Genomic DNA, 57,671 nt, shown 5'->3' on the forward strand with positions numbered 1-57,671 from the left:
CAAAGTATTCGGTTTATAAAGTAAAGGTGCATTGGGCTTAAGTAATGCACCTTTATCATTATAACTATCTAACTACAATTTCATGGTGAAGGGGGGTATTCCAATGTGCGCTTTAGTAAACTAAAGCCACTTTCAAACCCTTCACATACCATTACGCCGAAATTTTTCAATTCGATCACAGGTCTAGTAAAAAGATCAAGGTTAATTCACCGATATTTAAATTTTTATTTTGCGTAATGCTTTATATGCGCGCCATCTGACTTTTTTACTATTATTTTAAACGCGACTTTAAGCCTATTGTTAAATACATCATTAACGTAAGGGCAATCAAAAATATAAATTGGAGCAATCGTTTTAAATAGTATGTTGAGGCTGGCGTAGCATAATTTATACGCCTATATTAAGGATACGTAAGCACTTAGGTAGGCACGCTGAGTAAAAAGTAAGCCTATTAAATAAAAATAACCGTTACTTTTTAAAAAGTTATAAACACATAAGCAATAATACTGATTGTTTAAGTATTTTACTTTTCTATTTTAAGGATTTCACAATGAGCAAGCCAACAGCGGGTAAATGCCCTGTTATGCACGGTAGTAATTCAGTTGTTTCTAAAGTAAACACCGATTGGTGGCCAAACACACTCAACTTAGACATTCTTCATCAACACGATACTAAATCAAATCCATACGGCACTAATTTTAACTACGCAGAAGAATTTAAATCTCTAGATTTAGACGAAGTAAAAGCCGACTTAAAAACCTTTATGACCGACAGCCAAGATTGGTGGCCTGCCGATTGGGGCCATTACGGTGGTTTAATGATTCGTATGGCATGGCACTCAGCGGGTACGTACCGTTTATCTGATGGTCGTGGTGGCGCAAGTACCGGTAATCAACGTTTCTCGCCTTTAAATTCATGGCCAGATAACGCAAGCTTAGATAAAGCACGCAGACTTTTATGGCCACTTAAGAAAAAATACGGTAACAAACTCTCATGGGCCGATTTATTTATTCTTGCTGGTAATATGGCATACGAATCAATGGGTCTTAAAATTTATGGTTTTGCGGGCGGCCGTGAAGACATTTGGCATCCAGAAAAAGATATTTACTGGGGTGCAGAAAAAGAATGGTTAGCACCAAGTGATGAACGCTACGACAATGTAGAAAAACCAGACACCATGGAAAACCCATTAGCCGCAGTACAAATGGGCCTAATTTACGTTAACCCTGAAGGTGTTAATGGTATACCAGATCCACAAAAAACGGCAGATCACGTACGTGAAACATTTGCTCGCATGGCGATGGACGATGAAGAAACCGCAGCGCTAACAGTGGGCGGCCATACAGTAGGTAAAACTCACGGTAATGGTAAAGCAGAGCACTTAGGTCCAGAGCCAGAAGCAGCAGACGTACACGAGCAAGGTTTAGGTTGGAACAGCACCAAAGAAGGCGGCTTTGGTCGTCATACTGTAACTTCAGGCCTTGAAGGCGCATGGACCACACACCCAACTACATGGGATAACGGATACTGCCACTTACTTTTAAATTACGAATGGGAATTAACAAAAAGCCCAGCTGGCGCTCATCAGTGGGAACCTGTAAATATTAAAGAAGAAGACAAACCAGTAGACGTAGAAGATCCATCAATTCGTTTAAACCCAATGATGACCGATGCCGATATGGCCATGAAAGTGGACCCTGCGTACCGTAAAATTATTGAGCGTTTTTATAACGACTTTGAATACTTCTCTGATGTATTTGCACGCGCATGGTTTAAGCTAACTCACCGCGATTTAGGTCCTAAAGCATGTTACTTAGGTAAAGATGTACCAAGCGAAGACCTAATTTGGCAAGATCCTATTCCAGCAGTTGATTACACATTATCAGACGATGAAATCACTAGCTTAAAAGCACAGCTACTTGATTGCGGTGTAAGTGCAAGTGATTTAATAAATACAGCGTGGGATAGTGCACGTACGTATCGTGGTTCTGATAAACGTGGTGGCGCAAATGGCGCACGTATTCGTCTAGCACCACAAAAAGATTGGCAAGGTAATGAGCCAGAGCGCTTAGCAAGTGTGCTTAGTGCCCTTGAAAAAGTACAAGCGGGTTTATCTAAACCAGTAAGCATGGCCGATTTAATCGTTTTAGGTGGCACAGCGGCTGTAGAGCAAGCTGCAAAACAAGCCGGTGTTGATGTAGCAGTACCATTTGCACCAGGACGAGGAGACGCAACAGACGAAATGACTGATGCAGAATCGTTCGATCCGCTTGAGCCTGTTCATGATGGATTTAGAAACTACCTTAAAAATGACTTTAGCGTATCCTCAGAAGAGCTATTGTTAGAGCGCAGCCAATTAATGGGCTTAACAGCACCAGAAATGACTGCACTTATGGGCGGCATGCGTGTACTAGGCACAAACTACGCAGGCACTAAGCATGGTGTATTTACTGATAATGTAGGCACGCTATCTACCGACTTTTTTGTAAACCTAACCGACATGGCTAACAACTGGAAGCCACTAGAGCCAGGTATATATAATATTGTTGAGCGCAAAACAGGCACCATTAAATGGACTGCCACACGCGTAGATTTAGTGTTTGGTTCAAACTCTATTTTACGTGCCCTAAGTGAGTTTTATGCACAAGACGATAATAAAGAACGTTTTGTACATGACTTTGTAAATGCATGGGTAAAAGTAATGAACGCAGACAGGTTCGATCTTAAATAATCTGTACGCTAAATAAAAACGGGGGAGTATTGAATACTCCCCCGTTTTTTATGCGTTTTAATTTCACGGCTAGATAAGCCCGCTTTTTTTAAAGCAATAAAACTTATAAAAGTGCAAAAAGCTTTTGTAGTTGTGGCATATATTCGCTCACAAGTTCAAGGTTGTTTTCGCTTACTAAAGATTCTGTAGACTCCTCAGCTGCGCTTGACGATTTACCAAACGAACCCATTAATGAGCTAGCGCCTTTATCTTTAGCACTTTTCATACTTTGAAAACCGCCCATTACTTTATTAGCAGTTTCTTGATTATCAGCAGAAAGGCCCGACTTAAGATTTTCGATATAAGCCATTGATACTTCAGAACCTACAGTTACTAGCTGCTCTGGCGTAAAACCGTAACGGTTTGTAACACTCGCAAAGCTTTTGTATAGGTCTTGTTCTTTAATCATGCTTAATGCACTGTTAGCTAAAGAGCTTTGTTCGCCAACACTTTGATCTGCAGAACCACCTAGCATACTTGCTAAATCTAAGTTTTTTAACGACTCTTGGCTGCTTGCCCAGCTAGTCACAGCTGGCAGTGCTTTCATATAGCTTTGAAGTTGACCTTCGTTAATATCCTCTGCAAGGCTTGAGAAACTCATCGCTAATAAGCTAAGTGATACAAGTATTTTTTTCATTGAGCATTTCCTAGTATTAAAGTAGTGCCAATTAGAAGCTAATAAGCAACACTTGCCAACACAAAATAAAATATTGGCTGATTTATAGTACAATTTATGAGAATTTATTTAAGTTCTAAGAATTTAGTTGATTCACCACAAGCTAATGTACTGATGATATAATGTATTTTTGACAAATAGAGCTGAACACAATGTTAACAATTTCAAATACTGTCACTATCGATGAATGGGAACTAGAGCTCACAGCTATTCGTTCGCAAGGTGCCGGTGGTCAAAATGTTAATAAAGTAGCAAGTGCAATTCATTTACGTTTTGACATTAACCGCTCTAAATTACCTGACTTCTACAAAGAACGCTTACTTGCATTAAATGATACAAGAATTACCAAAGACGGCGTCTTAATCATTAAAGCGCAAAGCCACCGTACCCAAGAGCTAAACAGAGAAGATGCCCTTAAGCGTTTAAAGGATTTAATCCTTAGTGCTACGGTAGTTAATAAAGCGCGTCGAGCCACCAAGCCCAGCCGTAATTCACAGCGAAAGCGCATGGACAAAAAAACCAAGCATGGGCAAAACAAAGCGCTACGCGGCAGCATAAAGTTTTAGCTTTAAATGATATTAATAAAGTAGATAAGGGGCTTGGTATTTACATGCATGCACTATTTTTACACCGTATTGCTTGTATAAAAATATAAGTGAGGATTAGCCTCACTTATAATAACTATTAATATTTACTTAGCCATCTCTAAATCAGATTCTGCATCCGCCAGCATTGCAAATTCTTCGTCCGCGGTTTTAGCAACTAAGTGCTTTGAGCTATAGCCAAAGTAATAAGCCGCACCCACAATAAACAGCACCATAGTGTATAAAAATGCACGAGGGTCAAATGCATACACCCCCGTTAATGCTATAAGCGAAAGCACTAAAGCAATACTTGACGTTACTACGCCCCCAGGGGTTTTATACGGGCGAGGTAAATCAGGTTGTTTAACGCGTAGCAAAATATGGCTCAGCGCCATTAATGCATACGATACCGTTGCACCTACTACAGCCATTGCAAGTATTAAATCACCCTCGCCACTGAGTGATACTAAAAAACCAAATATGGCAGGTACAATCAACGCACGTGCTGGCACTTTGCGATTAGTTGTAATCGACAACGAACGCGATAAATATCCGGCTCTAGATAAAGCAAACACTAAGCGACTATAACCATAAATAATAGAGAAAAACGAAGCAACTAAACCCGCAAGCCCTAATATATTTACTACAGTTGCTAAGCCCTCACTACCCGATGCATTTAATGCATCAACCAAAGGTACAGCACTTGCGCCCATTGCAGCAGCACCGCCAGCGCCAGGCACTAAAACAACAACTAAAAAAGCAGTAAATAACAAAAAGATCATTGCACCAATAATGCCTTTTGGCACATCTTTAGCGGGATCTTTTGCCTCTTCTGCAGCAAGCGGTACACCTTCTACCGCTAAAAATAACCACATGGCAAACGGTAATGCGGCCCAAACCCCGTACCAACCTAAAGGTAAAAACTCACTGGCTCCCACTGCATCGGTTACGGGGACGTTAAATAAGCGTGATGCATCAAAATTTGTAATTAAAACAAAAGCCGTTGCAATAATAGCTAATACTGCTAAACCACTTATTACCATCATTACTTTAAGTGCTTCTCCTACGCCTGCTAAATGAATTCCCACAAATAGTAAGTAAAATAATGCATATACCCATGGTCCATTAAATCCGGTAAGGGCTTCAACTGCAGAGCCTATAAAAATAACAATAGCAGCGGGTGCTAAGGCGTATTCAATTAATACCGCAAGCCCGGTTAAATAGCCTCCCGCAGGCCCCATAGCTTGGCGCGCAAAACTATAACCACCGCCTGCTGCAGGTATTGCAGCTGACATTTCAGCAAGCGACAATACCAGCGCTAAATACATAACTGCCATTAACACTGCAGCAATGGCAAAGCCACCCCAACCCGCTTCGGCAATACCAAAGTTCCAACCTGCAAAGTCACCCGATATTACATACGACACACCCAAACCTGCGAGTAATAACCACCCCGCAGTACCTCGTTTTAACTGTCTTTTAGCAAGGTACTCTGTATTATTAGTAGACATAACCCTTCTCCGTTGATGTTTAGTTTTTATTGTTTTATTTCATGTGTTTTTAATTAAAATTACTCAGCAATTAAAAAGTTAGTGGTTGAAACCTGATGCTCAATTACATCGTCTTGTGTACGGTCTTTTAAATTAACCCCAGTTAGTTTTAGTTTTTTAGCTTCACGTAATAAGTACAGCGCACGCCTAGCCGCTTCTGTATAAGGTAGGCCTGCTGGGCGAATATTCGATATGCAATTACGACATGCATCGTTAAGTCCTGTTTTAGGCTCCCATGTTAAATACAAGCCAAGGCTATCTGGCGAACTAAGTCCTGGGCGCTCTCCTATTAACACCATAACCACCTGCGCATTTAGCAACTCACCTATATCGTCGCCAATTGCTACTCGACCTTGTTCAACCAAAGTAATGGGGGCAATTTTAAATTGCTTGTCTGTTGTAAGGTGCGCTAATAGCTCTGTTATAAATGGGCATGCATTTTTTTGTACCGCTAACGAGGAGAGTCCATCAACCACTACAATCGCTAAATCGTATTTAGCCTGTGTAGTGTGCTTTTGTTTATTCATATAGCTGAGAAGTATTTGCCTACCATTTTCATCAAGCTTGCGGCCTAAATCGGGTCGCTGAAGGTAAGTAACCCTGTCAACAGCTTGGCTGTGTAAATGCAGGGGAGGGGCAACATCTTTTAATACGCTAATACTGCCTAGTTGCTCAGTCATTTCGTTAATATCAAGCGGAAAACTCACTGCATCGCGCGCTTGTGCATGAGATAGCTGAAAAGCCAGCATTTCTGAGGTTGGCAAACTTATACCCGCACGCCCAAGCCCAATACGGGCGTCGGTAAAACGGCGTAAATCACTCCAAGGATTGTGCACTACATTACCGTTATTTTTATGCTTGTTTACTGAGTCATCTAAAGGAGTGCTCTGTTTTAAACGTGATTTCATGAGCCACCTCCAGTAATTGCACCCAGAGGTTTAGCAAAAGCGGGAGGCAAGGTATCTGAAAGTGTAATATCGGCAGTGCTTTGCATTATTTTCATTTTGCTTAGCCATGCTTCAAACTCAGGGGCAGGTCTAGAGCCAAGTACACGGCGAACATATAATGCATCATGAAACGACGTAGTTTGGTAATTAAGCATAATATCGTCAGAGCCAGGTATTCCCATTACAAACGAGCAACCAGCAACACCTAATAGCGTAAGCAAGTTATCCATATCGTTTTGATCAGCCTCTGCATGATTGGTGTAACACACATCGCATCCCATCGGTATACCTAGTAACTTAGCGCAAAAATGATCCTCAAGTCCTGCTCGGGTAATTTCTTTACCATCAAACAAATATTCAGGGCCAATAAACCCCACCACGGTATTAACCAGTAACGGGTTAAACTTACGAGCAACGGCATAAGCGCGAGCTTCACACGTTTGCTGATCAAGCTCATGATGCGCATTTGCTGAAAGCGAACTGCCTTGCCCAGTTTCAAAATACATTACATTATTGCCAACAGTGCCACGCTTTAAACTCAAAGCCGCATCTTGCGCTTCAGCTAAGGTATTTAAATTAAAACCAAAACTTGAGTTAGTAGCCTCCGTGCCGCCAATCGATTGAAATACCAAATCAACCGGTGCGCCAGCTTCTATACATTCAATAGTGTTAGTAACATGGGTGAGCACGCAGCTTTGGGTTGGTATGGCGTACTTTTGAATAACATCATCCATTAACGTCATTAATTTAATGGCTTGGGCAACGTTATCGGTTGCAGGGTTTATACCTATTACTGCATCGCCATTACCGTATAGCAAACCATCAAGCATGCATGCAGCAATACCATTAATATCGTCAGTTGGGTGATTTGGTTGTAAACGTGTAGATAAACGCCCGGGGAGGCCAATAGTATTTCTAAAAGCACTCGTAACATGGCACTTTTTAGCAATTAATATGAGATCTTGATTGCGCATTATTTTGCTAACAGCAGCAGCCATTTCCGGCGTAATACCTTGCCTTATACTTGCAAGTACAGCAGGTGTTGCAAAGTCACTTAAAAGCCAATTACGAAAATCGCCTACGGTTAAATGTGCAATAGCCATAAAGGCATTTGCATCGTGCTCGTCAATAATTAAGCGTGTAATTTCGTCATCTTCGTAGGGAATAAGTACCTCATTTAAAAATGTTTTAAGAGGTATATCCGCCAATGTCATTTGTGCCACAGCACGTTCTTGTGCTGATTGTGCAATTACGCCCGCTAAGCGATCACCCGAACGCTGCGGTGTAGCTTTAGCCATTAACTGGGCTAAGTTCTTGAATTTATAAGTATGTGTACCTAAAGTGTAACTGTACGCTTGCCCCATGATTTACTCCACATAACTAATATGATCAACCTTGGTATAGGTTTTGCTGCATCTTTAGCTATAAATCAATATTGAATAGTTACAAGACAGCTTATTTTGTACCAAGTAACTATCGAATTTTGGCAAAAGATTATTTATTAAACCAATTCAATTGGTTACACACGCAAAGCGGTGTTAACTTAAGCATAATGAAAGTGTAACGAAAAAGAGCATCCCCGATATGGCGCAGCAAAGTAGCTTCAGCGCACCACTAAAGAGCAAGGTGCAAACACACGATATTGACGAGCAAGCGCATAGCCTTACTCAATGGCAGCAAAAATACGATCAAATGAGCGACGGCAGCTTTTATGGTTGTATTGAAGAAACGGATTACGCCAATATTCATGTGTTTAAAGAATACACTGAGCGAGCGCTTCGTCAGCAATGTAACATAGCCCCTAATTCGGTTTGGCTCGGCATTCCTTGTCAGTCACAGCAAAGTAAAATTAATGGTTTAAGTGTGGCAAGTAATCAATTTATGTGCCGTACCAGTGATAACGACTTTGAGTTGATAACCCCTGAGCAATTTAATATTTATGGTTTGGTAATCGATTGGAACTCAATTGAATATATGGCGCAGCTCCAAGGCGTAACATTGAAAAACCTGACATCTGCACAATCAGCTCGTTTATCGGTGAGCAACTCATCTTTGCAAACGGCAAGACAAATAATTAATAGCATGGTTGTAGGCAAGGGCTTTGGACTTAGAACCGAATCACAACAAGATATGCTAAACATGTTGGCACTACACTTATTACAAGCAGACAATACGCAGCAAAATATTGCGCCAAGTTATAAACACCGCAAAGCCGTAGTAGATAAAGTAAAAGATTACGTGGCCACAAATCCACAAAACCCAATAACCATAACCGAGCTGTGCGAGCTTTCCTTTGTAAGTAGGCGCACACTTCAGTATAGCTTTGAGAGTATTTTAGGAATTAACCCTTTGCGGTTTTTACGCTTAACACGCTTAAATAACGTAAGGCGAGAGCTAAAAAAACCAAACCAAGATAAGCCCATTTCAGTAATAGCAGCCAATTGGGGATTTTGGCACGCGGGACAATTTGCTAAAGATTACACGCAACTATTTGGTGAAAACCCATCACAAACAGTTAAAAATAATAGTTTTAAAGGTTAAAAACTACACTTCTAACGTGAGCACGTTTCTTCTACAGACCATACTTTAACTTGAGTTAAACACCTGTGGACGCGCAGCTTGCTGGCGTTTAAAAGCACCGCTTTTACATTTAGTCGGATGCATTAGTAAACAAGTAATTAAATCACCACCGAGAAGTGAAGGAGAAAACAAGGAGTAGTGACTAACCATTACTCGTGTTTTCTTTGTGTAGCGCACAGCGCCTCGGTGAGCTCGGTGGTGAAATATCATATAACTTAAACAAATGAACTTTGTCTGCTCACTTGCTCCTCTTTTTCTTCTCTTCGTGCATTCATATTTTAAGGGCTGTTATTCACAAAGAGGTTTAGAGGCGCTGCGCTTTTAGAGGGTAGCTTGGAAGTTAAAATAATAAAGAACTAAAAGTAAAAGCGAGGTATAAAACCTCGCTTATTATATTCAAAAGCCCTATTTGATCGGTGCTAATTAAGCCGCGATTAAATAGGACTCTTGTCCTGAATGTTTGTTGCTACGTTTAAACGAGCCTTTGCCTTTTTTAGCTTTAACCACTTGTGGTTTAAATAATTTAGAGGTGACCATTGCCGCTAGTGCATTGTGGTTTATAACGCCTCGCCCTGTGTCTACCGCGCTGGTATTTGCGGTTTTTGCTTTAGATTTTTTAGTCATATATTTCCTATCAACTAATGATTATTTTAAGTTAAATAATAAAGAGGCTTTTATATTAGCCTATTTAAGAGATGGCGATTGTAGGCTTAATTTTCAACCGCGCAAGTATTTTTAACATTCTTTTGGTCGTATTTTAATAATAAAAACGCATAAAAAAAGCGCAGTTAATAACCGCGCTTAATGTGGTTTAATTTGCTTTAAAAATTAAAAACTAAAGCTTACTTTTGCGTAGTACGTTCTGCCGTCAAAGCCGTATGGCAATGCGCGTACAGGGTATTTAAATGCGCCGTTGGTGATAAAATTAAGTACTTCGTCATCACCTAATTCATCTGGTGTTTCGTCAAATACGTTATCGGCACCTACCGAAAGCGCAAACATGTCGTTAATTTGGTAGCTAACATTTAAATCAACTAACACAGCAGATTCAACTGTACTTGTTGGTTTAAATGAACCCGTAGGCGAAAGCTCACCAGGTAATGAAATATGGTCGTTACCAAAGTATTTTACGTCTGTTTCGCCAAAGTAGTTAAAGCGAATGGTTGATGTGTAGGCATCGCGTTCGTAGTCAAACGTAAGCGTTGCACGTTCGCTCGGTTGTCCGTCGGTAAAAAAGCTACGTTGTAAATCATCAAAAGCAACCGCTTCAGGAATACCGTCTTCTGCGTTTACGCTGTCAATTTTAGTATCGTTTAGGTTACCTGCAAAGGTTACTCCTAAATTACCGCCTTCAACTTCAGTGCGGTACGATGCAATAATATCAACACCTTGCGTAGTAGAATCAACCGAGTTTGAGAAGTAGTTAGCTTGCACTGCACCAGTTGCTTGTAGCGCTGCAACTGCTTCTGAGCTAAACGATACGTCGTCAGCCGAAAGCAAGCTGCCAAGTGTAATACGGTCTTCAATTTCTACACGGTAAAAATCAACCGTTAACGAAAGCTCGCTTGTTACATCGTAAACAAAACCAGCACTGTAGTTTGTTGATGTTTCAAGCTCTAAGCTATCTACGCCTAGCGCACTTGGGAAAGCGGTCCCTGTGTTTGCCGTGAACGACTGCGTTAATGTGCCGTCTGAGCCTAAGTTAGTTGTAAAAGCTGTATAACCACTTTGTTGAAGTGATGGCGCTCTAAAACCAGTAGATAGTGCACCACGTACTGCAAAGTCATCTGAAAATTCATAGCGTGTTGCTAATTTACCAATTAAATCATCCCCAGCATCTGAGAAATCTTCATAGCGTAGCGCACCACTTACGTTCCATGCGTCGGTGATCATAGTTTCTACGTCTACATAAACTGCGTAGCTGTTACGGTCGCTATCGTTAGCCGCTTCAGGGCGAAGGCCGTTATAAGCTTGAAAACCACACTGTGCAAATTGATCCGGATCGTTTACTGATGGGTACGAGGTATCCATATTTGCTAACCCACACGCGTATGATGCTTCATCGCCAGGCACTATTTCGTAGTTTTCTTTACGGTATTCGGCGCCTACTGTTACATATAAAGGCTCACTACGGCCAATATCTACAATACCGTTTACATCAAGGTTAACCGTTGTTTGATCGAATCTAAAACCACCTGAGTAACCGCCAGTAGGCCCTGAGTTTGCTGCAATGTCGGCATCGCTTGCATCTGGGTTATTAAATAAATACTCAGCCGCGTAAGAAGCATTTAATGTATTGCGTGATGTAAAATCGTATTGGTTTTCACCATAAACAGCCGATACATCGTAAGTCCAATCTGTGTTTATATCGCCTTTAAACCCAAGCGCTACTGAAATATCTTGTGCTTCGTTATATATGCGCGGTAAAAAACCATCGCTGTATACTTGGGTTACGTTTTTAGAGGCTTCGTTAAAGTTACGGTAAAAACCATTACCCAGCGCCGTGCGCTCAGAGTAGCCACCAAACGAGTAAAGCTCGCCGTCGCCCATTGGTAATGCCATGTTGTAAAATAGCGACGTAAATTCACTTTCTGAGTTACCTTGGCCCCAGCGTACATCTTCACTTAGCGTACCTGGTTCAACATTAAGCGAACCCCCCGTATCGCGCTCTGCACGGTTAGTGCCGTCGGCATCACGGTACTCAAGCGATAGGTTAATAAAGCCGCCTTCGTTACCTAATTCAAAACCACGGTTTAAACCTGCTGAAATAGTGTCGCCGTCACCTTCACTTGTGCCGCCGTATTGTACAAAACCCGTTGTAATACCGGTTGAGTTATTAAGAGATAAGTTAATAACACCTGCAATAGCATCAGAGCCATACTGCGCTGCAGCGCCGTCGCGTAATACTTCAACGCCTTTAAGTGCTGTTAGCGGAATGGCATTCATATCAGTACCCGCAGCGCCTGCGCCTACTGTACCGTTAAGGCCAAAAATTGATTGGTTATGACGACGTTTACCATTTACTAATACAAGGGTTTGATCTGGTTGTAAGCCACGAAGTGTTGCAGGTCTAAATAAATCAGAACCGTCTGAAACTTGTGTACGCGAAAAGTTAAATGAAGGCGCTGTCGCTTGAAGGCTTTGGCCTAATTCGGTAAAACCACCTTTAGTTAAATCATCCGCGTCAATTAAATCAATAGGAGAAGAAGACTCTGTAGAGGTACGGTTAGATACACGCGATCCTAATACAGATATTTGCTCTATGTTTTTAGCAGCTTGCACTGGTGCTTCTTCAGCGTTAACAATGCTTGGTGCGCTAAACGCGAAAGCAACGGCTACAGCAAGTGTGTTTAAACGGTATGTTGACATAGTGACGACCCTGTTTTTTGTATTCTTAATAATATGTGTGTGGTTATGATGCTCACAACCTGTTGCAAACATCCTAGCAACATATGCAAACAAAAAGAAATGAAAAAAACTAAATATTTGGTCTAAGTATGCAAATAAACTTCAAGATAAGAAAAAACCACATCAAATCGGTTAAAATACGCGCTAAGAAAGGATTAAACATCAAAAAATAGAATGTTTAACACTTTATTTACAATGTGGTTTTGTTCGTTATTTTACACTTTTAAAGGTAATAGGCAGCGAATGGTCGTACCTGTGCCTAATGTACTGTTAACTTCTACTTTTCCACCGTGATCGCTCACCATAGCGTATACAAGTGTCATACCCATACCGGTGCCTTTTCCGACTTCTTTTGTTGTGTAAAAAGGGTCAAACATATGCGCTATTGTGTCTTCATTCATGCCACAACCGTTATCTTTTATTTCAATACAAATATTTGTGTTGAGTTCAAAAATATTGACTTCAATAATGCAGCCTTTTTCTAAATCTAACTCGCAAGCTTGCCAAGCATTCATTAAAAGATTTACAAAAATCTGATTAATTGACGATAAATTGCACCAAATGAGTGGTAGGGGTTCAAACCGCGTTTTTATTTCGCATAATTTAAGTTTGCTACTTAATAATCTTAAAGCATTATTAGCACCCGTTGTTACATCGGCTAATTGTTTATCTTGAGAAGAGGTGGGGTGGGCAAAGTTTAATAAGTCATGCACTATTTGTTTTATACGTTTAAGTCCTTCAACGCTGTCGTTAATTTGCCCCTGCAAATTGTTATAAATCCACGCGTACGGATACTGTAAATTGAGTATGTCGATTTCGTGTTTAAAACGGCTCTCTTTAATTTCGTTATTTAAATATTGTTCGTTAAGTTTCAGCAGCGCTACCAGTAAAGGGCTTGCGTTTTGTAGGCTCTCTACGTTACTCATTGCATAGGCAAGCGGGGTATTTATTTCGTGGGCAACGCCTGCACTAAGTGTACCTAAAGTCGCCATTTTTTCTGTTTGCACAAACAGCATTTGTTGGTGTTCTAAGTCGGCTACTTTTTTTTGTAGTTCATTATTTATGGCAACTAAAACGCTACTTTTATCTTTGAGTAATTGTTCTGCGGCCAAGCGCAGCTTTTGTTCGTTTAAAAAAGCACGTTCAAACTTACCATCTGATCCATCCATTCCCTTCATCCATATAGATAACTTTATACTTAACGTTTAGTCGTCTGTATGCAAATTTGCAACTTTAGTGCAGCCAAGGCCTAATATTATGCATAAGTAATTATCTACTTATTGCTAATAACTCCATTATGTAAATACCACTTAATATAAAAGGTAGGCACAAACACACCATAGAGTATTTTTTTAAGCTATTATTTAACCAGAAGTAATTTAAAGGCGACTCAATGACTCAAGTAACACCAAGCACACCAATAAATCAGGTTGATGTACTTTGCATTGATGATGATGAAATAGTACTACGCACGTTAACACGGCTACTTGAAGTAAATGGCCTGTCGGTTATTGTTTGCGATAACCCGCAAAACGCATTAACACTTTTTAAAAATCATGAATTTGGTTTAATTATTAGCGATATGCGTATGCCGGTAATGAACGGTGCCGAGTTTTTAGAAAAAGCGCGTGCGCTGGCACCCGACACCCAACGCATTTTATTAACCGGCTACGCCGACATACAAACCACCTTAGCGGCTGTTAATCAGGGCCAAATAAATGGTTATATTCAAAAGCCTTGGCAAAACGATTTATTACTTCGTAGCATTAGAGATAGCCTAGAAAAATTTGCACTAAAAAAACAAAATCAAAAATTAGAGGCACAAGTTAAAGCGCAAAACCAAGAGTTGCTAGAGCTTAATAATTCGCTTGAACAACGAGTAGAAAAACGCACCTTACAAATCAAACAGGTTTTAAAAAAGCTTGAAGACGCCAACGAGCGCGAAAAACAAGAGCATAAATCGACCGTAGAGCTGCTATATAATTTTGTTAACGCAAACCCTTACCTAGATGGCAACAAAGCACAAAATATTGCTAACACCTGTACACAAATAGCACTTTATTTAAACTTGTCGCAAAAAAGCATTGATCTTGCCCCTATGGCTGGTTACTTGGCGCAAATAGGCTTGCTTGCTATGGATCCTGATCTTTATAAAAAACCAGTTAACCGCTTAAACGAGCAACAACGCAAAACCTTTTATACTCACCCAAGTACTGCACAATTAATGTTAATGCCAGCAATACATTTACATGACTTGTCGGATGCTATTTATTATCAGTTTGAGCGCTTTAACGGAAACGGAATGCCCAAAGGCCTTGCCGGAAACGACATACCAATAGGCGCTATGGTGCTAGGTTTAGCGCGCGACTATTGGGACGCGTTTGAGCAAAGCAATGCAAGTGATGAAAAGCAGCGCCACGATGACGCACTCGAAAGTGTAAAACTTTATAGTGGATCGTTTTATCATCCTAAAATTGTACGTGCACTTGAAGCAAGCCATGCAAAACTACATGAACAAAAAAGTTCAGCAGGATCAGTGCTAATTTGTAACGCCCATGAACTCAAAGAGCAAATGGTACTGGGCCATGCTCTACACAGCCATACAGGCATAATGTTGCTGCCCAAAGGTCATGTATTTGGCAGTAAATCGATAGAAAAACTCCAACAGCTAGAATCGAAAAAACCAACTCCGTTCAGAATAATGGTGAAAACTGCTAAATGATTGATCTAAACCGCAGTTTTTTTCGTTACAATGTGCATAAAATAGATTATTGAATTTGCTTGAAGGAGCACTCTGTGTCGCGATTTTCTGCGGTTACTGACAACCCCCATGATGGGCGTTTTAACCAAAAAACGGGAATACTGCTAACTAACTTAGGCAGCCCTGATGCACCAACAGCGGCTGCGCTTCGTACATATTTACGCGAATTTTTATCAGATCCACGCATTGTAGAAATACCACGCTTAGTATGGATGATAATTTTACATGGCATTATTTTACGCGTACGCCCAAAACGTTCGGCTAAATTATACGAGAGTATATGGACCGAAAACGGCTCACCGCTTACCCACATTACTCGCCAGCAAAGTGTAAAGTTAAATACCTTATTAAAAGAGCAAGGTTATACCAATACAGAAGTAGTAATGGCAATGCGTTATGGCAACCCTTCAATAGAGGCAGGCCTTGAAGAGCTTCGTGATAAAGGCTTAACGCGTATAATTATTTTACCAATGTACCCGCAATATTCTAGCCCAACTACGGGTTCTACGTTTGATGCTGTATCGAGCGTACTGCGTAAATGGCGCTGGGTGCCAGAACTTCATTTTATAAATGGCTATCATAAAAACACCCGTTACATTGAGTCGCTTGCTAATAGTATTAGTGAGGATTTAGAAGCGAATGGTATGCCACAAAAAATTGTTTTTTCGTATCACGGTATGCCTAAATTGTTTTTAGATCGCGGCGATCCGTACCATTGCCTATGTTTACAAACCACGCGTTTAGTTGTCGAAAAACTAGGCCTTGATAAAGACAAAGTAATTAGTACTTTTCAAAGTCGATTTGGTAAAGCAGAGTGGTTAAAGCCTTATACCGACGCAACCCTTGCAGCCTTACCTGATGAAGGTATTACCGATGTAGCTATTATAAGTCCTGCTTTTAGCGCCGACTGCCTAGAAACACTTGAAGAGCTAGAAGGTGAAAACCGTGAAATATTCGAAAACGCAGGCGGCGAAAAATACCGTTACATAGCGGCACTAAACGAGAGAGACGACCATATAGAAGCTGTGTTTGATGTTATAAAACCTATGTTGTAACCCAAGCTTACTAAAGCTAAATATATTACGCATTAAGCGGTGGTAAAATTAACACCGCTTTTTTGTTTTTAAGGCTTTTAAAATATTTAGTTAATTAATTCACAAAGAGGTTAAGAGGCGCTGCGCTTTTAGAGTGAGTGATAAAACATAACAATACTGTTTTTGTTTCGGGGTTTTTGGCTTCCCCTTTTACTTCTCATTGTGCAAATAAAAGCTTTTAAAGAGCTAATTATTCACAAAGAGGTTAAGAGGCGCTGCGCTTTTAGAGTAGTGATAAAACATAAAAATACTGGTTTTGGCTTTTCTCATTTACCCCTCTTTTGCTTCTCATTGTGCAAATAAAAGCTTTTAAAGAGCTAATTATTCACAAAGAGGTTAAGAGGCGCTGCGCTTTTAGAGTAGTTATAAAACATAAAAATACTGGTTTTGGCTTTTCTCATTTACTCCTCTTTTACTTCTCATTGTGCAAATAAAAGCTTTTAAAGAGCTAATTATTCACAAAGAGGTTAAGAGGCGCTGCGCTTTTAGAGTAGTGATACATATTGGCTGATCTGGTTTTTCTCAGTTATTACGGGTTACCCTTATCTTTGTGAAAGAAATTACTTATATTTTTAATAATAATTAAAATAAATAAAAATGTACGTTTGAGGGGAGGCAATACCTAAGCAACAGCAATTAAACGCTATCGCTTAAAGTATAAATCAATCGCTTTTGTGAGGAGCTCGTCGAGTTGTTCTTCAAATTCTTCAATATTAATTTCAAAGTGCTTTAAGTAAGCCCGAGCCTGAGCAAGTGATAAATTACGGCTGTTAACGCTGTATTGTCGCTCGTCTATGGTTTTATCGTAACGTGGTAAAAATACAAATTGGCCATAAAAGGGGGATTTAATATGCTTGTTTGCAAAACGACAAAAATCTTCAACATGCTCAGCACCCTTAGGTCCAAGGCAACCTGGCTCAATGCGATACATTAAGCGAATTTTTTTGTCGTCATTTATTTGCATTTAAAGCCTTTATCTAAAAAACAGTACGCGTACTATTTTCCCATCTTTAATTTGATAACTCGAAATAAGTTCTGAGCGTTTATCAACTACGTTTTCGTCAGTTGAACAAGTTTCTGAAAGTTCGTGATCAATCACAATATCACCGTGCACTATGCGCTTAATTGGTGATGAGTGAATACACTTTAACTTTTTAAACATTAGCCCATAACGTTCTATTAGTTTTTCTTTACCTTTAAATAATAGCTCATTAGGGAAAATATAAAACTCAACATCTTCGGCATATACACGAAGAAACTCTTCAATGTTACGTGCGTTATATGCTTTAACTAGCTGCTCTACCACAGCAAGTGATTCGCGAGATTGTTTAGCTTTAGTTTGCTGCTTAACTGTAAGTGCTTCTTTTGCTTGCGTTACTGCTTTTTCAGCTTCGGCTACAGCCACTGCTTTTTCTATTTTATTTTTAGGCTTTTCAGCAGGTTTAATTTGCTCGTTACCTAATACTTTTGAATCGTCTGGTTTAGTCGCATCAATTGTTGGCTTTTTAAGCTCTGGCGCTTTGTATTCAAGCGTATTTACTTTGTCGTCAGTGTTGGTTTGAGTTACTGATTGCTCAATTTCAACTTTTGGCTTTTCAACGCTTGTTTGAGCTTCAACTTGCGGCTCTTTTTGCTCAGGCTCGCTTTGCTCTGCGGCATAAGTAATTAGCGCAACGGTAGTGACTAATGAGGCTAAAATAATAGATAACGGTTTCATAACTTTCCTAAAATGAACACTAAATACGTGTAATACCAATTACATTAAATAGGCGATCTATTATAGCGTTAAAAAATAGCGCAATAACAACGCGAAAATTGTGACATATAGTTGTTCTATATGAATAACCTTTAACGCAGTTAGTGAGTTATTTAATGCAATAGAATAATCATATTTTTGATAAAATTAGTATAAGGGTGCAACATAGCAAATTTTAACGTTATCGGGTAGTTAATACCACCACTGAAGCCTACCAGTACTGCTCTACCGTAATATTGCCGGGGTTTTTACGGCGGTTACGCGTAAAGTTTTTATCGAGAAGTAGCGCGGTTGTGTCTTTTACCATTTGTGGATTTCCGCAAATCATAAATTGCGCGTTACTAGGCTTTGGGTCTAACTTTACATATTCAAACAAGCGGTTGCTCTCAATTGCGTTAGTAATTCGCCCACTTAAGCCTTGTAATGGCTCCTCTCTACTTACAACAGGAATATAGTTGAGTTGTGCTGGGTACACTCTTAATAGCTCGTTAATAAGTGCCTGATAGCTTAAGTCGTCATTAAAACGTACGCCATGCACTAAATTTATAGTTTTGTATTTTTTCCATACATCGGGCTGTTGTAATATCGATAAAAAAGGCCCTATGGCAGTACCAGTCCCTAACATCCAAAGCTGATCACTTTGTGGTATTTCATCAAGGGTAAAAAAGCCGGTTGCGTGTTGTTCTATTAATACGGTCTCGCCAGGTTGTAATGTAGCTAAACGAGGAGAAAGCAAACCGTCAATTACGTTAATAAGATAAAACTCGAGATCGGGGTTTTCAGGGGCATTCACATATGAATAAGCCCGAGCAATACGTTTGTCGCCATCCATTATTGAAAGCTTTGTAAATTGCCCAGCTTTAAACGGCTCTACGTTTGCATTAACGGTTAAGCTAAAGAGTGTTTCGCTCCACCACGTGACATTTTTTACTGTTGCTTCAACCCAATTAGACATAGTTACCTCTTGGTTTAGCTATTAAAGTTTTAAATAATTCACTCCATCAACATTAGCATTAAGTGACAAAGACTTACAGGAGAATATGACTAGATTTAAAGCAGTGATGTGTGCAGTAATTACCAATAAAATAATGTGAATAATCAGCTCTGCGATAAGAGTCATTAATTGCATAAGAGAAAGCGATGCTGCAGTAACTAAGAAAAATTAAGTCAAAAAACAGTGTTTTTTATTTTATCACTGACTCTAAAAGCGTAGCGTCTCTTAACCTCTTAGTGAATTATTTATTTAAGCCTTTATTAATTAATTTTATAGTTAAACTCAAATTCCACACATAAAAAAACGGCGCTAAATTTAGCACCGTTTTTATAAGCAATCAGAAAGAGTTTACGCTTTTTTCTCTTCACAACTTGCTAGGTATTCGTCAAACGTACCTTGGAAGTCGATTACTTTTTTATCTTTAATATCAATGATACGTGTAGCTAATGACGAAACAAACTCACGGTCATGGCTTACAAAAATAAGCGTACCTTGGAAATCTTTTAACGCATTATTAAGCGCTTCAATGGCTTCCATATCCATGTGGTTAGTTGGTTCGTCCATAACAAGCACGTTAACGTCTTGCATCATTAACTTACCAAATAACAGGCGGTTTTTTTCACCACCAGAACAGTTACGCGCTTTTTTGTTTGAATCGTCAGCTGTAAACAACAAACGGCCTAACATGCCACGAACCATTAAATCGTTGTGCTTAGCTGTACGCCATTGCGACATCCAATCAAACAACGTTAAATCGTTATCAAAATCTTTAGTGCTGTCTTGCGGGCAATAACCAAAGCTCGCATTTTCAGACCATTTAATTTCGCCTTCATTACTTTTAAGCTCGTCTACTAAACAGCGTAAAAATGTAGTTTTACCCACACCATTTTCGCCAATTACAGCAAGCTTAGCGCCAGCTTCAAGTAAAAAGTCGCCGCCGCTAAATAACGTTTCGCCATCAAAACCATGGCCAAGCTTATTAACTTCAAGCGCCTGACGATACATTTTTTTACCTTCGTCAAACGAAAGCGATGGGCTCATACGGCTTGAAGATTTAACTTCATCAAGCTTAATTTTATCCATTTTTTTAGCGCGCGAACTTGCTTGCTTAGCTTTTGAAGCGTTAGCACCAAAACGGTTAACAAAGTCTTGTAGCTCGTCAATTTCAGCGCTCTTTTTAGCATTTTCAGCTAAAAGTTGCTCGCGTTGTAAGCCCGCAGCTTCTAAAAATTTCTCATAGTTACCAGGGTAAATACGCAGCTCACCGTAATCAATATCGGCCATGTGCGTACATACCGAGTTTAAAAAGTGACGGTCATGCGAAATAATAATCATCGTACATTTACGTTTGTTAAGCTCGTTAGCAAGCCACGTAATTGTATGAATATCCAAGTTATTGGTAGGCTCATCAAGTAGCAAAATGTCAGGGTTTGCAAATAACGCCTGTGCTAAAAGCACACGTAGTTTCCAACCTGGGGCAACGTTTGCCATTAAACCGTAATGAAATTCTTTATCGATACCCGCTTCAAGCAAAATCTCTTCAGCGCGGCTTTCTGCCGTGTAACCGTCCATTTCAGCAAATACACTTTCAAGATCGGCAACTTTCATACCGTCTTCTTCGCTCATTTCTGGTAAAGAGTAAATACGTTCGCGTTCTTGCTTTACTTTCCAAAGCTCCACGTCGCCCATAATTACCGCGTCTACAACGCTGTATTGCTCAAAAGCAAACTGGTCTTGGCTTAGGTTACCTACTTTTAACCCAGGAGTAATAGATACATTACCCGCACTTGGAACAAGCGCACCGCTTAAAATTTTCATGAAAGTCGACTTGCCGCAGCCGTTAGCGCCAATTAAACCGTAACGGTTACCGTTACCAAATTTAGCTGAAATGTTTTCAAACAACGGCTCTGCGCCAAACTGCATCGTAATATTTGCGGTGGAGATCAAAAAAGGTAATCCTAGATTAGTACTGACAGGAGTACGCTGCAGCAAAACGCCACAAACAAGAACCAGACAATAGGGTAAATTAGCTGGCGAATTATACAGATCAGCCACAACGAATGAAAGATAAAAGGCAGCTAATTTATAACCAAGTAAAAATAACGGCAATTCTCGGTTTTAGGTCACTATTTTTAACGTATGTAGTGTTGAATGTACTTACAGCCACAATGTAAATAATTACTAATGCCAAGCAATATTAAAGAGGGGGCGCCAAATAGCTAAGTTATTAGCTATGTTTTAATGCATAGGTTGGTAAATTGACTTTATCGCCGCCTCGTTTTTGGTAATTAACTGATTAACAGTCGTCACGTCATCAAGTGTTAGCGACTCCTTGCTTAGCATAAAATGCACATTGTTAACGTTAATCGGTGTAATAGTTTTTACCTGCGAAATTGAGGAGTGTTTTTTCACAAAGTACTGCGCAACAGCAGAGTCTTCAATAACATAGTTGATTCGTTTTTTATCTAACATGCTAAATCGATTATTTGCTTGAGCAGTAAGCACGACCTGTGTTGGATACTTAGTTTTTAACTGTTCAAGCTCGTTACCAAAAAAGCTCCCCCGGTTAATACCCGCTGTAAACTTTTTACTAAAAAGCTCAGCTAAGCTTGTTACATCAGGCGAATCTTTATGTTTATAAAGACGCATAACTTCTTCGCGATAAGGCAAACTAAAGTGCGCATATTGAGCGCGTTGCTCTGTATAACTTGCCGCGTAGGTTATATCTACCCGACCATTTTTAAGCTCAGCTTGAACACGCGAAAAACTCGGAAAATAAGTCCATTTAATACAAAATTTTGAATCTTTAAAAATAGCCCTAACAGCATCCACTTCTGTGCCTAAAAATGTATCACCTTGTTTTACAAGATAAGGCGGCCAATTAGTTTCGTTAGTGCCCATTACCAATGTTTTAGTGCACGCAAGGGCGTTTAACTGAGTAAATAGCAGCGTTGTAAACGCTAAAAATAAAGTTTTCATTACGCTCCTACTATTCAAACAGTGCTTTTAGTGCTGTTTTGTTTTTATTTATGTGCTCATTAATTGTTGCAAGCTCACTAACCGACACCGTTTGTTTGCTAAACATTAAATAAATATCGTCTTTATTTACATGCTCAATGTCGGTTACTAATTTGATATTTGAGCCTTTTTTGCCAAAATAAGCCCCCACTAACTCGTCTTCAATAGCAAAATCAATACGTTGTTTATTAAGCATTTCAAAGCGTTTACTGGTTGCACTGGTGTATTCAATCTGCTTTTTATATTTAGTTTTATATTGCTCAAACTCCTCGCCGTAATAGCTTCCAAAGTTAGCGCCAACAATAAAGCCTTGTTTAAAAATGTCTTCGAGGTTTTTAACGCTATGCTGATTATTTTTGTTTTCGTATAAGCGCATAACCTCAGTTCGGTAGTTATCACTAAAGTGCACATATTTAGCGCGTTCATCTGTATAACTTGCAGCCCACTCCAAATCAATTCGGCCGTATTTAAGCTCAATAAAAGCCCGCTTAGAATTTGGCAGTAACTTAACTTCAAAACAAAAAGGGGAGTCAGCAAATATAATGTTGAGTGCATCAACCTCCAAGCCTTGCAGCTTACCGTTAATGCCCATTACATAAGGCGGCCAAAAAGCATCGTGCGATGCCACGCTAAAGGTTCTCTCACAAGCAAATACATTAAATGGAGCCGTAAACAGCAAACATAAAAATACAGTAATTAATTTATTCATTGCGCCTCATAGTTATTATTTTTGCTTATTATTACAACAGTATAAACCAGCTTTTGTATTTTAGCGGCGCGGGCTTGTGTAAAGATGTAAAAACCATCCGTAATTATGAGAATGCCCAGTATGCAGGTGTTTATAGAAGGGCGTTTGTATTGCATTCGCGTTTACTGCTCAAGTGCGGTTGTCGAAGCTTTAACTTATGTTTTTAAAAATATATCAAGAGCTTGTACTTAACGTTTGAGAATTAAAGCAAAATTTACACAACTGTAAAGGCAGGTAAGTATTTAATGATAATGGCGTAGTTTTTTATTGGTTATATAACTAATAAGCCTATATTTTTTTTAGGCAATCATGTAAATTGTTTCTAAATGAATACTAACTTAACGAAAGTTGGTTATAAACTGATAAACCAAGGACCGGTATTATTGAGCCGTTCCTTATGGAAATACTATTATGCGGTTGAAAGAAGCCCTCAGCGTTTTATCAAACATACCTCTTTATACCATAGAGGTACAATATCAAAATACACTTCATAGAATGTATACAAGCATAGTGCGAGCCATTAATAGAAATGCTTAACTCATTAAATTTAAGTGAAGAATACAGAACAGGTGAGGCTAATTTAGTAACTGACTTTTATCTTCCATGCCTTAATCAAAGTGATCTTTATCAACGCTCAGTTGGCTACTTTAGCTCTACAGTATTTCTTCTTATTGGTCCTGAGCTAATAAATTTTGCTCGTAGAGGTGGGAAAATTCAGCTGGTTTGCTCTCCATCTTTATCAGCCGCAGATATTGATGCGTTAGAGCAAGGTTATGGGAGTAACCTTCAAAAAGCTAACCAAGAAATTATTCACACAGTTGATACTTTATTAAGCGATCCTAGGGTAATTAAAAACACAGAGGCTCTAGCAACACTTATCAAATTGAATATTATGCAGGTAAAAATAGCATTCAGAAAAAATTCAACAGGTATTTACCATGAAAAGCTTGGAATATTAACAAATAACACTGCTTCGGTTTCTTTTAAAGGCTCTGTCAACGAAACATGGAGTGGCTGGCATGAGCGTGGTAATTACGAATCACTAGATGTTTTCTGTAGTTGGAAGGATGGAAGGGATGAGCGACAAGTTGAGCGACACAAACAGTACTTTGAAAAACTATGGTCCAATAAGGTTGATGAATTAGAAGTTATTGATTTCCCTTTAGTTGCAAAGAATAGGCTTGAGGCAAAAGCTTATGACTCGTTAGATAAAATTGATGCAGAAGAACTTACTGATTACTTTTCGTTAGGTAATGAATATGAAAAGAAGAAAGCATCAGCTTCAATGCAAAAAAGAAATCCACTCCCACATCAGATCGAAGCATTGGATGGTTGGAAAGCACAAAAATATCAGGGTATTTTTGAGCATGCAACTGGTAGCGGAAAAACATTTACAGCGCTAACAGCTTTGAGAGAGCACTTATTAAATGACGGTGTTGCTGTTATTTTCGTACCAGATCGGCTTCTGCATAAACAATGGGCTGAAGAAATAAAACAAGAGTTGCCAGAAGTAACAATTTTAAAAGCAGGTGATGGCAATAATCGATGGCGAAAAAATCGAAGACTTCATAATTTTACGCAGCCAGGGGATGGGTTTGGTCAAAGAATAGTTTTAGTAACAATGCCAACAGCTAGATTACCTGATTTTATTAGTGGAATCGCAGGAGGTAGTCACCTCATGGTTGTTGCTGACGAAGTACATGAAATTGGAAGTAATGAAAATTCGAAAGCGCTAGCTATCCATGCAGGTAAAAAACTAGGTCTAAGTGCAACACCAATAAGATACAACGATCCAGTTGGTACACAAAAAATAATTGATTATTTTGGACCGGTAGTTCAGCCTCCTTTTACGTTAATTGATGCAATTCAAAGTGGTAGATTGGTTGAATATGAATACTTACCTGAAGCTATAAGGTTTACAGCCGAAGAATCTGAGGCTTGGGAGGCTGCAACTAGAGATATCTCTAGAGAGTTTGCTCGTTCAAAAAGAGATGATAAAGGTACGCCTATTCCTTCATCAAAGCTGCAAAATATGTTGATTCAAAGGGCTAGGATTGCTAAAAAAGCAACGGCAAAAGTCCCATATGCGATAAAAACTGTTACCAAAAACTATAACGAAGGTGAGAGTTGGCTTGTATATTGTGAAGATCAATTTCAGTTAAGTGAAGTTATGAGAGCTTTGGAAGCCCAAGGTTACACTCCTTGTGAGTACCATACCAACATGGAAGGTGATCCTGCTGCATCTTTAGATTGGTTTAAAAAATTTGGGGGAATAATGGTCTCAATTCGCTGTTTAGATCAAGGCGTGGATATCCCTAAAATTTCACATGCAATTATTCTAGCATCATCACAAAACCCAAGGCAGTTTATTCAACGACGAGGGAGAGTGCTTCGAACTTGCCCTGGAAAATATCAAGCCGTTATTTATGATGCAGTGATGGTTCCTATTTGTTTAGAGACTGAACCAGGGCAATTATCGTTATTGAAAAGCGAGCTGCAAAGAAGCATACAATTTTCAAAAACAGCCATTAATAGATCTGGCTCAAATAAATTAATTAATATCGCAATTGAGCTAGGTATAGACCCTGAAGAAGTAGGGCTATTAGACTCAGATGGTATAGAGGAAGAAATAATATGATACAAAAAAGTGATCCATTAACAGTCCTATTAAAACTAAATTCAGAACTGGGCTTAGAGTTAGATGAAACCTTAATTAAAGACTGTTATCAAATACAGAAAGACCATCAATATGACAAAGATAGAAATACACTACCCAAAGTTCAAGCAATTGTCGAAGAGTCTGTAGTTGAAAAACAAGGAAACAAGTTGATATGAAGCTTCAAGAGATAGTTATCCATAATTTTATGCCTTACAAAGGGGAGCAAAAAATTGAGTTTCCACAGCATGAAACACAAAATGTAATGTTACTTTTTGGCGATAATATGCGTGGCAAAACAAGCTTTTTAAACTCAATTCGTTGGGGGTTTTATGGTTTAGCCCTTGGGCGACACATGCGTTTAATTCCACGTGTGAATCTGGTTAATAGTATTGCTGCTTCTGAGGATAATTGGACAATGTCAATTGTTCTTAAATTTAGTCATGAAGGTAGGCAATATGAACTACGTAGACAGATTAATAAAAAAGAGCATATTTCTATCCCTCGAAACGATGGTGACTTTGAGGAGTTAATTGGGCTTAAAATTGATAATCAAGTGATAAATGGTGACTCGATAGTTAATGAAATTAACCAAGTAACGCCAGAAGAAATCTCACGATTTTTTCTGTTTGATGGTGAGTTACTCCAAGAGTATGAAAACTTGCTTGTTGAACAAAGTGAGCAAGGCGAAAAAATTAAAGAACACATAGAACAAGCGCTTGGTGTGCCTGCATTAGTTAATGGCAGAAATGAGTTTTCAAAATTATTAACTGATGCACGTAGAATTCAAACTAGAGATGCTAAAAATTCTTCAGATGCCAAAACATATGCAGAGCAACAAAGAGTTAATGAGGGTAAACAAGCAACTCTAGAAAAGGATATTCAGGACCTTGAAATACAACAACGTGATGTTCAAAAGCAAATAGATGATATTGAGGAAGAACTTAAAAATACAGAAGCTGTTCAAAGAAAAAAATATGAGTTGGATACATTAAAAGGGCAGCTAAAAAAAGTGGAAGAGCAGCTGGCGTATGATGCAGATGAACAACGGAAATTATTTAAGGATGCTTGGAAGGATGTTTTATTTAAAGGGGTTGAGCCTTTAGTATCTAGCTTGCAAAAAAGACGAAACTCTTTAATGTCTGCAGCAAATAATAAGGCAGTATTAGATTCTAAAATATCAGAGTTACAGAAAAGTTTAGCTAAACCTATTTGCCCTACTTGCACTCAAATAATACCTCAAGAAGAACTTGATGTTATAACAGCTAAAATAGAAGAATTAAAAGCAGAAGCTGAATTGTCTTCGGTAGATTTTGATGATGTTACAAATATTAATCTTCAAATAGATAAGTTGAATAAAGTAAAGTCGCATAATGAGTGCAGCCGTATTTGCGAATTAGTTACTAAAAGAAGAAAAGCTCAAGTTGCTGTAATAACAATTGAAACTCAGATTGATGACATCCAAGAAGAGATTAGAGGGTTCGATACTGAACAGATAATGCGACAAAGAGAGAAGAAAGATAGGCTAGGGAATCAATTGTTTAAGCTTGAAAATGATATAAAAGAAACCAAAGCAAAATTGAATAAATTATCAGAAAATCAAGCGCATATATCTACATTGATATCAAAAAGTTCAGGAAGCGAAGGACAGTCAAGCACTATTCGTGTCAACTTATATCAAAATTTAGAATCTGTTTTCAAAGCTGGAATTAATGAGTTAAGAGATGCGTTACGTGGGCAGGTTGAGGAGTTCGCTTCAAATGCATTCAGCCAGCTCACTACAGAAAAAACATATGCTGGTTTAGAAATAAATAACAATTATGGTTTATCTATTCTTGATCATACCGGTAATGTACTAAAAGAGCGTAGTGCAGGTGCAGAGCAAATTGTCGCTTTATCTTTAATTGATGGATTAAATAAAACCGCTAGAAAAAGCGGCCCAATTGTTATGGATACGCCATTAGGTCGCTTAGATCCCAATCACAGAAGTAATGTACTTAAATATTTACCTAAAATGGCTGAGCAGGTTGTTTTACTAGTACATGAGGGCGAAATTGATCCAAGCCGCGATTTATCTAATTTTGCTGAGCGCATTGGTGCACGATATCAAATACAAAGAATTTCAGCTACAGAGTCACGAATAGTAAGGAGTAACTAATGAATGAGCCTAATCGTATAGGGTTAACGCCATTAACAGCAAAGCAGTTAGATGAATTACTAGTGGAATTAAATCCAAGTGAAGATGCTAAAAATGAAGTCTTTAAGTTAATTAAATTTGATATTTATAGGCTCGCAGTTGCTCTAGGTATAAAAGAAAATAAGACCCCTAAGCCACTAGAAGATAAAAGCAATTCAGTATTTAGGGTAAGTGAATTAGATCCTGATAAAACTTTATTCACTGTAGTTGAATGCTTAGGTGCCTGCTCAGAAGAGTTGCCAATATACAGTTATATCGAACAATTAGCGGAGCAAGGTATAAAAGAGTTTTATCAGCAATTCCAGTCAACAGGTGAGCTACCTTACGCTGAATATTTTTCGGATAGGACTTAAGGTATGTCAGCACTAAAGATGTTTTTTTGTATTGTGAGTGATAATGGTGCTGTTGATGTGACGGTTCATCGAGAGCTTAACTCGATCTACACTTTGTGGAGCAACGAAAAAATTTTTAATAAGGTCGGTATTATACATATTGGTTTTATGCGTCCAAAAGTACCTGGCTATGATGAGGTTGAGCACTTCAAGGAAAGCATACTTGTTTCTTCAAGTGTAAAGTGGGCTTTACCTACAGAGTACCGAACAAGTAATACTGTCGTTAATAATAGTAAAATACCTCTTTATCAATTGCTATCCGGCTTTGGTTACGATATTGAGATAGAAGATGATCTCCCTGTATTGGAAAATACAGTACAGGAAACCAGCTTTAAGGCAGAAGGAGATCATACGATTGCTTCTGCGGCTTTAGAGGTGTTGGAAGCAACATCTCAATCTATGTCTAAAGAGGAGATCTACGGACATATTATAGATCGTAACCTTTTCAGTTTCGGTGCAAAAAAACCAATTAGTGTTTTAAACGTTGAACTGAATAGGCATTGTAAAGATACCGATTATAGTCATTCATCATCAAATAAAATATTCGGAAAAACTAGTAATGGTTTGTTTTATGCGTTAAGTGCGAAAAAAGAATTTACTGGTTGGTTAAAAGTATTACAAGATGAAAACCCTAGTTTGGAAAGTGAATGTTTAAAGTTACTTATTTTTGATGACAAAACGTATTTAGAAAAGAGGCATGAGCTTACTGATCAAGTTAGCCGTGAGTTAGATTTAATAAGGTTTGAACAACTTAAGCTATCAATAGATACAGAGGACCCAAGTCAGCTTATACCAATACTTCCAATACCTATCTTAAACGCACATATTAGCCAATTAGGTTTAACTGTTAGAACGAGTAATGTATTTAGCATTCAAGATATTTTTTGTTTAAAAGATGCTATTGGTATAAGACTTACGGATATGCTGAAATGGCCTAATTTTGGGAAAAAATCAGCAAAGGATTTATGTGAACTATTAATAGCAAGCGCTACAAAGTTAACTTTTCAGCTTCCAAATCCTTCATCAAAAAATATCAACTTAACAGAACAAGAAAATGTAATAAATGGACTTACTTCAGAATATGAGAATCAATCGGGAGATTATACATTTGAGCATATTAAGCAAGTTCCACTTAAACAACACTTTGAAAATTCATTAGCATTGTTAAGTGAAAACGCGAGACTTGTTCTTGAATACCGCACTGGTTATAAAGAACCAATAAAAACCTTAGAAGAGGTCGGGCAGTTAGTTGGTGTTACAAGAGAGCGTATACGGCAAATACAGAAAAAAAATATCAATAAAATTATAGATACTGAATATTGGGATGACTGTATTGCGATAAAAATTGGTAATCTATTAATCGATAGGGACCAACCTTTATACTTAGAAATGCTTGAAGTTGAAGATGATTGGTTCTCAGGTTTTATCGGAAATTATCAACACCTAGCGGCAATTATTGAACTTTTCTCAGAGAATCAAATACAGCTATTAACTATAAATGGTGCTGTAGTAATTTCGAGGATTAGCCAGGATGAGTGGGATAGCCTTATCAGTGGTTTTAGAAAGTCTCTAAAAGCTAAAGCAGGTGAGTACCGTTGGACTAGAGAAGATATAAAACTAATATTTAAAGCAGAATTAGAAAGTAAAGGAGCGATAGAGTTGTTATCTGTTCTATTGGACACTTTTAGTGGTATTTTACAGTTCAATTCTGAGAATGATGTCTTAATTGCTTATGGCAAGTCTAGCGAAAGTGCTGTTTTTACTGTGTTGCAGCAAGCAGAATCACCATTGCACTATAGTGAACTAGCGGATAGGGCATCTGCGTTGCTAGGTAAAAAAGTGGATGTAAGAACCGCACATAATTCGCTAGCAAAGCTTGGAGCTAAACTTTTTGGCCGTGGTACTTACGGTCTACCTAAATTTAATCCTATTTCAGACTTAATATGCAACCATATTCGCACAGTTGTTGCCAAAACGCTTTACGAAGGGCCTTTAGCAAAACAGTGGCATGTGACAGAGTTGCTTACATATTTAAAAGAAAAATTCCCAGCATTACCTAAAGATCTCGATATGTATATTTTAAATATAATTCTTGAAGATTGTGTAGAACTAACATATTTAAATAAAAATGTTTGGGCAAGAGCAGACTCTGGGCAAAAGCCAACAGATCGCGTTGATATGGCTGATGCTTTTACAAAAATATTGGAAGACGCAGGAAAGCCATTAAAAGGTAAAGAAATTAAGGCCCGGTTAGAGGTTGTAAGGGGAGTGCATGACTCTTTACAAATTCAGCCAACTGAGAGAATGCTACAAGTAGGCCCTGATACATGGGGGCTTTACGAAAGAGACATAAATATTGACCCTAAAAATATCACTCAGTACTTAGATGCGCTGCATAGCTACTTGAAAAATGAACAAAAAGGTATTCATGTTACTGAGGTCGAAGACTTTTTTGATAAAATAAACTTAGGTTTAGAATTACCAGAAAGCTATACCTTACTAAGCTTAGCTCAACAGGATGCGCGTTTTTACCTTGGTCGCTCTATGTTCCTCGGGCTTGCGGAGTGGGGGGATGACACTCGTCGTTATACAAATGCACAGGCTGTAAGAAAAATATTGGATGAAATGACCGAACCTATGAATATCAATAAGATTAATGCAAAAGTGCATGCTTTAACCGGTATAGATACAGATACAACAGTAACGGGCATTTTGAAAAACGAAGGTGCGAAGTATTACAAAGAACAGCGACTTTGGTTTAAAGAGTAAAAGTAGTTAGTTATTTTAGCTATTACTATACAAAAACCAAGTGGTGATGTAATCAGCACAAATTTACGTTTTAACCTCCCCGCACAATTTGCACTTCGTGTGAACAATGGCACTAAAAGCCTTGTAATCCTTAATGAGCAAGGCGCGGAAATACTTAATGGTAAAGGTGATGTTTACCTTAAATCAGAAGGTAAATTGGTTAGAATACAGTGTGCTAGGGTTGCTTTATTAAGGAGAATAGTAAGATGTACAAAAGTAAAAACTTTATTAGTGAGGCTTTTATAAAGCAGTATTCAATACCTGTTGGAATTGTGGGCTTAGCGCTTACAGCTATGTCTACCTTTGGTGTGAAAATGACGGGGCAATTTGAGGCTTACACTTTTTGGGCCTCAATCTGGCTACTGTTAGCCGTTATAATACTTACTTTGATAGCCCTATCGCTTGCGGTAAAACAGTTAAATAAATATTGCAATTCATTATTTAATATTGGTGAACTACCTCCACTATTAAGTATTTGTAGTATAAACGATGGCTCAAACGCTAAGATCATACTCCACCCTAAAGAGAATATTAATTTGCAAAAGGACTCCGTTGTTTCTGTTATCTTAGCCGATGACGAAGAAGGGGATATTGAATTGGGGCTAGGAGTTATAACTTACCAACAAGCTGACGGAAGGATTGCTTTAGTTGCTACACCAAAACGCAACATGGAAAGTAGGTGGTCAACAATTTTAAAAAATAGCTCTGAATACACTAGCAAAATTAGAGTTAGGACTGTTATTGATCGTAACTATATTAATGATGATTATTTGTACAAAGAAAGTTATGAAATTAGTAGCCTAAGCAGCTCTGCTTCAGATTTAAAATCGGATGGCACAGGAACAAAATTATGAACAATTTTAAATATATCGAGTTCACTCAACCTGCGGGAACATTCTACATGTTGAGTATGCCAGCAAGTTTTGTTTCTAAAATAATGGATGTAAAAGAGCGAAATGAAGATGGGGAGGGGACTCAGCGTGTGGATTCAAAACCTAGAATAGAGGAAATAAAAAAGTATTGTAATGATCCCGATGCTACTTTTCCTACACCGATAATACTTGCTATTGACTCAGAACATCTAACTTTCGAAAGCGATGGTACAGTAACCATAGAAAATAAAGCTAAAATTGCTGATATACTAGATGGGCAACATAGGATAAAAGGGATATCTAATTCTGATAATATTGATAAATTTGAATTACCTATTGTGTTTATAAAAGATGCAACCGAAGAACAGAAAGCTTACATTTTTTCTATTATTAATAGTAAGCAAACTAGAGTTTCTCCATCTTTGATCTATGATCTTTTCGCAGTAATGAAGAAGCGGAGCCCTCAAAAGACCTGTCATGAGATTGCACGCAGCTTCAATAAATTAGAAGACTCACCGTTTCAAAATAGATTAAAAATGCTTGGAAAAGGAGGAGGTGTAAATGCTTCATTATCGCAAGGAACTTTTGTCAAAAGGTTAGTGACTCTCATAACAAATAAACCCGATGATTATCTTATAAGAATAAAGAATGGTGAGGATTTACCTGTAGAAAATCTTCCATTTAATGATTATTTTAGAAATGACAAAGATGATGTGATTTTTAAAATCGTTCTCAACCTTTTTAAAGCGATATCGAAAGTATTTACTTATGAATGGAATCATCCAGAAAAATCAATTCTTTCTAAAGGTATTGGTTATGGCGCAGTAATTAAAGCATTCCCTGAGATTTATAAGGTAGGTAAGGAGCAAAATGATCTTTCTGAGGAGTTCTTTATAAAAACCTTTGAAAAATTCAAACTTATTCTTAAAGAAGAAAAGAAGGAACTGACATCTACTTATTTTGGTTCTAATGAAACTTATGTTACAGAATTATCAAAGCTCATTGAGCGAGCTGTGAGGTGACTTTAAAAAGTGGCTTACATTAGGAAGCCACATTATTATTTTATGAAACTTTCAAGTAATAGGTTATACCTCGATTCAAATGCAACTTAACAAAATCAGCAAAGAGCACCCCTACAAGGTGTGCACTTTGTTTTTGATAAGCCTCACGCAGAACTGCTAAATATACATCGGCATATTCACCGGCAAACACTTTCCAGCTCATTTCCACGTTACTGTCTGAGGGGATCTCCTCGACCGGGGGGATTGAATCTTCAGCGAGTGACATACAAAGCGCCCAGCGACACAATACGTTCCAGTTTTCGATACCTGTTTTACTTTTTAAGCGAACGAGTTGTTGCTTTTGTTTTTCAGAGAGCTTAATAGAGTCAATTGTATGGAGTGTGGTATTCATTAAAAGTACCCCTCAGTAAAGGTTGAGGTTTGTTCTTGCTCGTTATAACTAATGTGGTATTCACGGCAAATAGCAGGCTTTAATTGCGTGTAGTATTGCCCAGTTATTTCTTCGTCGGTCGATAGCAAAATTACTTGGCTTGACGCTTTAGGGAAGTAGTTATTAATAAGCTTAGTACGGTGTTTACCATCTAAGCGCCCAAGTGGTGTGTCGATCACGGTTGGAATTTCTTTGCCAGATGCTTCTGCTAATCCCCATAAAATTGCGATAGCAAGTAACTGCCTTTCACCTGCCGATAAGCGGCTTGGCGACATTGGGTTATTATTGGTATCGAGTAACGTAAGTTTGAATGAATCAGGGCAAATTTTAACACCGGTAATTAAGTTGTTTTTACGAGAAAGATCAAAAAACTTAGCGGCAATGTGCTCTTCAAGCCCTGTTACATTTTCACGTATTAGCTCATCAGCAAATGACTTCATGGTATTTTTAAGTTTACCAATATGATCAGCGACTTGAATTGAACGTTTTTGTTCAAACGTGTCTTTGCTTTGTTGGGTTAGCAAGTTTGCATAGCGAGTGTTTAATACTTCGTCACGCGCTTGTGCTTGCTGTAACAACTGCTGTTTTTGTTTGATTAAAACAAAGTTGTTTTTTAGCTCGACTTCAAGCCCGGCTAGTTCGCTAAGTAAATGCTGAACAGTCTCGTAATCAGGTATTGATTCAAGCTTTTTATTAAATAGCGCTTGTTGTTCAAATAATTCTTCGCGAGCTTTTAGCAAGTTTGAACGCTCTAACTTATCTAGTTCAATTTTTTCATCAAGACCATTAAAAATAGCGATGTTACTAGCAATATAACACTCTGTGCTTGCTAGTTCTTCGCGCTCTGTGGCCATAGTGGCCATTTTATTACTGAGTGCTTTAAGCGCGCTTTCTGGTACGTTTTCATTAACTAGTGTTTGTGTAATTGTGGCTTCGTACTCTGTAATAGCACTTTGAATAACATTCGCTTGTACTGCCTGTTCTTCTTTTTTAATTTGTGCTTTTGTGCTTGATATTAAATTGGATATTAAACCAAGTGGTCCGCATCCGGCATCTAGCTTTACACGTTCAGCTAAATTTGCTTTGAGTTTTTCTTCAATCGCGCCGAGTTCAAACTTTATAATGTCGCGCTCTTCAATTAAATGAGCGCCTGCACTTCTTACTTTTTGTCGGGCTTTATTAATACTCAAGTTAGTATCACTGGCACGTTTTTCTAAGTTAGCAATGTCAGTTTTAAAGGCTGATACAATAGTTGTCTGCTCAGTTATTTCTGCTTCAAGCGCTTCGACTTTGGCTACTGCGGTTGTATCTAGGTTTTCACTTTTACGTTTACGCTCTACATTATTTAAATCAATTTGCAGCTGAGAGAGTAGGTCAAGCCCAAGTAAATTTTCTATACCCGTTTTAATTAAATCAGCACTTCTGTCTGGGTGTGCTAAATTTTCTATTTTTTCGCCATCAAAAAAGAATAAATCAGACAAACTAAGTGGAATAAATTCGTTTACAAACTCATCCCAGTATTGGCTCAAATGAGAATCTTCTTGCTGATTACAATAAACTACCACTTTATCTTTTACGTCTTTTGTATTTGTTTTCCAACTTCGAACAATAACAAACTCGTTAGTTGTTGTATCAGTTGTGTGAGTAAACGTTAGTGAAATTTCAACTGTATCGTCGTTACCCACATAACGATTTTTGGTACTTATTAAATAGTTACCGTATGACTGATGACCTCGGTTAGAGCATTTGGCATGCTTACCGTAAAGCACAAGTTGCAACGCATCTAGAAAGGTTGTTTTACCACCACCATTTAAGCCACCAAAAAGAATAATTGGTTTATCTGCAGATGTACTCAAATTGACTTCGTGACGACCCTGATAAATACCAAAGTTTTCAAGGGTGAGTTGTTTAATTATCATCTTGTACCTCTTCAAAATCGATTAATAGCGAGCTGTAGCCTTGTTCTTTAATCGATTTAGTTACCATGATGATTTTTTCTTGAATTGCAGCTTTATCATCTTCAGTTAAATTAGGAGAATTGTTTAGTTGTATTTGTAAGCGATGGCGTTCGCGTTCTAATGCAAATTGCTTTGCTTCAAATAAATTGTTAAATGCGCCTTTATCTAAACTCTGTGTAAGCTCATCAGATAGTTTTGCTCTACGCAGTTGGTTTTTATGTTTGTTAGCAATACTCATAACCGCACGCATTTGTTGATATAACAAACCATCTTCGTCGCCTTGTTCTTGGCAATGCGCTTTTAATTTATTAAGTACGTCTAAATTAAGAATAGGGTGGTGTGCGCGTTGCTTACCTGGATAAGGCTTTTTGAATACATTTTGGTAAATTTTAGGCACGCTATCTTCAGCTTCGTGCTTTTCTTCAAGCCAAATTCGGCGTATTTCTTCAAGATCTTCTAATGGTAAAAGCTCCAAGTTTTTTACTTCATCAGGCCCAAGTTGTTGCACTGCAAGCTGTGCTTCTAAAACTTTGCCAAGTAAGTGTTCTCTAAATTTTTGTATGTAAGGACCTGGTACTAAATCGGCGCCATGTTTAGATATATGTACAGTTAAATTGCCATTCATACGTCTGAAGTCGCGATTAGCTTTATCTCGTGTTAGCTTTTCAATTTTTTTAGCACGGTTAGAGTCGTTAACTTCAATTTCGTTACGAAGCGCTACAAGTGGATACATCCACTCTTTTTCATCGTCGTTGGCAATCATGGCATTCATTGATTTATCTTCAGATACCATTGTACAAACGTAGCAACCAAAACGGCTATCGCCACAGCTCTGCGTCGATTTATCTACTACAAGCGGGCATTCACCGCCTTCAGTTGCACCCTGATACATGCCCATTAAATCATGATTTGGGAAATTCCACGGGTTATTTACACTATTTAAGTACACCCACACATCATCGTTACTCCAGCTCGCAATAGGTGTATAAACCCAAACTCGCTCAAGTGAACCGTTTTCGGTCAAGCCAAGCGCTTTTCGTGTATTAGTGGTCGAGCTTTCGAAGCGATCCATACTTGCAGCACGTGCTGTACTTTCAGCTTTACGCGTACCAAGTACTAAAAGGGCTTCGCCATTTTTATCAGCCATGTTTTGAATAAATGTATTTGATGGCGATATTTTTAGGCGGTCTGTACACCATCTAAATTTATAACGAGGAGCAGGGTAACCCTTACCGATTAAGTTAACCCAAAAACGGTCTTTTACTGCAGGAGTAAGGCGGTGTGGCACTATAGGCAAGCCTTGTGCATCGGCTTGTTCTTTCATTCGCTCCAACGATTTTCCTACCCACATAGCAACTATTGGGTTTTCTACTAGAGTGTCGGTGCTTATTACATGTACTTTTTTTTCGCATTTACCTTCTTGAGCTAGCTCTTGTAGGGCATACCAAATCAACTGCAGTATAGCAGTTGAATCTTTGCCGCCACTGTAGCCAATTACCCATGGGATTTGATCACTCTTGTATAGCATTTTAACGTGATCGATAGATTCTCTGATTACGTCTTTTAACCCTTTTTGGGTAAATGCAGATTTGTTCTGTATAACTGGATCAGAACTCATTTTTTGCCTCTTTAAATTTATTTTCTTGTGCTATTTCTTTAGGAGAGAGCTGGATATTCATTATTTGTTTTATTCTTATTGCTGTTAAGCTGGCTGCAACGGAAGAGTTTTTCATACTGCCGTTAATAATACAGCGCCCATCCCAATCTTGATGATTTGATCTTTCCCAGTTTATCTCTTGGAATTGACGTAATTTTGCTTTCCATTTTTTATCGTTTATTAACAACCAACAACCAACAATACCAATAGCATGCAAGGTTACGGAATAAGGATGAATACTTTGGTCTCGTAGCTCACTACTAGCTACTTTGTCATTTAACACTAGTTGCCAAGCAGGGAGGTTATTAGCCACACATTCCCAAAACTCTATTGCTTTTGGGATTAGCGAGTCGTAGTTATTATTATTTATGTTTGAAAACAATTCTTTAGTCGCTTTATTTAAACCACTGTGAGTGATAAGTTTTTTCGAACGAGAGCTAAGTCTACTTTTTTCTAAATGGACTAGTTTAGAAAGTATTGGGCTATTAAAAATTATATTTTTAGAGAGAAGTTCATCAGGATTAGTGCCATAGGTTTTTTGCAAAGACTCATCAACTTTGATCGCATGCTGATTAAGATCTGAAAACATATTCTGACGTTGTTCTAGGTTTTTATCAGGATAAATAACTACAGAAATGGTTTCATTTTCTAGAGACTTATCTTGTTCGATAGCAGCAAGTATAGCAACAGTTCTATGTTGACCATCTACGATGAATACTTCTGCATCCTCATCAATAAGCAATTTCCCGCTATTAGCAAACACATCTTCATTGGTAAAAGGTTCAAATTCACTTCTTCCTTGAATACAGGCTGTAATAGAAGAAAATACATAGTTGTCTCTATTATCTAAAATATATTTTGCTATCTGAGGTATACGATCTTCATTGATTAATCGTTGTGAACGCCTTTCTACTGGAAGTGTTTGTTCATCTAATGAAAAAATTCGTTTAAGTCTTTTTAAAGAACACATAACAACGTAAAATTCATTACCTGCTTGTATGCCTTTATTGGCTATGAGAGATGTACCAGATATTATTTTGTTCATGTGATAACTTTCTGTTTTGTTTTTGTTCGCACGAACAAAGCTTTTTGTTCGTGCGAACAACTCAGTGCGGTATCATACATGACTAATGTAGGCATGTCTTTACCGGAGCCACTAATTTTAGGGAATTTATGACAGTTTATTTAGATTCGAATGCAACAACCCCTGCACTAAAGCCAGTCGCCGATTTAGTTTATTTACTAATGACCGAGGAATATGGCAATGCAGGAAGCCGCACACATGAGTTTGGTGCTAATGCTAAAAAATCTGTTGAAAAAGCACGTAAACAAGTAGCTGAAGTTGTGGATGCTGATAAATCAGAAGTTATTTTTACTAGTGGTGCAACCGAGAGTAATAACATTGCAATTCTTGGGTTACGTGAATTTGGTGAACAAGAATCTAAAAAGCATATAATTACTACTCGAATTGAACATAAAGCTGTATTGGAGCCTATGGAGTATTTAGTTAAAAATGGCTTTGAAGTTAGCTTTTTAGAAGTTGATGAGAGTGGTGTTGTTGACTCCGATAACCTCAAACAGTTATTGCGAGAAGATACGCTACTTGTTTCGATTATGCATGTGAATAACGAAACAGGCTCAATACAGCCTATCACTGATATTTGCGATGCACTTGAGTTACATTCAGCATTTTTACATATCGATGCGGCTCAGAGTTTTGGAAAGTTGAGCGACGATTTAAAAAATAAACGCATTGATTTAATTAGCGCAAGCGGACATAAAGTGTATGCTCCTAAAGGTGTTGGTGCCTTAATCATGCGAAAGCGTGGCTTTTTAAAACCGCCATTAAAACCAATTATGTTTGGCGGTGGGCAAGAAAAAGGACTACGCCCAGGCACCTTAGCGGTACCACTAATTGCAGGTTTTGGTTTAGCTTGTGAAATAGCACAAAAAAATGCTTTAGCATGGCAAAAACATGCACAAAAATTAAAAGATGAATTGATCGCAGCTTTAAATACTCTTGATGCGCAATACAACGGTGAGAATACATCACCCTTTGTGCTTAACTTTTCCGTCCCAGGTATTAACTCTGAGGCGGCAATGGTTATGTTAAAAGGGATCGCGGCTGTATCTAATGGCTCTGCGTGTACATCATCAAGTTACACACCTTCACATGTTTTAACTGCAATGCAATTGGATGAAAAACGTATTGCCGGTGCAATAAGAGTTTCATGGGGTCATATGACAGAGTCATTACCTATTACTGAAATAGTTGAAAAGTTGGAACAGTTAAAGTTGTGATGTTGATTTAGTTAATTGTTAGCACTGTAGCTAAGACAATTCTCCCCTTCAACTTCACTTGCAAACACATAATTAATGAATAATTACCTCGCATGGATGCGAGTAAAGCGATGCTTGCACATGGATGTGCTTTCATCGCGTTTACGTTCATATTAATTTAGTGTTTAAAGATAAGTGAAATTGAGGGGCGCCGAGAGATTCCAAAGAGAAGTCGGCGGTTACTTCTCTTTGGTTGCCATCGCCAACGCGATATAAGTAAATTATTTTAAAAGCTACGCTTTTCGCGCGAGCAAGCTGAGCGCAGTGAAGTTCGAGGGGCACTCCAGTTACTTAAAGTTAAAAACTAACACGTGATATAAAATCATAGCTACCGCAAGAAAGTAAAATTTTGGAATATTATCTAAATCACTTGTAAGTGATTGTGTTTCAGAAGTATATTGTTTTAATTAGTAAAAATTATTTACAAGGACAGTAGATGCAATCCGCTACTACAGATAAAAAATATACTGCTAACCCTTCTTCAGCTCAAGAGCCAGCAAATAACTCTTCGTATACAGATGAAAACAAATACCAGTTTGTTTCACTCACTAAAGATGAATCGTCATTTTTAAATAAAAAACGTAAAAGTTGGAAGCTAGCAAATCCCAGAGGTTTGTATACTTTTAGGGATCAACCAATAGGTATTTTTAGCTGCATGTTGCATATAGCTACTTTTTTAGTATGTGCATTTCTTTTCATTTTTTATCTTTACTTACCCCACGATAAAGAGCTTATTAATGGGATCGGCAGTTACAGCAGTATAACTCCATTAGAACGTTTTTCGAGAGTGCTATTAATTGGCTTAATTTTATTTAATTTAAATTCTTTGAAGGTCAATATAAAGGCTTACCCTATTAAGCGCTATTGGTTTGCTATGGCATCTAATTCGCTATTTCATGCTGTTCTTTTAAATATTTATTATTTTCTTTTTTCAATACTTTGTATTGCTTTTGTTGGGGCTGCTCAAGGGATGGATTTATTTAGTGCATTCGAAATATTTGAGGAGAGTGCAAATTACGAAATATTTTTAATTATTGATACTTTTATATCTGCAGGGATCATTTGGTATGCCTTTAGATTTTGCAGAAAGGGGCTTAAACAATGAGATTTTCTATTATTTTTACTTTCATACTACTTTTATTTTCACTGCCTAGCTTTGCTAAAAGTGAGTTACCTTATGGTTGTGACGAGTATTCAAAAGTAGAAGAAAAGAGTTTCGTATTGTTTAATAAAAAACAATTTATCGAGCTTGGGGAGTGCGCTGGTGAAGCATTAGTTAAAGCAAAAAAAGTTTATAATATTGCAGATGCATGCTCAGAAGTTGTGGAAGATAAAAATAGCTTGTTAGGTATATTTAGCTTATCAAAGCTTGAAGCAATTAAAATGGGGGTTTGCTTAGGAGCTATTAATGCAGTTTATAACCGCTACGACAGAGAGGTTGTAACTGCTACAGATAGTTACCGAAGACCTAAGCGATACTATAGTTGCAAAAAAGGTATGGAAGGGGTAAGTAAACTCATATCTAGTGCTGATGACGAATACTACGAACGCTCTGAGCTTAGAGATATTTTGTGTCGGAGAGTTTATTAAGATGATAGAGCCTGTTGATACTGAAGTTGAATCTATCACCCAAATTGCTAATTTATATATTAAGCAAAGTTACTCAGATACGTTACCAAAAGAACTACATGACGCGCTAAATAATATTTTTACAAAAGGGCATAAAAAATCTGAAGATACGCATGTTTCGAATAGCTCAACACTTGAATATCGAAAGGCTGTCATTTCAACCAAAGAGGTTCAATTTAGCAAGCGAGTGGAGCATAGAGTTATTAGAGGAAGAAGAGCTACTGTATATAACGCACTGTGCCTATATTCATTAATAGGAACAGCGGGTACAAAAAAGGTTTTTCAAGATTACTACATCGCTAAATCATTTACCGATAAACGTGAGTTTAAACTATTAGATGAGTTTGCTAAAAAAGAGCTAAGCACAGAAATGTTGTTTTTTGGTGTGTCACAATCATCTTTTGATAATATAAAAAGTAAGTTACTTGATAAGAATTTCGATCTCTTTACTAATCAGTTACCTTCGCCTTTTCAGCGTTTAAAAGCGGACGATGTAGATTTGTCTCCTTTGAGCTTACTTTATGATAGAGGTATTAATTGGCAAAGTGTTATTGAAACTTATACTAAATCGGACAAAAAATTTAAATCCAAAGAATATATTGAAGCGCAAAATATACTTCAAAAAGTTGCTGATAAACGACTACTCAAACTCCCACTGTTTAAGGAGTTAAGCGCTAATATTGACTCTCAAATAAATGAAAATAATGAAGCATGGGAGTATTTACAAAATATTTTAAATTAGATTTTGCAGTGCTCCGCACAACGTCATTATTGATCTTAGTTAACCAACTGGAGAACAATAATGGAATCAATGAACTGTTTATTTAAAACCTTCCCAAAATGCAAATCTGACCGCTATATGTCAGAAGCTAAAAAAATATATAACCATCTTTTACAAGGTCGCAACTATAGAGATATTGGCGGCCGCAAGCTCACTATCGCTCCTAACCTGGTTCGTTTTAAATTAGGCAATTACCGCTTAATTTTTATATCCATAAATGGAAATTTTCACCCTAAAGCGCTTCTTGCTCGCAAAAACCTTGAATCTTATTTAAAGCGAAGGTGAATAATATTGTTCACTTAAACTTAATTAAGGCAGCAAATATGACTAAAAAAATAAGCCCAGCTAATAATCAAGCGAATCAACAAAATCCAAATAAAGGGACTGATGGCGTTAATCAGCAGTACGCTAAAGTACAAGGTTATCGCGGTAAGCAATTAAATAAAAATGAAGGAAAAAAATAATGGAACAACTAGTTGAAGTTGAGCAGTTATTTAATTTTCAGGTAAGTGACAATTTTCGCGAACAGTTAAATTCTCACGTTTCTGCATTGAATTTTGAAAAATTAAAATGGAAGTTAACGCAATCAGCTGAAGCAACATGGAGTTCAGAGCTGTGTGACTTTGCTGAACTTGAATATCGTAAGTTTTTATCACTTAAAAAGTGGTATCCAAAGCTGTCGCTCGTTCCGAGTAAGTTAGTTGATAAGTTTTGGCATGAGCATATTTTAGATACGCAAAGTTATAGTAATGATTGCGATGCTTTATTTGGGTTTTACTTGCATCATTATCCTTATTTTGGAATTTATGGAGACAAAGACCAATCTAAACTACAAAACTCATTTGATGAAACGGTAGCGGTATATGAGAAGCACTTTGGTCCATTTCCTACTGCTGAGTTGTATTCAGATGAATCAGCACAAATGGCTCGTTGTGAAGATCATGCTTGCCATGCTCCTACCTCATGCGCATGTCGTGTACCAGGAGCTTGCAAGTAGTGAAGGCAAAGAGCTGCTTTACTGCAGCTCTTTTATACAACTTTGATGGTAAAAATACTTCAATAGCCATGTATTAATTATTTAAAGTTAAAACGCGAAGTAAACTCGCACCTACAATTTGAAAGCTTCGCTTTTCGCGCGAGCAAGCTGAGCGCCTACAGGTATTTCGGTGAGCTTTGTAGCGTGAGTTTGAATAATGCGACATGTACCTGTTTTTAAGGTATAAAGTAAACATTGTGATTATAGGAACTCATCATGGATGATTTATTAAACCAAGGTTTAAGCCTTTTATTTGTTATTGGTAGTGTTTATTCATTATTAGGTGTTTTGTTTTTCAAAATATGGCTTCATCAGAAAAATGCGAAATTGCCTGTAGATCGCAAAAAGCTTAAACGTGTTGCCGCGCAAACACTCAATGAACAAGTTAATGATAAGATTTTTGATGTTATAGGTTTAATCTTTTTGTCGGCTTTGATAGTCACAATGCCTTTTGCCATTAAAGGTATTGCTGAAATGTTTGCAAGCGGCAAGATCAATTACCTTTTAATTACTGTCATCGTATTGAGTTTAATCTACGTGGCACGAAAGCTCTGGCTTAAATCTAACGATTTAATCAAGTTAAAACTAGGACGTGATGCAGAATTGGCAGTTGCTTCAGAACTTATAGAATTACAGTCACACGGTTACCAGGTATTTCATGATATACAAGCAGATGGTTTTAATATTGATCATTTGGTTGTTGGGCCAAATGGGATATTTGCTATTGAAACCAAAGGCAGACATAAACGAATAAAAGACGATACAAATTACAAAGTTAAATTTGAAAATAATCATTTAGCATTTCCTTCTTGGTTTGAAAGCAAGCCATTAGAGCAAGCTCAAAATCAAGCTAATTGGGTGAATAAATGGCTTTATGAATCAACCGGTTTTAATACTCCGGTTTTACCTGTTTTATGCTTTCCTGGTTGGTTTGTGGAACTAAAGCAGAGACCAATCTTTCCAATCGTTTCTCATAAACAAATAGTTAAAACGATCCTTTCAATGCGACAAGTTAGCTTAAATCAAGAGCAGCAGCGTGCTATTTGCTATCAAGTGGTGCAGCGAGCCTTAAACGATAGTAAGGCAATTTAAAAGCTACGCTTTTCGCGCGAGCAAGCTGAGCGCCTACAGGTGTTTAGCTTGGCTATTAAGCTCAAAATGTCATTAACTTCCCATAAGTAACTTATGTTTTACTTATGGGGTTGTGGTTTTATTTTACTCTCTATAAATAAAGTAAAGTTTACTTATAGAAGGTAAATATACGTTCAAACTTAAAAGTAAGTTATATTTGACTTTTGGGTGGGCTACCCTAAAATAAATTGTATAAGTAAACTATAGTTGACCTTTAATGAGTGAATTACCAGCAAAAAAAACACTTGGAAGAGTTGTTAAGCGCACTGAAATGCCTGATCTATCAAAGCCGTTTTCGTCGGTGCGACTCGCTAAAGCGATTACTTCAAAGCGAACAGGCATGAAGCTTACATTGGTTGATGTATCGCAAGCACTTAATATTTCAAAGCCTACGCTGATAAAAATAGAAAAAGGTGATGTGAATGTGCAGTTTTTTAATGTACTCAAAGTGATGGAATACTTGGGGTTGTCGTTTAGCCTTGTCAGTGATGACGAGTCGCACCACAATAACAACAATGAGGTGAGCGATGAGCTGTGGTATTAAAAAAAATAGCTTAGATGTATTTATTGGGCATACGCAGAAGATAGGTGCGATAGCCCTTGATATAGGCTCTGAAAATGAAATTGCATTTACCTATGAGCCTGAGTGGATTAATAAGGGTTTTGCTATTCACCACACTTACCGCTCAATGGTGATTTTGACTCACGTGATGTGCGTAATTATTTACAAAACTTATTACCCGAGGGCAAAGGTCTTGATGAGATTATAAGTAGTACTACTATCTCTAAAAATAATACGTTTGGTTTGATTAAAGTAATTGGCGAGGAAACGTCAGGCGCTTTGTCGTTTAGAGCAAGTAACAGTACTTTAAAGCAAACATCTTTTCGTGAAGTAACTAGGGTCTGTTGATCTTTGCGGATTAAAATTTGTCCAAACTAGGAGCTATTTAATCGCGACGCGAGATTTGCAACCTAGTGGGCTAAGTAAAAACCGAGCAACAAAGAGTAAATAGCTCCTAGGAAGAACCCTTCGGGCAGCGCCTGTTTGGCATTAATGCTACGTTATCGCCCATTTATGGGGAATAACCACACTGCATAGGCTCTGCCTTGCCTAAATACCAAACAGGCTGCTGCAAATTTAACCTTGAAAGAACAGCAGACCCTAGTGACGAGCTAAGCCAAAAACTTAAACGCTTTGTACAAGTTGGCGAGCCAATTACTCATTGGGATGGCCGAACTCGGCTCTCTGTTGCTGGCGTTCAAGACAAACTAAACCTACTCGAAATCGATAGTAAATTAGGATTTGGTGAAGGGGAGCTATGTTCTAATAAAATTTTTAAATTCGAAACAGGTACCGCTCCTTTCATTGCAGTAAATGAACTTTTTACCATGCTTTTGGCAAAAGAGTCGGGGCTCAATGTTCTCCATGTTGAGTTGCGTACTTACGCAGATGTAAGAGTATTTGTAATAGATCGCTTTGATAGGCGCGTTACACAAGATCAAAACCGTGTATTACGTCGTCATATTATTGATGGTTGCCAAGCCACTAATTTACCTCCTTCTTATAAATATGAGCGTCAGCATGGTGATGATGGGGATGGTATTTATATTCGAGATGGCGTTTCTTTTGCAAAACTCTTTAGTGTTAAAACAACGAATGTACAAGCGTATGAGGCTCAGCTTATTCGTTGGATGACATTTAATATTTTAGTACGTAATTACGATGCTCATGGCAAAAACATTAGTTTTTTTGTTGGTAAAAATGGTTTAGAGCTTACGCCGTTTTACGACTTGGTAAATATAGAGGCTATTATTGAGCAGGGAAGCATTGACCGTGATATGGGCTATTTACAGCCCAAAATATCAAGGTGTTATGCTATGTCAGTGGGTGAGCATAATTCGCAAAGTGCAGGCAATTTTACTAATGAGATTACAGCTTACATGTTAGCTGATTTTGCTGATGAATTTGCTATTTCACTACCACGGATGCAACTACTTATGAGTCAAACCGTTAATTCTGTATTAGCCGCAATTGATACGGCTAAAGTTTCTGCTGTTAAAAATAACTTATCTTCTGCTGAATTAGCACACATTGATTTGTGCATAAAAATAATTAATAAAGCTGCAAATAAGCTGAGTGAGCAAATAATACAACTACCAAATATGGATGCATTTATTTAAATATTAGAAAATAAATACACGCATTTTGAGTGATAAATTCATATATTGGTTGCCAGCATCAACGCGATATTTGTAAATTAAAATTAAAAGCGCGAGATAAAATCACACCTACGCTTTTGTTAAGAGTGATGTTTACATTAATGTAGGTGAGGTTTTATACCTCGCTTACAAATACATTTTTTACCACAGGAAAGTGAATTATTGTTCAATGTGGCGCTTAAAAGTAATGAGGCAATTAACTCTTACATTCGCCTCATTGCATGAGGCAAATAAATAACATAGACTGAAGCTAATTACCTTTAGGACTAAAGACTATGTGGATATGGCAACAGCAAAACTGGCCAAACTTTACGTGGGATGCTGCAGCGCTTGCTCCTTTACTAAGGGATCTTTCATATAATCAAGGTTTATTAGTAGGGCGTATGGGCGTGCAAAGTGCTCAACAAAAGCAGCAAGCCCTTGATACCTTACTTGCAAATATTATTTACTCCAGTGCGATTGAGGGTGAAAAGCTTAATGCATTTTCGGTTCGCTCTTCTCTTGCTAAAAAGCTCAATATTAATGAGCAACCTTACCCAACAACAGTGCAAAGCGATAATCTTGCAGAGATTATGCTTGATGCAATAAATAACACAGACTCACCGCTTAATTTAGAGCGAGTGCTTAATTGGCATCGCTTATTATTTGCAGGTGAGCAAAGCTTATTTACTAAAATTGAGGGCGGGCAATTGCGTGGTGACGAACCAATGCAAGTGGTGTCGGGGCGCTTAGATAAACCGGTATTACATTTTACGGCGCCTCCTAAAGAGCGAGTAAATAAAGAGCTTTCGCTATTTTTTAATTGGTTTAACAAAACGCAAAACGAACCTCAAATAGATCCTTTTATTCGGGCAGCTATCGCACACTTATGGTTTGTAACAATACATCCACTTGAGGATGGTAATGGGCGTATTACACGCCTTATAACCGACCTGGCATTAGCGCAAGAACATGCTGAGTCAATTCGGTTTTACGCTATGTCGGTGGCTATTTTAGAAGACAGAAAAAACTACTACGAGGTGCTTGAAGCCACTCAACGTGGAGATCTTTGTATTACAAAGTGGATTAATTGGTTTTTACGTACGCTTAATAATGCGATACACCATACGCTTAATAATATTGAGCAAACAATTTTTAAAACCAATTACTGGGCAAGTAAAGATCAAACAAAGTTAGGTGAGCAGCAAGTAAAAGTGCTTAATAAGTTACTTGATGGCCAATTTGAACAGGGTATTAGCGCGAGTCAGTATCAAAAGGTAGCTAAGGTTAGCCGTGCAACCGCAACACGCCATTTATCGGACTTGCAAACGCTTGGATTTTTAACAAAAACCGCCGCAGGTGGGCGTAGTACACGTTACAAAATTGCCTAATGAGGCAATTACACATGTTATTCACCTCATTGTGTGAGGCGAATAGGTGTTTGAATTATTGTAGGTGAGGTTTTATACCTCGCATGGTGTTTTTATAAAGCCAAAGCGCGATGTAAAATCGCACCTACGGTTTTGTTCAGTGCAGTGGTTTAATTATTGTAGGTGAGGTTTTATCTATAAATCTTTGTTTAGCTCTGTAATCGCTTTAATACTAAATGCGTGCATAGTTGTGTAGTGTTGCTTTTTAATGATTGTTTTAACGATACTTTTATCAATATTTAAGTAATCGTGAACAAGAGCATTTCGTAAGCCTATAATTTTACGCCATGACAGTAGTTCTGCCTCGCTCAAAAAGCCTAAATTAGTAAGTTCGCTAAATGTTTGATAGGCGTTGCTACTGGTACTACTTTTGTGCTGCTTTAGCCAATGCTTTGATAAACCAATACACACCGCGGTCATTAACTGTAGTAATCGCTCTGCAGCTCGGTAGTCTCTGCTATTAAGTGAATCGATTTGACTGAGTTCGTCGAGTTCTTGCATATATTCGTCAATATGGCGTGTTACTTCACTTAAATAAAGTGTAATTCCGGTATCAGTCATGTTTACTCGCTATGGTTTCAAATTCGAACTGGCTATATATACGCTGCTGCTCTTTCATCGCTCTAACACTATTATTGCTTATAATTATTTTTCCATATTCAATAACGTTGAAAGCTAAATAACTTGGAATAATATTTATATCAACAATCGAAATAAGTTGTTCGTTAAGATTAAGTGCATTACTTATTTCAAGCTCAAGCTCTTTTGGCCTAAGGCGCTTATCGAACGATTCCAGATCAAAGTTTTTAAATGCTATGGCTAAGTCAATGTCACTATGGGGCTGGGCTGTCCCTTTTGCGTGGGAGCCATATAGCCAAACTACATCAATGTCGGTGTTTTGATGTAAATACTCAATTATTTTTTGTATAACTTCATTTGCCACGAAAAGTAACCATTGATAAAAACAGTAATAATAACCTGTCAGTTTTATAGTGAACATTAAAACTGATATTTGTTTTATTTAATTTAAAAGCTTCGCTTTTCGCGCGAGCAAGCTTTGCGCCTACAGGTGTTTAGGCGGGCTTTGCAGTGTTGATTGGGAGTTATGAGCCGTTACTAAAGAGCAAAGCGCGATGTAAAATCGCACCTACAATTTAAAAGCCTCGGTTTCCTCTTATTCCAACCGCGTTACTTTTACTTTTATTTTTCCGGCATTAGCGCCGTAAAAGCGGCTTAAGTCGTTTGCAAATGGGCAAAACTCGCCAGATTTATCCATTTTAATATCGGCGCCGTTGGCTATTTCAAAAAGGTGGTCGTCGTTTTTATTTATAGCACCAATAAGTGAAAACCATTGTGCACGAGGAAATCGTCTAAATGGTTCAAGCACAGCCATGGGGATTTCTTTTACGCCAAGTTGTACGTTATCGCGGTTCCAGCCTAATGGCGTGCACTTTATGCCATCGTCAAACCAGTATTGATTTGGGTATGGGGTAAAGCGGTACGTAGCGCCTTGCTCTAGCATAAGGCCGGTTGCGTTATATTGCTCTGAGGCAAATACCATTACATCTTGGCTTTGGTTAATGCTCAGCACATCCATGTTTTGATTAGCCAGTTCTATATGTTGGCTTAAACCAATAAAGCTAAGTGTGGTGTTGTCGTTATAGCTAATTTTGTAATGCAGTTTTTTAAGCGATTCTGGGCGGTAACTGGTTAGCTTATTAATGCGTTCGGCTACGCTGTAGTGCACTAAAGGCTCAAGGTTGCTGGCTTCGTCATCAATTAATACATAGCACTGCCTATCTACTAATTTAAAAAATGGGTTAAACCAAAAGTAATTTTGTTGGTGACTTAATGCGAGCGGATCGGGCGTTACGGTTACGTCATCTTGTGCTACTAAGTTGCTATCGGGGAGTAGGGTTTCGTAATCTATATCGTGGCTAGTGAGTAACGAAATATTAAGCGGTTGTTCTATTAACCACTCAAGTGCGTAGCGCAAGCAAATATCGGCTAGGCCATCGCGGTAGTAACCGCCGCCAATGTCTGAATGCGCTCCTGCAAACCATAGCTCGGTAATATTGCTTTGATGGTTCATGAGTGTGGGTTCAAACGCACGGCGTTTTTCGTCAAGGGCTACGCAGTGCAGCGCGTGAGTAATGTTGTTGGCAATGGTGTGGTTTTCAAAAATAACGTGCTCTGCGCCGCGTGTGGCTTTACTTACTTTTGATAAGCCAATAGAGGCGACAGTATCAAACACACATACGTAAACATTATCAGCAATTAAAGGCTCTAGGATTTTAGCAAAACGCCTAGCAAGTGCACCGCCTCGGCTAAAACCCGTTAGCAGTATGGCATCGCCTATTAGGTAGTGAGCTTTAAAGTCGCTTAATGCTTGATTTAAAATACTGGCTACGTCGTCACCACGAGGTGCAAGGGTTTGGTTTAAAATGCGTTTAAGGCGGCTGCCTTTAGTGCCAATACCTTGATAATAAAAACTGAGTTGGTTAGCAAAAGGAGTAATGGGGGAGTCTTCTAATTTACCGCCAAGCAGTAAATGCAATTTTAGAATGTTGGTAATATTAGAGTCTTCTTTAAAATGCTCTGAGCTAAATTGCTCTGCATCACGGGGCTCGTTTCCTGTGCCGTCAAAGTTAAAAATTAGCGTTTTACCCGTCATAACCCAATTTCCTTAGTTGTTTTAAATACTCTACACAGACAATGTTAAATATTAAAGACAATATTTTGGTTAGTAACAAATACGCCAACTAATTTGTTGGCGTATTAAAAGTGCGGGTTATAGGCTATTAAAAGTATAGTGATTTAGCTGCGTGCCCTCTGCGGGTTTTAATGCGGGGTTTAACTTAATTAATTGCTCGTAAACCTCAGGATAAAACGTTTTTAATCGTGCTGCGCGAGAAAGGTGATTCGGTTCAATTTTTTCAACAAGCTGAAGGGCTAAAGGAATCATTGGGCTTAACTCCCCTTTGGTGTAGCTTTGCTCAAGCGCTAAGTCGAGTATATCTACGCCTAATTTTTCTGAATCAGCGGGTATTTTATTATCAATTAGAAATTGTACTACCTCGACAGAAGACGATGCGGCTTGTACATAAACGTCGCGCCCATACGTATCGGTAATCGAAAAATCAAAACCAGCTTGTTTAAGCTTTTGCCATTGACTAAGAGGAAAACGACTTAATCTTGCTAAATCACTCGGTGGCTTAGGTTCAACTCGGCTTTGCCAGATCGCGATAAAGTCATGAGGCTCTAATAGTAGGAATGAAAAAAGTGTATCGGTTTCTGTTTGAGTTAATGGTGTACTAAGGCTGTACTCATAAGCTTTTTGGTAATCTTTTTTAGACAAATATTGGCTGAACGCGCTATGACTTCTATCGTTTGAAAGCTGATTGCTTAGTATACTCCACCAGTAATTAACTAATACGGGGTCTTGTTCTTGTAAAACATATTCGAAGTTATTACCTTGCTCTTTTTTTACCTCTAGCACCGTATTATATGCTCGCATAGTAGAGTGTAATTGTTCAGTAGCGCTTAACTGCTGCTGTAATAGTTCACAGTTTTGTCTTTTATTATCTAGATCTTTCTTTTGTTGCTTCAAATCTACTAAAAAACGTGCAACATCAGAATTATCGGGCTCACTCACTTGGGGCAATGTGGCGTTGTCTATTTTACCAATAGGGCTAAAGTAAGCATATTGCTCAGGGTTTTCCTGCCCATTAATATAGGCGCCTTGCTGGTAAATAAAATCACTTACAAAAGAAACGCCTTTGCCATTTAGGTCGTCATTAGCATTGCCGCTATGAGCTTTATAGCCCTGCTCTGTGAGGTAGTCCAACATTTGAGTATGCTTTGCATCTAAAGGGGCTAGCGTTAAGTTACCGCTTTTAGGCAGGCTTACTATTGCAACGTCTAAACCCGTAAATAAGCCTGGCTGATTGGTTGGTGTTACGCCTAGTTGCTGCAGTGCTTTTACAAGCGGTAAATTAAACTGGCTTACGGCAATATCAGCCATGTTATATAAAACAGAATTTTCTTCGTACAGCGGCATAGCATCCAGTGCCGGCACCTGCTTCATAAGCGCAAAAATATACTCATTAGGAATGTTGTTTTTAATCGCAGTAGCCACTTCATTTACTGTAAATTGGTTAGATGAAATTGCCTGCTCAAACTCTTTTGGCGTAAATTTATTTGCATTAAGCACAAACAATGTAGCCGGGGAAATAACCTCACTGCCTTCAAGTTTAATAAACGTTTTAGAATAAGTGGTAAATGTATCTGTGTTGTTTAATAAAGCATAAAGGGTTTCTTTTTGTACATTTTCATCAAGGGGTACACTCAGAGTAAGTCCTGGAGGGCTATGCTTATTATCTCCAAGCTGTTGAATCATTTCTTTTACTTTATCATTGGTGAAGCCTTTAATTGCCTCAATGCCTTGCCAATTAGCTAATTCGTTTAAAGAGCTAGTAATATTAAGCTGCTGTTTTTGCTCAGTAACTATGGCATCTCTTAAAAAGGCAATGTATTGACGCTTATTGATTTCTGATAGGTTTGCATACTTTAAAAGCGTGGGGACCGACGTCCCTTTTTTAAGCTCACTCACAAAAAATGAAACAAGCGATTGGTTTAAATTATTTATTTTTATATGTTGTTGCTGTGATTGATCTCTGCAAAGGCGAATATCTTTTTTTAGATCTGTGACTATTCGAAGCGGGGTGCCTTCTGCAGGCTGCTTTTTATTAACTAAGTTAGGCTCAGTGGCATTTGGTGCAGCCACGTTGGGCTGCTCTACATCGGCTGTGTTAGGCTGGGTTTTAAATAGATATACTGCCAAAGCCGCTATAATTATAAGTCCGAGAAGTAGCTTTTTCATAACCGCCAATCCTTTGATGTTATTAAAATATTCTCACATCGTACTACTTTAGGTACGCAAAGTGCAAAAAAGCTTTAAGAGATAATACTTATTAACTCTTAAAGCTTTTTTGTGGTTTTGTGAGCGTACTTAATTTATTAGTGCAACTTCATTTTAGGGCGCACTACACGCAACACTTTTTCGCTTATCCATAATGCAAAGGTTTTTGCGCTACCGTGTATGGCGCGTTGGTGCATACGGTATAAAGATATATACATAAAGCGGGCAATTTTACCTTCAATAAAAAAGGTATTGCTGGTTAGGTTGCCCATTAAGTTACCCACAGTGCTGTAGCTTGATAAGTTAACAAGTGAGCCATGGTCGCTGTATTTAAAGCCGCGCAGTGGTTGCTGCTTTAGCGTTGCGATTAGATTTTTTTCGACGCACTGCGCCATTTGATGCGCCGATTGTGCACGAGGTGGTACTTGCTTACCGTCGGCTTGGGTAAATGCGCAGCAATCACCTAATACAAAAATGCTTTCGTCTACGGTGCTTTGTAAAAACTCGTTTACTTGAATTTGGTTGCTGCGCGTCAGCTCAAAAATACCTAAGTCTTTAATAAAGTCAGGTGCTTTTACGCCTGCTGCCCACACCATAATATCGGCATCAATGTGTTCTTCGTCTTTAGTGATAAAGCCTTGTGCGGTGCCTTCTTTTACTTGTGTTTGCTCGCGCACGTTTACGCCAAGTTTTAATAGCTCACGTTTAGCACTTACGGCAATACGCTCAGGTAGTGCTGGTAAAATACGTGGTCCGGCTTCTATTAAATGAATATGCAAACGCTTAGACGACATATTTGTTAAGCCATAAAGCTTTAATAGTTCAGACACATGATAAAGCTCAGCTGAGAGTTCAACACCGGTAGCACCGCCGCCTACAATGGCAATATTAAGTGATTGCTGTTGGTTATCGTCTTGGTGAAGGCGTGTAAAGCTATCTAGTAATGAATGCTGAAAGCGCTCTGCTTGTTGGTTTGAATCTAAAAAGTAGCAGTGATCTTTTATACCTGGGGTATTAAAGTCGTTACTTACGCTGCCTATGGCAATTACGAGGTGGTCGTAGCGCACGGTGCGCTCGGGTAAAATTGTGTGGCCTAGCTCATCTAAAAGTGGTGCAAGGGTAACTGTTTTATTGCTTTGATCTATATTGCAAAAAGTACCAAGTTGAAAGTTATAGTGGTGTTTTGCAGCATGGGCTGAATACACAACGCCATCTAAATCGGGGTCAATAGAGCCTGTCGCTACTTCGTGCAGTAACGGCTTCCATATGTGGGTACGATTTTTGTCTATTAGTAGAATTTCAGCTTGTTTTTTCTTTCCTAATTTATGACCTAATTGCGTTGCGAGTTCTAATCCGCCAGCACCACCGCCAATAACGACGATTTTAGGTGTAGTAATATTCATAACGTTGCCCTCAAAAATAATATACCCAAGTGATCTGTATTTTTATTCGTTTTTTAAGATGACTTGGGTATCAATAAATTATTTTGGCAACAAGTAGTTACTACTCATTTTATAGTGCTCTAGTTTGCGCTTAAATAAAGGTGATGTCAGCAATAAATAATGTTATTTGTTGTATACTTATACCCAAACCGTCTCAATATGCAGAATTCAGCGTTTCACAGGGGCTTAATATCAAGGCGTTACTTTGCAAGAATGGCAGCCCCCTTTTAAGAAGTAACAACGATGAGAGTAAGTGCCTGTGAAACGCCCAATGGGTTGGTTTAAAAGCGATTTATACTGCGTTATTGATTTTAACAATAGAACCACTATTATTTGCAATCAATGCCTTGCCTAAATCGCTTTTAACTCCAACTGAAACTCTCATCTTGAGATGGTTTGGGTATACATGCAAATATTTCATCTACACCGCATTTTTATAAGCATGACTATTGTTTAGCCATCAAAAGGACATTTATGACCACGCCATTAATTCAATCACTTGAGCAGCACTTTGGTTTTAGCCAATTTAGAACAGGGCAACAACAAACTATAGAGCAGCTTTTAAATGGTCAATCGTCGTTGGCTATATTTCCGACCGGCTCGGGTAAATCGTTGTGCTATCAATTAACTGCGTTGCATTTACCAAATTTAACGTTAGTGGTTTCGCCTTTGCTTGCATTGATGAAAGATCAAATTAGCTTTTTAAATAGCAAAGGTATTTACGCGGCTAGCCTTGATTCGAGCCAAGATCAAATGCAAAGCAGCACCGTAATGAATGATGTGCGAAATGGTAAAATTAAAGTATTAATGGTGTCGGTTGAGCGTTTTAAAAACGAGCGTTTTAGAGAGTTTATAAGCCAAGTTAAGCTTTCGATGTTAGTGGTAGACGAAGCGCACTGTATATCTGAATGGGGCCATAACTTTAGACCCGACTACCTTAAACTACCGCGTTACCGCGAAGAGCTTAATATTCCTTTAGTATTGCTGCTTACGGCAACGGCGACTAAAAAAGTTAAACGCGATATGGCAGAGCGATTTGCTATATCGCCTGAGTGTATTGTGCAAACGGGCTTTTATCGCGCCAATTTAGATTTAAGTGTGTTGAGCGTTAAAACCGCCGATAAAAACACCGAGCTTACCAACATTGTGCGCGCGCAAAATGGCCCTGGTATTGTGTATGTAACGCTACAGCAAAGCGCTGAGCAAGTCGCTAATGTGCTAAGTGCGCAAGGTGTGCATGCTGTTGCTTATCATGCGGGGCTTGAAGATACGCTACGCTGGCAAATTCAAGATGACTTTATGGCGGGTAAAATTAACGTCGTAGTGGCAACCATTGCCTTTGGTATGGGCGTTGATAAATCGGATATTCGCTTTGTTATACATTACGATTTACCAAAATCGATTGAAAACTACAGCCAAGAAATTGGCCGAGCAGGGCGCGATGGCAATCCATCAAACTGTTTCACGCTTGCTAACCTAGACGGCCTAAATACGGTTGAAAACTTTGTATATGGCGACACCCCTGAGCTTAGCGGTATTGAATACGTAATTAACGATATTCGCCAAAGCCACCAGCAATGGGAAATGCAAGAATACAGTCTTTCAAGCGAAAGTAATATTAGGCAACTGGCACTTAAAACCTTACTTGTACAGCTTGAAATGCAAGGCGCTATAACGCCGCAATATGCCTACTACGCTGATTTTAAATATAAATTTTTGGTTGATAAAAACGAGCTACTAAGCCAGTTTGACGAGCAACGCCAAGCATTTTTAACACAAATATTTAGCCATACCGATTTTAAAAAAATATGGGGCACGCTAAATTTTGACTCCCTTACGCAAGCCGCGCAGGTTGATCGAAAACGCGTAGTGGCAGCCCTTGATTACCTAGCCGAAAAAAACCTAATAACGCTCGAAACCAAACGTATTACCCAAGTATACAAAGTGCATAGCGAGGTTATAAATAACCCAGAACTTGCCCAGCAACTACACGACTACTTTAGTGATAAAGAACAAGCCGAAATTAAACGTATTGCTGCACTGGTACGCTTTTTTGAGCTACAAAGTTGCTTAAGCTATAACTTAGCGCGCTATTTTGACGATCAAAATGCACCACAGCAATGTGGGCATTGTAGTGTGTGTAGAGGTCATGCGGTTAAGCTTGAATACTCTATAGAGCCTGCATATGTTGAGGAGCAACTTATTTATCAAAAGGTGGATGAGTTTTTAGCGCATATGGCAGACAAAGGTAATCATAATGTGGGTATTGAAACCCAATGCCGCTTTTTAGCTGGGATGAGTGTGCCATTATTTGCGCGTAATAAAGTGCGCCAATTGAGTGGTTTTGCACTGTGCGAGCAAATGCGTTACAGCGATATTAAAGCAAAACTACTAGCGCGTTAAATTAGTTACTGTATCCTAGTGGCTTATTCAAAAAAGTAAGCCACTATGCCTCATATTGTTATTCCCGTTGAAAATATTTCTACTACCCCAGAGCCTGTTACGTGTGCTAACTGCCAAGCCTGTTGTTGCCAATTAGAAGTGCGCATAGTAACCGACACCGGCGTGCCATTTAACTACATTGAATACGATAAATGGGGCAGCGAAGTAATGAAACGCGCTGACGACGGTTGGTGCCAAGCACTCGACCGCAATACGCTTATGTGCTCCATTTACGAAAACCGCCCATTAGTTTGCCGCGAGTTTGAAATGGCCTCAGACGAGTGCATTACCGAGCGCGATTTAGCGGGTATATAGTCCGCTATTATTAAAGTACATAAACAACAAAGGGGCTTAAAAGCCCCTTTGTTTATTGTTTACTATAAAAATTAAACTTTAAAGTAGCTAATATACTTTTTAAGCGTGTTTGAAAGGTCAGCTAATGCAACGGCTTCTTGTGCGTTACTGTTAAGAGACATGCTGGTTTCTTTGGACATACTGGCAATTTCTTCCACGCCGGTACTAATTTGCGCCACGGTGGCTACTTGGTTTGATGTTGATTCAACAATTTCAAGCACGTTACTTAATGAGTCGTTAGCTTGTTGCTGTATTTGATGCAGTAACTCGTTTGCTTCGTGGGTAAGCGTTAGGCCATTTTCTACTTGCGGTACTGTGGTTTCCATAGCTGTTACCGACGCTTGCGTGTTTTCTTGCACTTGCAAAATCATCTTTTCAATGTCGCCTGTTGCATCACCGGTACGCTGGGCAAGTTGCCTTACCTCGTCAGCTACAACAGCAAAACCTCGGCCAGTTTCGCCTGCTCTTGCAGCTTCTATTGCCGCATTTAGTGCAAGCAAGTTTGTTTGATCAGAAATGCTGCGGATCACACTTAAAATATCGCCAATGTGTTTTACATGTTCTTGCAGCACGTTTACTTGGGTAACTGTGGCTTTTACGGTTACAGAAATTTGCTCAATTTCGGCCGCTACTTTTTGCACTGCAATACTACCTTGCTGCGATAGTTGTGCAGTTACTTTTGAGTTATCTTCGGTTTGTTTAACAGAGCCTGCAACTGCATTAATACTGCGGCTCATTTCTTCTAGGCTGCTTACTGCCGAGTTTGTATAGGTTACTTGTGCGTCAGCGGCACTAAGTGCTTGCTGCGAGCCAGACGCTACGCTTGCAGAGTGCGTAGAAAGCTCTTCAGATGAGTTAATAATGCTATCTACAATGGTTTTTAGTTTAGATTGCATCACCCCTACAGAAGCCATCATGCTATTTGGGCAACACGACTGTACATCACCTCTTAAGTCTCCTTGGGCAATAAGGGCAATTACTTCGGCGGCTTCTTGTGGTTCGCCACCTACTGACTTTCTGATCAGTTGGCTAATAACATACGCAACGCTTGCACCTATTAAAATTGCAAGCGCGGTGAGCGAAATCAT

Annotated in this window: 49 protein-coding genes (1 of these 49 running past the window's edge); 26 read left to right on the forward strand and 23 right to left on the reverse strand. The window is 38.5% G+C overall.

Annotated features, from left to right (window positions below; all coding sequences use genetic code 11):
- Positions 1-550 precede the first annotated feature (550 nt).
- The gene (katG, locus tag H5092_RS05880; RefSeq protein ID WP_182733094.1) at positions 551-2,731 is read left to right on the forward strand and encodes a catalase/peroxidase HPI; all 2,181 of its coding nucleotides are present in this window, start codon (positions 551-553) and stop codon (positions 2,729-2,731) included.
- Between the two features lie 103 nt (positions 2,732-2,834).
- On the opposite strand, the gene H5092_RS05885 is transcribed toward katG, so the two are convergent.
- The gene (locus tag H5092_RS05885) at positions 2,835-3,407 is read right to left on the reverse strand and encodes a short-chain dehydrogenase (protein WP_182733095.1); all 573 of its coding nucleotides are present in this window, start codon (positions 3,405-3,407) and stop codon (positions 2,835-2,837) included.
- A 191-nt stretch (positions 3,408-3,598) separates the two neighbouring features.
- On the opposite strand from H5092_RS05885, the gene arfB reads away from it, so the two are divergent.
- Complete coding sequence (arfB, locus tag H5092_RS05890; RefSeq protein ID WP_002959105.1) at positions 3,599-4,012, forward strand: alternative ribosome rescue aminoacyl-tRNA hydrolase ArfB; 414 nt, start codon at positions 3,599-3,601, stop codon at positions 4,010-4,012.
- A gap of 125 nt (positions 4,013-4,137) precedes the next feature.
- Here arfB and eat read toward each other — a convergent pair whose 3' ends face one another.
- Genes eat through H5092_RS05905 form a run of 3 tightly spaced genes read right to left on the reverse strand, consistent with a single transcriptional unit; the run spans position 4,138 to position 7,891 of the window.
- A complete protein-coding gene (eat, locus tag H5092_RS05895; RefSeq protein WP_182733096.1) occupies positions 4,138-5,541 on the reverse strand; it encodes an ethanolamine permease in 1,404 nt (467 codons plus the stop codon).
- 59 nt (positions 5,542-5,600) lie between these two features.
- A complete protein-coding gene (gene eutC / locus H5092_RS05900) occupies positions 5,601-6,488 on the reverse strand; it encodes an ethanolamine ammonia-lyase subunit EutC (RefSeq protein WP_024594887.1) in 888 nt (295 codons plus the stop codon).
- Positions 6,485-7,891 (reverse strand): ethanolamine ammonia-lyase subunit EutB, encoded by a 1,407-nt coding sequence (locus H5092_RS05905; protein WP_182733097.1) that lies wholly within the window; start codon positions 7,889-7,891, stop codon positions 6,485-6,487. The genes eutC and H5092_RS05905 overlap by 4 nt, the downstream gene beginning before the upstream one ends.
- 220 nt (positions 7,892-8,111) lie before the next feature.
- Here H5092_RS05905 and H5092_RS05910 point away from each other — a divergent pair, with 220 nt between their 5' ends.
- The gene (locus H5092_RS05910; protein ID WP_182733098.1) at positions 8,112-9,068 is read left to right on the forward strand and encodes a helix-turn-helix domain-containing protein; all 957 of its coding nucleotides are present in this window, start codon (positions 8,112-8,114) and stop codon (positions 9,066-9,068) included.
- 462 nt (positions 9,069-9,530) lie between these two features.
- Here the strand turns inward: H5092_RS05910 and arfA are convergent, their stop codons facing one another.
- From arfA to H5092_RS05925, 3 genes are all read right to left on the reverse strand, one after another.
- Positions 9,531-9,731, reverse strand: a complete 201-nt coding sequence (gene arfA / locus H5092_RS05915) for a ribosome alternative rescue factor ArfA (RefSeq protein WP_007583517.1) — start codon at positions 9,729-9,731, stop codon at positions 9,531-9,533.
- 204 nt (positions 9,732-9,935) lie between these two features.
- On the reverse strand, positions 9,936-12,476 hold the full coding sequence (locus tag H5092_RS05920) for a TonB-dependent siderophore receptor (protein ID WP_024597458.1): 2,541 nt from the start codon (positions 12,474-12,476) through the stop codon (positions 9,936-9,938).
- Between the two features lie 254 nt (positions 12,477-12,730).
- Positions 12,731-13,684, reverse strand: coding sequence for a sensor histidine kinase (locus H5092_RS05925; protein ID WP_182733099.1), 954 nt, complete (start codon positions 13,682-13,684; stop codon positions 12,731-12,733).
- A 224-nt stretch (positions 13,685-13,908) separates the two neighbouring features.
- Here H5092_RS05925 and H5092_RS05930 point away from each other — a divergent pair, with 224 nt between their 5' ends.
- Both H5092_RS05930 and hemH read left to right on the forward strand, forming a co-directional pair.
- Positions 13,909-15,237 carry an HD domain-containing phosphohydrolase gene (locus tag H5092_RS05930; RefSeq protein ID WP_154904182.1) on the forward strand — a complete coding sequence of 443 codons (1,329 nt, stop codon included), beginning with the start codon at positions 13,909-13,911 and terminating at the stop codon, positions 15,235-15,237.
- A gap of 74 nt (positions 15,238-15,311) precedes the next feature.
- A complete protein-coding gene (hemH, locus tag H5092_RS05935) occupies positions 15,312-16,331 on the forward strand; it encodes a ferrochelatase (RefSeq protein ID WP_182733100.1) in 1,020 nt (339 codons plus the stop codon).
- A gap of 682 nt (positions 16,332-17,013) precedes the next feature.
- On the opposite strand, the gene H5092_RS05940 is transcribed toward hemH, so the two are convergent.
- The 6 genes from H5092_RS05940 to H5092_RS05965 form a co-directional block, all read right to left on the reverse strand.
- A complete protein-coding gene (locus H5092_RS05940; protein ID WP_182720975.1) occupies positions 17,014-17,334 on the reverse strand; it encodes a hypothetical protein in 321 nt (106 codons plus the stop codon).
- A gap of 9 nt (positions 17,335-17,343) precedes the next feature.
- Positions 17,344-18,087 (reverse strand): nuclear transport factor 2 family protein, encoded by a 744-nt coding sequence (locus tag H5092_RS05945; RefSeq protein WP_182711936.1) that lies wholly within the window; start codon positions 18,085-18,087, stop codon positions 17,344-17,346.
- A 250-nt stretch (positions 18,088-18,337) separates the two neighbouring features.
- Positions 18,338-19,081, reverse strand: a complete 744-nt coding sequence (locus H5092_RS05950; protein WP_182733101.1) for a ferredoxin--NADP reductase — start codon at positions 19,079-19,081, stop codon at positions 18,338-18,340.
- 387 nt (positions 19,082-19,468) lie between these two features.
- Positions 19,469-21,067, reverse strand: coding sequence for an ABC-F family ATPase (locus H5092_RS05955; RefSeq protein ID WP_076914907.1), 1,599 nt, complete (start codon positions 21,065-21,067; stop codon positions 19,469-19,471).
- 291 nt (positions 21,068-21,358) lie between these two features.
- The gene (locus H5092_RS05960; protein ID WP_182733102.1) at positions 21,359-22,099 is read right to left on the reverse strand and encodes an ABC transporter substrate-binding protein; all 741 of its coding nucleotides are present in this window, start codon (positions 22,097-22,099) and stop codon (positions 21,359-21,361) included.
- A 10-nt stretch (positions 22,100-22,109) separates the two neighbouring features.
- Entirely contained in the window at positions 22,110-22,847 is a 738-nt protein-coding gene (locus H5092_RS05965; protein WP_182733103.1) for an ABC transporter substrate-binding protein, read from the reverse strand.
- 568 nt (positions 22,848-23,415) lie between these two features.
- On the opposite strand from H5092_RS05965, the gene H5092_RS05970 reads away from it, so the two are divergent.
- The 7 genes from H5092_RS05970 (at position 23,416) to H5092_RS06000 (ending at position 32,833) form a co-directional block, all read left to right on the forward strand.
- Positions 23,416-25,524 carry a DEAD/DEAH box helicase family protein gene (locus H5092_RS05970; protein WP_182733104.1) on the forward strand — a complete coding sequence of 703 codons (2,109 nt, stop codon included), beginning with the start codon at positions 23,416-23,418 and terminating at the stop codon, positions 25,522-25,524.
- Positions 25,521-25,721, forward strand: a complete 201-nt coding sequence (locus H5092_RS05975) for a hypothetical protein (protein ID WP_182733105.1) — start codon at positions 25,521-25,523, stop codon at positions 25,719-25,721. Before H5092_RS05970 ends, H5092_RS05975 begins: the two co-directional genes overlap by 4 nt.
- Positions 25,718-27,700, forward strand: coding sequence for an AAA family ATPase (locus H5092_RS05980; protein ID WP_182733106.1), 1,983 nt, complete (start codon positions 25,718-25,720; stop codon positions 27,698-27,700). The genes H5092_RS05975 and H5092_RS05980 overlap by 4 nt, the downstream gene beginning before the upstream one ends.
- The gene (locus tag H5092_RS05985; RefSeq protein WP_182733107.1) at positions 27,700-28,092 is read left to right on the forward strand and encodes a hypothetical protein; all 393 of its coding nucleotides are present in this window, start codon (positions 27,700-27,702) and stop codon (positions 28,090-28,092) included. The genes H5092_RS05980 and H5092_RS05985 overlap by 1 nt, the downstream gene beginning before the upstream one ends.
- 3 nt (positions 28,093-28,095) lie before the next feature.
- A complete protein-coding gene (locus H5092_RS05990; protein WP_182733108.1) occupies positions 28,096-30,900 on the forward strand; it encodes a sigma factor-like helix-turn-helix DNA-binding protein in 2,805 nt (934 codons plus the stop codon).
- A gap of 245 nt (positions 30,901-31,145) precedes the next feature.
- Complete coding sequence (locus H5092_RS05995; protein WP_182733109.1) at positions 31,146-31,793, forward strand: hypothetical protein; 648 nt, start codon at positions 31,146-31,148, stop codon at positions 31,791-31,793.
- The gene (locus H5092_RS06000; RefSeq protein WP_182733110.1) at positions 31,790-32,833 is read left to right on the forward strand and encodes a DGQHR domain-containing protein; all 1,044 of its coding nucleotides are present in this window, start codon (positions 31,790-31,792) and stop codon (positions 32,831-32,833) included. The genes H5092_RS05995 and H5092_RS06000 overlap by 4 nt, the downstream gene beginning before the upstream one ends.
- Positions 32,834-32,873: 40 nt before the next feature.
- Here the strand turns inward: H5092_RS06000 and dndE are convergent, their stop codons facing one another.
- The 4 genes from dndE to dndB are packed head-to-tail and all read right to left on the reverse strand — an operon-like array spanning position 32,874 to position 37,923.
- Complete coding sequence (dndE, locus tag H5092_RS06005; protein ID WP_182733111.1) at positions 32,874-33,224, reverse strand: DNA sulfur modification protein DndE; 351 nt, start codon at positions 33,222-33,224, stop codon at positions 32,874-32,876.
- Positions 33,224-35,182, reverse strand: a complete 1,959-nt coding sequence (gene dndD / locus H5092_RS06010; RefSeq protein WP_182733112.1) for a DNA sulfur modification protein DndD — start codon at positions 35,180-35,182, stop codon at positions 33,224-33,226. Before dndD ends, dndE begins: the two co-directional genes overlap by 1 nt.
- Positions 35,172-36,839: a DNA phosphorothioation system sulfurtransferase DndC gene (dndC, locus tag H5092_RS06015; protein WP_182733113.1), complete on the reverse strand. Its 1,668-nt coding sequence runs from the start codon at positions 36,837-36,839 to the stop codon at positions 35,172-35,174. Before dndC ends, dndD begins: the two co-directional genes overlap by 11 nt.
- Positions 36,829-37,923, reverse strand: a complete 1,095-nt coding sequence (gene dndB / locus H5092_RS06020; RefSeq protein ID WP_182733114.1) for a DNA sulfur modification protein DndB — start codon at positions 37,921-37,923, stop codon at positions 36,829-36,831. The genes dndC and dndB overlap by 11 nt, the downstream gene beginning before the upstream one ends.
- A 128-nt stretch (positions 37,924-38,051) precedes the next feature.
- On the opposite strand from dndB, the gene dndA reads away from it, so the two are divergent.
- The 12 genes from dndA (at position 38,052) to H5092_RS06080 (ending at position 47,385) form a co-directional block, all read left to right on the forward strand.
- Positions 38,052-39,179: a cysteine desulfurase DndA gene (gene dndA / locus H5092_RS06025; RefSeq protein WP_182733115.1), complete on the forward strand. Its 1,128-nt coding sequence runs from the start codon at positions 38,052-38,054 to the stop codon at positions 39,177-39,179.
- Positions 39,180-39,654: 475 nt separating this feature from the next.
- The gene (locus tag H5092_RS06030) at positions 39,655-40,323 is read left to right on the forward strand and encodes a hypothetical protein (RefSeq protein ID WP_182733116.1); all 669 of its coding nucleotides are present in this window, start codon (positions 39,655-39,657) and stop codon (positions 40,321-40,323) included.
- The gene (locus tag H5092_RS06035) at positions 40,320-40,808 is read left to right on the forward strand and encodes a hypothetical protein (RefSeq protein ID WP_182711921.1); all 489 of its coding nucleotides are present in this window, start codon (positions 40,320-40,322) and stop codon (positions 40,806-40,808) included. The genes H5092_RS06030 and H5092_RS06035 overlap by 4 nt, the downstream gene beginning before the upstream one ends.
- A 1-nt stretch (position 40,809) precedes the next feature.
- Positions 40,810-41,589, forward strand: a complete 780-nt coding sequence (locus tag H5092_RS06040; protein ID WP_182711920.1) for a hypothetical protein — start codon at positions 40,810-40,812, stop codon at positions 41,587-41,589.
- Between the two features lie 60 nt (positions 41,590-41,649).
- A complete protein-coding gene (locus tag H5092_RS06045) occupies positions 41,650-41,913 on the forward strand; it encodes a hypothetical protein (protein ID WP_182733117.1) in 264 nt (87 codons plus the stop codon).
- Between the two features lie 38 nt (positions 41,914-41,951).
- Positions 41,952-42,092, forward strand: a complete 141-nt coding sequence (locus H5092_RS06050) for a hypothetical protein (protein WP_182733118.1) — start codon at positions 41,952-41,954, stop codon at positions 42,090-42,092.
- Positions 42,092-42,625 (forward strand): hypothetical protein, encoded by a 534-nt coding sequence (locus H5092_RS06055; RefSeq protein WP_259398367.1) that lies wholly within the window; start codon positions 42,092-42,094, stop codon positions 42,623-42,625. The genes H5092_RS06050 and H5092_RS06055 overlap by 1 nt, the downstream gene beginning before the upstream one ends.
- Before the next feature lie 255 nt (positions 42,626-42,880).
- Positions 42,881-43,756, forward strand: a complete 876-nt coding sequence (locus H5092_RS06060; protein WP_007583488.1) for a nuclease-related domain-containing protein — start codon at positions 42,881-42,883, stop codon at positions 43,754-43,756.
- Between the two features lie 256 nt (positions 43,757-44,012).
- Positions 44,013-44,339 carry a helix-turn-helix domain-containing protein gene (locus H5092_RS06065; RefSeq protein ID WP_182733119.1) on the forward strand — a complete coding sequence of 109 codons (327 nt, stop codon included), beginning with the start codon at positions 44,013-44,015 and terminating at the stop codon, positions 44,337-44,339.
- Positions 44,340-44,507: 168 nt separating this feature from the next.
- Positions 44,508-44,705, forward strand: coding sequence for a HipA N-terminal domain-containing protein (locus tag H5092_RS20625; RefSeq protein WP_310736004.1), 198 nt, complete (start codon positions 44,508-44,510; stop codon positions 44,703-44,705).
- Positions 44,706-44,902: 197 nt separating this feature from the next.
- Complete coding sequence (locus H5092_RS06075) at positions 44,903-45,976, forward strand: HipA domain-containing protein (protein WP_259398368.1); 1,074 nt, start codon at positions 44,903-44,905, stop codon at positions 45,974-45,976.
- A 314-nt stretch (positions 45,977-46,290) separates the two neighbouring features.
- A complete protein-coding gene (locus H5092_RS06080) occupies positions 46,291-47,385 on the forward strand; it encodes a Fic family protein (RefSeq protein WP_182733120.1) in 1,095 nt (364 codons plus the stop codon).
- Between the two features lie 174 nt (positions 47,386-47,559).
- Here the strand turns inward: H5092_RS06080 and H5092_RS06085 are convergent, their stop codons facing one another.
- The 5 genes from H5092_RS06085 to H5092_RS06105 form a co-directional block, all read right to left on the reverse strand.
- Positions 47,560-47,985: a type VII toxin-antitoxin system HepT family RNase toxin gene (locus tag H5092_RS06085; protein WP_182733121.1), complete on the reverse strand. Its 426-nt coding sequence runs from the start codon at positions 47,983-47,985 to the stop codon at positions 47,560-47,562.
- A complete protein-coding gene (locus tag H5092_RS06090; RefSeq protein WP_002962075.1) occupies positions 47,978-48,367 on the reverse strand; it encodes a type VII toxin-antitoxin system MntA family adenylyltransferase antitoxin in 390 nt (129 codons plus the stop codon). Before H5092_RS06090 ends, H5092_RS06085 begins: the two co-directional genes overlap by 8 nt.
- 231 nt (positions 48,368-48,598) lie before the next feature.
- A complete protein-coding gene (locus tag H5092_RS06095) occupies positions 48,599-50,098 on the reverse strand; it encodes a DUF2235 domain-containing protein (protein WP_182733122.1) in 1,500 nt (499 codons plus the stop codon).
- A gap of 117 nt (positions 50,099-50,215) precedes the next feature.
- Entirely contained in the window at positions 50,216-52,306 is a 2,091-nt protein-coding gene (locus tag H5092_RS06100; RefSeq protein WP_182733123.1) for a cupric reductase, read from the reverse strand.
- A gap of 137 nt (positions 52,307-52,443) precedes the next feature.
- Positions 52,444-53,748, reverse strand: coding sequence for an NAD(P)/FAD-dependent oxidoreductase (locus tag H5092_RS06105; protein WP_002962796.1), 1,305 nt, complete (start codon positions 53,746-53,748; stop codon positions 52,444-52,446).
- A gap of 513 nt (positions 53,749-54,261) precedes the next feature.
- On the opposite strand from H5092_RS06105, the gene H5092_RS06110 reads away from it, so the two are divergent.
- Both H5092_RS06110 and H5092_RS06115 read left to right on the forward strand, forming a co-directional pair.
- Positions 54,262-56,190 (forward strand): ATP-dependent DNA helicase RecQ, encoded by a 1,929-nt coding sequence (locus tag H5092_RS06110; protein WP_182733124.1) that lies wholly within the window; start codon positions 54,262-54,264, stop codon positions 56,188-56,190.
- A 45-nt stretch (positions 56,191-56,235) separates the two neighbouring features.
- On the forward strand, positions 56,236-56,544 hold the full coding sequence (locus H5092_RS06115; protein ID WP_002962790.1) for a YkgJ family cysteine cluster protein: 309 nt from the start codon (positions 56,236-56,238) through the stop codon (positions 56,542-56,544).
- A 71-nt stretch (positions 56,545-56,615) separates the two neighbouring features.
- On the opposite strand, the gene H5092_RS06120 is transcribed toward H5092_RS06115, so the two are convergent.
- Positions 56,616-57,671, reverse strand: partial view of a methyl-accepting chemotaxis protein gene (locus tag H5092_RS06120; RefSeq protein ID WP_182733125.1) — the 3' portion only. Its footprint extends 564 nt past the window's final position; only the last 1,056 of its 1,620 coding nucleotides appear in the window; its start codon lies off the right edge, out of view; the stop codon is at positions 56,616-56,618.

Origin of the sequence: Pseudoalteromonas sp. SR41-7, from assembly GCF_014163935.1 — a bacterium.
In the GTDB taxonomy this organism is placed as follows: domain Bacteria; phylum Pseudomonadota; class Gammaproteobacteria; order Enterobacterales; family Alteromonadaceae; genus Pseudoalteromonas; species Pseudoalteromonas distincta.

What these genes read in the sequence shown, in the direction of transcription:
- katG (WP_182733094.1), top strand. Translation starts at nt 551, where the DNA reads ATGAGCAAGCCAACAGCGGGTAAATGCCCTGTTATGCACGGTAGTAAT.
- H5092_RS05885 (WP_182733095.1), bottom strand. Translation starts at nt 3,407, where the DNA reads ATGAAAAAAATACTTGTATCACTTAGCTTATTAGCGATGAGTTTCTCA.
- arfB (WP_002959105.1), top strand. Translation starts at nt 3,599, where the DNA reads ATGTTAACAATTTCAAATACTGTCACTATCGATGAATGGGAACTAGAG.
- eat (WP_182733096.1), bottom strand. Translation starts at nt 5,541, where the DNA reads ATGTCTACTAATAATACAGAGTACCTTGCTAAAAGACAGTTAAAACGA.
- eutC (WP_024594887.1), bottom strand. Translation starts at nt 6,488, where the DNA reads ATGAAATCACGTTTAAAACAGAGCACTCCTTTAGATGACTCAGTAAAC.
- H5092_RS05905 (WP_182733097.1), bottom strand. Translation starts at nt 7,891, where the DNA reads ATGGGGCAAGCGTACAGTTACACTTTAGGTACACATACTTATAAATTC.
- H5092_RS05910 (WP_182733098.1), top strand. Translation starts at nt 8,112, where the DNA reads ATGGCGCAGCAAAGTAGCTTCAGCGCACCACTAAAGAGCAAGGTGCAA.
- arfA (WP_007583517.1), bottom strand. Translation starts at nt 9,731, where the DNA reads ATGACTAAAAAATCTAAAGCAAAAACCGCAAATACCAGCGCGGTAGAC.
- H5092_RS05920 (WP_024597458.1), bottom strand. Translation starts at nt 12,476, where the DNA reads ATGTCAACATACCGTTTAAACACACTTGCTGTAGCCGTTGCTTTCGCG.
- H5092_RS05925 (WP_182733099.1), bottom strand. Translation starts at nt 13,684, where the DNA reads ATGGATGGATCAGATGGTAAGTTTGAACGTGCTTTTTTAAACGAACAA.
- H5092_RS05930 (WP_154904182.1), top strand. Translation starts at nt 13,909, where the DNA reads ATGACTCAAGTAACACCAAGCACACCAATAAATCAGGTTGATGTACTT.
- H5092_RS05940 (WP_182720975.1), bottom strand. Translation starts at nt 17,334, where the DNA reads ATGCAAATAAATGACGACAAAAAAATTCGCTTAATGTATCGCATTGAG.
- H5092_RS05945 (WP_182711936.1), bottom strand. Translation starts at nt 18,087, where the DNA reads ATGAAACCGTTATCTATTATTTTAGCCTCATTAGTCACTACCGTTGCG.
- H5092_RS05950 (WP_182733101.1), bottom strand. Translation starts at nt 19,081, where the DNA reads ATGTCTAATTGGGTTGAAGCAACAGTAAAAAATGTCACGTGGTGGAGC.
- H5092_RS05960 (WP_182733102.1), bottom strand. Translation starts at nt 22,099, where the DNA reads ATGAAAACTTTATTTTTAGCGTTTACAACGCTGCTATTTACTCAGTTA.
- H5092_RS05965 (WP_182733103.1), bottom strand. Translation starts at nt 22,847, where the DNA reads ATGAATAAATTAATTACTGTATTTTTATGTTTGCTGTTTACGGCTCCA.
- H5092_RS05970 (WP_182733104.1), top strand. Translation starts at nt 23,416, where the DNA reads ATGCTTAACTCATTAAATTTAAGTGAAGAATACAGAACAGGTGAGGCT.
- H5092_RS05975 (WP_182733105.1), top strand. Translation starts at nt 25,521, where the DNA reads ATGATACAAAAAAGTGATCCATTAACAGTCCTATTAAAACTAAATTCA.
- H5092_RS05980 (WP_182733106.1), top strand. Translation starts at nt 25,718, where the DNA reads ATGAAGCTTCAAGAGATAGTTATCCATAATTTTATGCCTTACAAAGGG.
- H5092_RS05985 (WP_182733107.1), top strand. Translation starts at nt 27,700, where the DNA reads ATGAATGAGCCTAATCGTATAGGGTTAACGCCATTAACAGCAAAGCAG.
- H5092_RS05990 (WP_182733108.1), top strand. Translation starts at nt 28,096, where the DNA reads ATGTCAGCACTAAAGATGTTTTTTTGTATTGTGAGTGATAATGGTGCT.
- H5092_RS05995 (WP_182733109.1), top strand. Translation starts at nt 31,146, where the DNA reads ATGTACAAAAGTAAAAACTTTATTAGTGAGGCTTTTATAAAGCAGTAT.
- H5092_RS06000 (WP_182733110.1), top strand. Translation starts at nt 31,790, where the DNA reads ATGAACAATTTTAAATATATCGAGTTCACTCAACCTGCGGGAACATTC.
- dndE (WP_182733111.1), bottom strand. Translation starts at nt 33,224, where the DNA reads ATGAATACCACACTCCATACAATTGACTCTATTAAGCTCTCTGAAAAA.
- dndD (WP_182733112.1), bottom strand. Translation starts at nt 35,182, where the DNA reads ATGATAATTAAACAACTCACCCTTGAAAACTTTGGTATTTATCAGGGT.
- dndC (WP_182733113.1), bottom strand. Translation starts at nt 36,839, where the DNA reads ATGAGTTCTGATCCAGTTATACAGAACAAATCTGCATTTACCCAAAAA.
- dndB (WP_182733114.1), bottom strand. Translation starts at nt 37,923, where the DNA reads ATGAACAAAATAATATCTGGTACATCTCTCATAGCCAATAAAGGCATA.
- dndA (WP_182733115.1), top strand. Translation starts at nt 38,052, where the DNA reads ATGACAGTTTATTTAGATTCGAATGCAACAACCCCTGCACTAAAGCCA.
- H5092_RS06030 (WP_182733116.1), top strand. Translation starts at nt 39,655, where the DNA reads ATGCAATCCGCTACTACAGATAAAAAATATACTGCTAACCCTTCTTCA.
- H5092_RS06035 (WP_182711921.1), top strand. Translation starts at nt 40,320, where the DNA reads ATGAGATTTTCTATTATTTTTACTTTCATACTACTTTTATTTTCACTG.
- H5092_RS06040 (WP_182711920.1), top strand. Translation starts at nt 40,810, where the DNA reads ATGATAGAGCCTGTTGATACTGAAGTTGAATCTATCACCCAAATTGCT.
- H5092_RS06045 (WP_182733117.1), top strand. Translation starts at nt 41,650, where the DNA reads ATGGAATCAATGAACTGTTTATTTAAAACCTTCCCAAAATGCAAATCT.
- H5092_RS06050 (WP_182733118.1), top strand. Translation starts at nt 41,952, where the DNA reads ATGACTAAAAAAATAAGCCCAGCTAATAATCAAGCGAATCAACAAAAT.
- H5092_RS06055 (WP_259398367.1), top strand. Translation starts at nt 42,092, where the DNA reads ATGGAACAACTAGTTGAAGTTGAGCAGTTATTTAATTTTCAGGTAAGT.
- H5092_RS06060 (WP_007583488.1), top strand. Translation starts at nt 42,881, where the DNA reads ATGGATGATTTATTAAACCAAGGTTTAAGCCTTTTATTTGTTATTGGT.
- H5092_RS06065 (WP_182733119.1), top strand. Translation starts at nt 44,013, where the DNA reads ATGAGTGAATTACCAGCAAAAAAAACACTTGGAAGAGTTGTTAAGCGC.
- H5092_RS06080 (WP_182733120.1), top strand. Translation starts at nt 46,291, where the DNA reads ATGTGGATATGGCAACAGCAAAACTGGCCAAACTTTACGTGGGATGCT.
- H5092_RS06085 (WP_182733121.1), bottom strand. Translation starts at nt 47,985, where the DNA reads ATGACTGATACCGGAATTACACTTTATTTAAGTGAAGTAACACGCCAT.
- H5092_RS06095 (WP_182733122.1), bottom strand. Translation starts at nt 50,098, where the DNA reads ATGACGGGTAAAACGCTAATTTTTAACTTTGACGGCACAGGAAACGAG.
- H5092_RS06100 (WP_182733123.1), bottom strand. Translation starts at nt 52,306, where the DNA reads ATGAAAAAGCTACTTCTCGGACTTATAATTATAGCGGCTTTGGCAGTA.
- H5092_RS06105 (WP_002962796.1), bottom strand. Translation starts at nt 53,748, where the DNA reads ATGAATATTACTACACCTAAAATCGTCGTTATTGGCGGTGGTGCTGGC.
- H5092_RS06110 (WP_182733124.1), top strand. Translation starts at nt 54,262, where the DNA reads ATGACCACGCCATTAATTCAATCACTTGAGCAGCACTTTGGTTTTAGC.
- H5092_RS06115 (WP_002962790.1), top strand. Translation starts at nt 56,236, where the DNA reads ATGCCTCATATTGTTATTCCCGTTGAAAATATTTCTACTACCCCAGAG.